Here is a 57,671-nt window from a genome sequence, read left to right as displayed (position 1 = left end):
TCCTGCAACGTCATGGCACTTGTTGCTTGGTGTTTTTTACGCTCAACTAACGTCGACAATGTCTCGCACATCATCTCTTCATCATCTATAATCAGTATCTTGGCCATCGTTACCCCCTGGGGTTTAGTCTGCTTCCAGCTTTAGCAGGCGCTGTACAACCCGATTAATAGCACTCCGCTCCACTGGTTTCATCAACACCTCGCTAATCCCAGCCGCCTTGGCTTTACTAGGACTCACCGCGGTATCGGTCCCTGGCGATGAGCCGGAGCACAGGATTATGGGGATATCGGCGCGAATCGCCAACAGCTTCTGGGCCAACATAACTCCGGTTAAATGGGGCATCGTTTGATCTGTAATAACCAGGTCGTACATCTCGGGGTTTTGTCGAAACAACTCTAACGTTCTGCAGCTGTCGGTTTCGGCAGTTACTGCATACCCCAATCGTTCCAACCCGATCTTCATCCCAGTCACATAATCGGCTTCGTCATCAACAAACAGGATGTGTCCTTGTCCTGCCTTGGGCTTGGGATGGATATTTTCACGCAATATCTTCTTTTCCCCTTCAACCTTTGGAAACAGAATGGTAAAGGTTGTCCCCACATCAACAATACTATTCACGGCGATATTGCCACCGTGATTTTTGACAATACCATGGACGATAGAAAGCCCTAAACCCGTCCCTTTTCCTTGCATTTTGGTGGTATAAAATGGATCAAAAATCCGGTCCATAATATCTCTGGACATTCCATGTCCGGTATCGGCGACGATGAGTTTGACATACTTTCCTGGCTTCAATCCAGGATATCGCTTGATTTCTTCTGCTGATAAGTCTACCTCCGTCAGACTAATGTCCAAAAGGCCTCCTTTTTCACTCATCGCGTCACCCGCATTGGTACAAAGATTCATAATGACCTGGTTGATCTGGGTTGGGTCAGCCTTGATCAAACTCTCTTCGGTATTAAAATCCTTGCGTAATGCTATCGTGGTTGGCAGTGTTGATCGCAGCAACGAAAAACATTCTTCGACAATCCCTTCGATGGGTACTATTTTCTGCGGTTGTTCATTTTGACGACTGATTGTAAGGAATTGTTTCACCAAATTTTTCCCTCTCAATCCCGCCCTCAAGACAAGCTGCATCGGACCCTGCAGGGGACTATCTTCAGGAACATCCTCAAGGGTCATCTCCATATTGGTAATGATGATTGCCAGAATATTATTAAAATCGTGGGCAATTCCCCCTGATAGTGTTGCTAAAGCCTCCATTTTTTGTGCTTGACGTAGTTGTCGTTGAAGCCCTGCGGCCTCACTGACATCGCGAATAGTTGCAACATAGCGAACGACCTCTCCGGAGGCACCAATGACCGGGGCAACTCGGGCATCAATATCATATTCAGTGCCATCGCGTTTTTTATTGACAAAATGACCACTAAGCACCTTATTACTGGCGAAAACTTTTAATATTGCCTGATAAAAAATTGGGTTTCTCTGTGAGCATTCAAATTCGTGGATAATAATGCCAACGGTTTCATCAGCCGGAACGCCACATAACGCTTCAAAACTGGGATTAACATACTGGATATATCCATCTGCATCGAAAATAATAACTCCGTCAGAGGTCTGATCCATAACCGTCGCCAGCATAAAACGTTCTTCCATTTCTCGTTTACTTGCGGCTTTTAAACGCAACCCCTGTATTCCGTAGGACAGATCCTCGGAAAGTTCTTCCAAAAGCTGGATTTCATCCTCATTAAAGGCGTGCGGTTGGGCATCAAAGATGACCAGTGAACCAAACACCCTCCCTTCTTCAATCAGCGGTAACGCGATGCACGAAGTATAACCACATTTCTGTACAGCTTCACGCCAGGGACGATAGAGGGGGTTTGTTAACAAATTATGAAATACCGTGATTTTACCCGTCCGGATACTTGTTCCGGCAGGCCCACGACCAAGTTCATTATCTTTCCAACTAGCTTGCAATTTATCAAGGAAGGAACCTTTTGCCCCCCAGTGGGCAACAGGACGTAAGGTTTTCTCGTGGTTGTCATCTCCAAAAGCGACCCATGCCATAGTGTGTCCCCCAACTTCAACACAGATACGGCAAATTTCTGTCATCAGCTCATATTCGTCATCAATCTTTGTCATCGCTTTAGTACAAGCACTAAAACTCCTCAATGAACGATTGACCTTTTGTAAACTCTCTTGTGAATAGGCAATGGCAACTTCCCAGTATTTCAGCAACCAAAAAAGCATTCCGGTTGATAATGCAATAAAAACCCAATATCCGGGTCCGATCGGTCGTTGAGCGAGAGAGGGTTGATTCAATATTGCAGCAAAAATATAATTTGAAACAAACGCCCATAACCCACTGATCAGTAGATATCCAAAAGTAATAATCAAGCAGGTCGATTTTTGACTACTTTTTTTATTTGGCATGGTTAGGCTACCTCTAGATAAGACCCATATAGTTTATAAAACGGTTTTGTTAATAAATAACCGTGTCAACTGAAAGTCAACTTTTTTCCTTTTTTTTCGTGCTGAAACATAAAAAGGGCGCCATTATAGGGCACCCTTTTTATCCAACTTAATCTTTAGATGTTGACGTTTATTTTAATGACCTTTTCCAGCCACCTGAATTCTAATCATGGCCCGCTGCAATGCGGATTCCATGATCATATATTTTTTATCTTCGTGCGACAGAGTTTTAAGAGCATCTTCTGCACGTCCCAGTGCCGCTTGAGCACGGGCCAAATCGATTTCGTCCGCAGGTTCAGCGGTATCAACCAAGACGGTAACGGTCTCGTTTTCGACCTCTAGATAACCCCAGTTTACAGCAATATGGTACGTCTCGCTCCCTTTTTTATAAGTGAGCTCACCAACCTTCAATGTCGTCAACAACGGGGTGTGACCGGGAAGTAAACCCAGTTCACCAACAAATCCTGGAGCGGTTATTTCATCCACCTCTTCGGATAGTACCCGTTTATAGGGTGTAACCATTTCAAGTTTCAGCTTATCAGCCATTGCGACTGTCCTTTACGTTTAAATCTGGTCTTTCAGACTGATCAGGCTGCCATTTCCTTGGCTTTTTCAATCGCCTCTTCAATGGTGCCGACGAGATAAAATGCCTGTTCCGGTAGATCGTCATGTTTACCATCAAGAATTTCTTGGAATCCTTTGATCGTATCTTTCAGTTCGACATATTTACCAGGTGACCCGGTAAAGACCTCGGCAACATGGAATGGTTGGGAGAGGAAACGCTGAATCTTCCGCGCCCGGGCAACCACCAATTTATCTTCCTCAGATAGTTCATCCATACCCAAGATAGCAATAATATCCTGCAAATCTTTGTAACGTTGCAGAACAAACTGGACATCACGGGCAACTTTATAGTGTTCTTCCCCGATGACCTGAGGATCGAGAATCCGACTCGTGGAATCCAGCGGATCAACTGCTGGATAAATCCCCAGCTCGGCAATTTGACGAGATAGAACCGTCGTCGCATCCAAGTGGGCAAATGCGGTTGCTGGCGCTGGGTCAGTCAAGTCATCAGCAGGGACATAGATAGCTTGAACCGAGGTAATAGAGCCTTTATCGGTCGTTGTAATCCGCTCTTGCAGTTCACCCATTTCAGTCGATAGAGTTGGTTGGTAACCAACAGCTGATGGAATCCGACCCAGCAGCGCTGAAACCTCTGAACCTGCCTGAGTAAAGCGGAAGATATTATCAACAAACAACAGCACGTCCTGACCCTCTTCGTCACGGAAGTATTCTGCAACGGTCAATGCTGACAGCGCAACCCTGGCACGGGCTCCGGGAGGCTCATTCATCTGCCCATAAACAAGGGCGGCCTTCTCCAGAACTCCGGACTCTTTCATCTCTTCCCAGAGGTCATTTCCTTCGCGTGTCCGCTCACCAACACCGGCAAAAACCGAAAAACCACCATGTTGCTGAGCAATATTGTTGATCAATTCCATAATCAGAACGGTTTTACCCACACCGGCACCACCAAAAAGTCCAATTTTTCCCCCACGTGAGTATGGAGCGAGCAAATCAACAACCTTAATACCGGTTTCGAAAGCTTCAACTTTGGTGGATTGGCTGACAAAATCTGGTGCCGGACGATGAATTGGCCACGCCTTTTCATTTTCTACTGGTCCAGCTTCATCAACCGGTTGTCCAATCACGTTCATAATCCGCCCAAGGGTCTTGGGACCGACAGGCATGAGAATTTGATCGCCAGTATCAAGAACCTCCTGGCCACGGACCAGTCCGTCTGTAGAGTCCATAGCGATAGTACGCACGGTATTCTCACCCAAATGCTGTGCAACCTCACATACTAGATTCCATTCACCTTCACCGAGTGAAGGGTTGGTGATCTTAACTGCATAGAAGATCTCCGGTAACTTACCCGGTTCAAACTCCACGTCAACAACAGGACCAATAACCTGTATGATCTTTCCCTTGTTCATAACGAAACCTTTCCTTCATATCCTAGCGGAATAAGCTCTTGTATCTCTGAGTTCTATTTAATAGATTCTGCACCAGAGATGATTTCCATCAACTCTTTGGTGATAGCAGCCTGACGTGCACGATTATATTGCAATGTTAGTTTACCGATCATCTCAGCAGCATTGCGACTGGCGCTGTCCATTGAGGACATCCGCGCTCCTTGTTCTGATGCATTTGACTCTAGTAACCCTCGGAATATCTGCACCTCAACCAACTTTGGCAGCAATTGACCAAGCACTTCATTCCGGTTCGGCTCATAAATATAGTCGACACTATCCCCTTCTATTTCTTCTCCGGGATTTGCCTGAATCGGTAACACACGCTCGGTTGTTACAATTTGCTCAATGGCGCTCTTAAACGCATTGTAGATCACATAAACAGCGTCATACTTTTCTTCACTGTATGTCTCAACAATTTCCTGACCAATCAATTGAGCGGTTTTGTATGTTGCGTCACTGGTAATATCCTCGTGCACCTTGGTGATATGTTGACCAACTCGGTTTCTGAGGAAATCGCGCCCTTTTCGGCCAATGATCATAAGATCAATATCATCAAACCCCTGCTCGTTACTCCGAATGAAGCGTTCCGCCTCTTTCGAAACGTTGGCGTTGAAACCACCACAGAGACCGCGATCAGCTGTCATCAATACGACCAGAGCTCGTCCCGTTCCGCGTTGATTGAGGAGTGCATGTTCGTCTCCCTCTTCGCGTTGAGCCAAACTGGACATCACAGCATGGAGCTTTTCCGCATAGGGACGCGCAGATACGGCCGCATCTTGAGCACGGCGTAACTTGGCCGCAGCAACCATCTTCATCGCTTTTGTGATCTGCTGGGTGTTCTTAACCGAGCTGATCCGTTTTTTTATGTCCTTCAGACTTGCCATCTGTCAAAACCTTTATCGAATCAGGCTACAAACTGACCTTTGAACTCATCCAGAGCCGCTTTTATCTGCCCTTCAAGATTGTCATCAATTTTATTTTTCGTTGCCAACTCTTTGATGACACCTGCGTGTTGAGCTTCCATGAAAGAGATCATCTCACTCTCATAACGTTGTACAGCAGTTGCCGGGAAGTCATCGCAATAGCCATTGTTTGCGGCATAGATCGCCAGAACCTGAATAGCAACAGGGAGAGGCTTATATTGTCCCTGCTTGAGGATTTCAACCAAGCGTTCACCACGGTTCAGCTGTGCCTGTGTTGCCGCATCAAGGTCCGAACCAAACTGGGCAAAAGCTGCCATTTCACGATATTGTGCAAGTGCTAGGCGCAAGGTACCGGCAACTTGTTTCATGGCTTTAACCTGCGCTGAGCCACCAACACGCGAAACAGACAGACCAACATTGATAGCTGGGCGTACGCCAGAATAAAAGAGGTCTGTTTCAAGGAAGATCTGACCATCTGTAATCGAAATAACATTGGTCGGTATATACGCAGAAACATCCCCTGCTTGAGTTTCGATAATCGGCAATGCGGTTAATGAACCAGCGCCTTTAGCGTCGCTCAGTTTACAGGCACGCTCAAGCAACCGGCTATGGAGATAGAAAACATCTCCAGGGAATGCTTCACGACCTGGTGGCCGCCGCAGCAACAATGATAATTGCCGATATGCTACTGACTGTTTAGAGAGATCATCATAGATAATTAAAGCATGTCCACCGTTATCACGGAAGAACTCACCCATGGTTACGCCAGTATATGGGGAGATAAACTGCAGAGGTGCTGGGTCAGATGCGGTTGCCGCGACCACGATCGTATAATCCATTGCCCCTTGCTGGCGCAATTTATCAACAACCTGTGCAACGGTTGATCGCTTCTGCCCGATAGCGACATAAATGCAGATAACACCGTTGCCCTTTTGATTGATAATGGTGTCTGTCGCAACAGCTGTCTTACCTGTTTGCCGGTCACCAATGATCAGTTCACGTTGTCCACGACCGATTGGGACCATGGCATCAATAGCCTTCAACCCTGTCTGCATTGGTTCGTGGACTGACTTACGATCAACGATACCTGGGGCCTTCAGTTCTACCTGACTGTAGGTTTCTGTCTTGATCTCGCCTTTGCCATCAATGGGAATCCCGATACCATTGACAACACGACCAACCAAGGCCTCTCCTACGGGAACCTGAACAATTTGCTCTGTCCGTTTAACCAGGTCACCCTCTTTGATATGTTCGGAATCACCGAGGATTGCGGCCCCGACATTATCTTCCTCAAGGTTAAGTACCATCCCCATGGTTCCACCAGGGAATTCAAGAAGCTCACCGGACATCGCCTTATCCAGTCCATGAATACGGGCAATACCATCACCGACCGAGATTATTGTCCCAGTTTCGCTGACTTCGACTTCACGACCGAAGTCTTCAATCTGCTTCTTGATAATTGCACTGATTTCTTCTGCTCTAATTTCCATAATCTTTTGTTACCCCTTTGCTAAGGTATCTGCAATCCGTTTCAGCTGGGTTTTCACACTACCGTCAAAAAGTTTACCGCTCATCTCGGCTTGAAGACCGCCAATTAGCGATTTATCTGTATCTACGCTCAGAATCACCTGTTTACCTGTCTGGGCTTGCAGGCTTTTTTGAATCTCTTCTGCACGTTTTTTTGTCAATTTGTTTGCTGACTTGATCTTTGCCCGCACTACGCCGGACAGATCATCTGCAAAACGGCGATAATTCACATCGATTTCTGACAGATAAGTAATCCGCCCTTTCTCTAGCAACAAATCGAGGAATTTCCGCATCCCATCACTCAATTGAAGCAGGTCGACGATGTCATTCATCATTGCCGTCTTTTTTGCCAGAGGAAAAGTCGGGCTATCAAGTAGCAGTCGCAACAGATCTTCTTTCTTTAATACTGCAGCAACTTCTACAAGTTCTTCGGCATATTGTTCAACTTGCTTCTTTTCAGAAGCGATATTCAACAACGCCTTGGCATATCGTATTGCAATTGCACTGTTACTCAATGTAGCTCTCCCACCTTTTGTATATACTCGTCGATCAAACGGGTATCATCTTCCTTGGTGAAGTTCTTATTTAATAATTCTTCTGCAAGTTCCACGGCTAATTGAACCGCTTCTTTTTGGAGCTGTTTACGCGCCTTTGCAACTTCAAGTTCAGCGGCTTTTTCAGCATCTTGTTCAATTTTCACAGCCATTTGTTTTGCACTGTCTATAATCTTAATCTTTTCCAACTCCCCTTCGCGCCGAATAGAATCACTGATTTCTGCTATTTCCTCTGTAGCTCGAGATAGCTTTCGATCATACTCTGCAAATTTTGCCTCAGCTTCTTTCTTAGCTTGCTGTGCTTCGGCAAGAGCTTTTTCTATCCCCTCACGGCGACCTGAGAGACCTTTTTTTATCGGTTTGGTTAAAAAGTAGACCAGAACCGCAACGACAATAGCAAAGTTAAAGACTCGATAAAGAAAATCCTTCATCAATACGCCACTCTCAACCTCATGGCCTCCGCCTGACGCATACACCACCCCAGTCACTAGACCAAGGATGAGAGTTGATAAAAGAACGGTCTTAATTTGTTTGTACATCATTCCTTAAACCTTCCGTTCGTTAAGCCACTTCGCGGCCAAGAATTCGCGTGGCAATCTGACCGGCCAAAGAACCTGCTCCATTTTTCAATATTTCACTGGCCTGTGCAGCTTCTTTACCCACCTGAGCTTTAATCGCTTGCATCCGCGTTGCTGCCTTGCCTTGTGCTTCTAGCAGAACCTTTGCTTCTTCTTCATGCGCTGCTTTTTTTAAATTATTGCGTTCGTTGTTCGCTAGAATTTTTGCATCGCTTAGTTGTTGCTGGTAGCGTTGCATTTTTTCATTAATATCGGCCTCGAGATTTTTTGCTGTCGCAAGTGAATCCGATATCGTTTCAGCACGCTCAGAAATAATCTTTTTTATCGGCCGATAGAGTAATTTATTCAGCACGACCAGGAGGATAATGAAGTTAAGGAACTGTAGACCAAGGGTCCAGTCAACGCTTATCACTTAGCTTACCTCTTATTTAGTAGATAGTGTTTTCGGTATACTGTATACAGTATACCGAGTCGTTATGACTTTTTAAAACGGGGTTTTTATTAAGGAACGAATAGCTATCATATATCAATAACAACTGTCAAGCATCCCACTGTCTCATTTACTTGTTTTTTCTTTCTATTTCTTTTTTTCTTCTTTTATCTTGAGTTCGGTGATGGTTTTTTTCGAGTCCACCATCTTTATTTCTCCATTAAATACGACATTTTCTTCAATTTTCAATGCTGTTGCTTCGATTGTACCCTCGACCTGTGCCGGAGCCCTTAAATCGACCAGTGTTGCTGCCTTAATCCCCCCCTTGAACCGACCACTGAGGATTAATGCTCCTACGTCAATACTGCCATCGATCTCTGCTGTTTCCCCAACAATCAAGGTATCTGTTGAGCAGATCTCTCCCGAAAATACCCCGTCCAAGCGTACCAACTCATCAAAGCTCAACTTCCCTTCAAATCGACTTCCTGGACCAAGAAACGCCTTAATATCTGCCTTATCCAGCGCTACCGGTTTCTTCACTTTTTTGGCCTCTTGTTTTTTGCTACTGAACATTAGTTACCTCACTTCCCATTTAGTTTAACTGTGACAGCTCTATCCTAAGATCAGCTCTAGTATTCTCGATAATTCACTTTGATCGTGGTAGCTGATTTCAATCTTGCCACCTTTACTTTTTGCATATAATTTAACCTGTGTTCCCAATTGCTGCCTGAGACTGTTTTCCAGAGCCAGGAGATTAGGATCATCTTCTTTCACTATTGATGATTTGGCTATCCTTGTCCCCAGCGTACTTTTTATTTTTTTGACCAACTTTTCTGTTTCACGAACAGACAACTTCTTACGAATGATTTCCAGGCTCGCCTCAATCATATCTTCATCCTGCTCCAAAGCCAGTAACGCTCGAGCATGCCCCATGCTTAAACGACTTGAAGCAACATCAACTTTCACCTTTTCTGGTAAGCGCAATAGCCGCAGGGAATTCGCCACTGTTGATCGATCTTTTCCGACCCTCTTCGCAACCTCTTCCTGCATTAAATCAAAGCTATCCATAAGGTAACGGTAGGCTTCTGCTTCCTCCAACGGATTCAGATCTTCACGTTGAATATTTTCTATGAGTGCGATCTCTAAAGCCCAATCTTCACTAACATCCTGAATGACCACTGGAACGCGCTCTAATCCTGCTTTTTGAGCTGCTCTCCAACGCCGTTCTCCAGCAATAATCTGGTAATAATCATCCTGTCGGCGAACAACCAGGGGTTGGATAACACCTTTCTCCTTAATAGATGCTACCAACTCAGACATTTTACTTTCATCAAAGTTTTTTCTCGGTTGTTGTGCATGTGGCTTCAACTCTTCTAGCGGGCATGAGAAGTATTTTTTTCCCCCCTCTTGCGCTGCTGAACTTAGTAGAGCACCTATACCTTTGCCCAGGGCTGGTCTTTTAACCTTACTCATGAGCACCTCCTAGCAAAACTTCTTGAGCTAAATCCATATAGGCCTGTGCTCCTCGTGAACCAATGTCGTACATTAAGACAGGTTGTCCATAGCTCGGTGCTTCTGAAAGCCTGACATTTCTGGGTACCACTGTTTGAAAGACTCTATCTCCAAAATGTGCCCGAATTTCATCACTGACCTGATGGCAGAGATTATTTCTTCCATCAAACATCGTCAGCAGTATTCCTGCGATTGCGAGTTCTGGATTTAACTCTTGTTGCACTAATCGTATCGTTTGCATTAACTGCCCTAAACCTTCCATTGCATAAAATTCGCATTGCAAAGGAACAAGAACTGAGTTTGCAGCCGATAAAGCATTGACTGTCAATAAACTCAGAGAAGGGGGGCAGTCAATGATGACATACTCGTATTCCTCTACCAGTTCAGAGGTCGTGATTTTAAGTTGCTTTTCGCGACCAGACCGATTAATCAGTTCAATCTCAGCACCGATCAAGTCAGTATTTGAAGGGAGAACATCAAGATAACTTAATTCTGTTTTTTGCAGCACTTCGCCGGCATCAACTTCCCCGAGCAACACATTATAAACAGTTGAAATAACAGCTGTTTTATCAATTCCAAGCCCACTACATGCATTCGCCTGAGGGTCCATATCAATTAATAGTGTTTTCTTCTCGGCCGCAGCTAGAGAGGCAGCGAGATTGACGGCTGTTGTGGTTTTACCAACTCCACCTTTTTGATTTGCAATGGCTATAATTTTTGCCATTTATTGGGTACTCCTCTACCAATCATTTTTACCAGGGTATTAAGTGAGCAACACATATAAGTTGGGGAGAATATCACATACCTGAGCTTAATTCAGCTCCTATTTATCACTTTTGTCTGGTTGATTGCTTGTCAGAACGATTATGGATCTTTCGGCCTGCGAATAAGGTAGCGTATAGTTACTAACCTCGGGCTCCATAAAATGATGCTTTTTAAGCAGGCTCCCTAAGTTTTCCAGCTCAGACTCCCCCTCTGGTCCCTTCATTGCTAAAACTCTACCCCCTGTAGTCAGTAGCGGGAGAGCATAATCTATCGTCATCTGCAAAGACGAAAATGCACGGCTCATGATTAATGGGTAGTTTGTCTCACCAAATCCTTGTTGAGTTAATTCTTCTACCCTTGAATGGTAGATACTCAAATTTGCTAATCCCATCTTCCTTTTGATATGCTTTTGAAAATTTATTTTCTTTCCGACACTATCAATCGATACAAACTTAATTTTCGGTTCTGCAATTGCCAGTGGTATTCCAGGAAAACCTCCACCTGAACCCATATCTAAAACAATCTCTGTATCACCTAGATATTTTAATAACATCAATGAATCAATTAAGTGTTTTTCAATAGCTTCTTTACGATCGGTAATAGATGTCAGGTTTATCCGCTTATTCCAGCGGAGCATTTCATCGATAAATTCTATTTCTTTTTGTAGCACATGATCAGTTAATTTTATTTTTAGAGCGGATAAACCCTCCGCTAAATAATTAATCATGATGATTTTTTACGCAAATATATCTGAATCACCGCAATTGCAGCTGGGGTTACACCTTGTATCCGCCCTGCTTGACCCAGGCTCGTTGGTTTAATTTTTTTCAGTTTTTCTCGCACTTCCGTGGAGATACTCGGGATAGCATCATAGTCTAAAGTCTCTGGCAGCTTGACATCTTCCTGCTCACGGTCTCTTTTTACCTGTTCCCGCTGCCTTTTTATATATCCTTCATACTTTATGGCTATTTCAACCTGTTCAAGAGCCTGTGGTGAATAATCCCTCAACCCACTACAAACTGAGGTGACATCCTGAATATTAATTTCCGGTCTACGGAGTAATTGTTCTAGACTGACCCCACTTTTTAAATCACCCAGGTTCAGCTTTTCTACTGTCAAGCTATCACTTGAGGTCACTTTTGTATCTTGCAGAAAAGACATAGCTGCTTCAACCTGTTTTTGCTTTTCTACATAACATCGCCAACGCTCATCACTTACCAGACCAATTTTACGGCCTAGCTCTGTAAGTCGTTGATCGGCATTATCTTCACGCAACAACAACCGATATTCAGACCGGGAAGTAAACATCCTGTATGGGTCAGTCGTGGGTTGAGTTATCAAATCGTCAATCATAACTCCTAAATAACCCTGATCACGTCCTATAACAACGGGGGGTTGCTCCTGACACTGTCGGGCGGCGTTTATTCCAGCGAGGATACCCTGCCCTGCTGCTTCCTCATACCCGGACGTGCCATTAATTTGTCCCGCATGGAATAAGCCATCAATAACCCTTGTTTCAAGGGTAGCTTTTAACTGCATCGGTTCTATAAAGTCGTACTCTATCGCGTAACCCGGCCGCATAATTTCTACAGACTCAAAACCAACCATTGAACGAAAATAAGCTAACTGAACCTCAGGAGGCAACGAAGTAGACAAACCACTCGGATACATCTCACTCCCCTTTAAACACTCTGGTTCGATAAAGGATTGGTGGCTATTCTTATCAGGAAAGCGGACTATCTTATCTTCGATTGATGGACAGTATCGGGGACCTATTCCCTCAATGATGCCCGCATAGAGTGGTGACTTATCTAAATTATTCCGAATTATTTCATGGGTTCGTTCATTTGTTTCAGCAATATAACAATCAACCTGCTTACGATCAATTGAGCCAGTCATAAAAGAGAAAGGCTTTACTACCTTATCACCTGCCTGTCTCTCAAGTTTACTGAAATCAATCGATCTTGCTGACAGTCTTGCGGGGGTCCCCGTCTTCAACCTTCCAACACGCAAACCATACGATGCCAGTGACGCAGATATGCCTTCAGCAGAAGGCTCACCCGCCCTCCCCCCAGCATAATGATTTAATCCAACGTGGATTAAGCCGCGCATAAAGGTCCCTGTGGTAAGGACCACAGTCTGTCCCAAAAACTCTAGCCCTTCACGCGTCTTTACCCCCACTATCCGATTTTGCTCAACCAAAACCTCTTCAACCAAACCTTGCTTCAGATCGAGCAGAGCTTCATTTTCAATAACATTCTTCATTCTCGCGCTATAAGCCATACGGTCAGCCTGTGCACGCGCTGCTCTCACCGCGGGACCTTTACGCGTATTAAGACGTCTAAACTGTATTCCTGTGGCATCTATATTTAAACCCATCTCACCACCCAGAGCATCAACCTCATGTACCAGATGCCCCTTGGCAAGACCACCAATGGAAGGATTACATGACATCTGAGCGACCGTATCTAAACCAATTGTCAACAGTAAGGTTGTACACCCCATTCGCGCAGAAGCTAACGCAGCTTCACACCCTGCATGTCCGGCCCCAACAACTATGACCTGATAATTTTTTCCATAATTACTCATCGCCCTACATACTTTCCATGTTTCACGTGAAACATTTACTTACCAATACAGAAGCCAGAAAAAATATCATCCAAAATATCTTCTGTTGTCGTTTCCCCAGAAATTTGTCCTAAAAAATAAAGCGCCTCACGAATATCAAAAGCAATCAACTCTAAATCAGCGTTATTTTGACAACAGAATAAAGCTCTCCCAATAGGCTCCAAACAACGTTGAAGCGCCTCAAAATGACGGCTCTCAGTTAACAAAACAGTCTCGTCAGTGGTTGTATAGTCTTTTTTCAAAAAAGAAGAAATTCCATGACGAAGGCTATCGAGACCTTCAGCTGTCTTTGATGAAACCCTATAAACAGGAAAAGCCCCAAACGTATTAAAATCAAGCTCAATTGCTTTATCTATTTTTGTATAAACAACAAAGATGGGCCGACCAGAACATGATTCAAGCGCGGAAAAATCAAGCTGGTCAGGGGTCCTACTTGAATCAACAACAAGTAAAACAAGATCAGCAAGAGAAATTTTTTCCTCCGTACGACGAATACCTTCAATCTCAACAATATCACTAGATGTGCGAAGTCCTGCCGTATCAACAAGAGAAACAGGGACACCATCAATAGATAAACCTTCTTCTAAAAAATCTCGGGTCGTCCCAGGAACATCAGTGACTATAGCTCGGTCCTCACCCAAAAGAGCATTCATTAAAGAACTCTTACCGGCATTGGGTTGCCCAACCAAAAGAATGGAAGCTCCCTCAGTTAATACCCGCCCACAGCTATAAGTTTCTGTTATCGTTAAAATTTTAGATTTAAGATCGGTGAGAACAGCAATAAAATCAGCAATATCTTCGTCAGGTAAATCTTCCTCTGGAAAATCCAACCATGCCTCGGTTAAAACTAAAATATGTTTTAATTGTGAGGAGAAGTTATAAATAACACGACTAAGTCCTCCCCCCATTTGCTTTATGGCGAGTTTTCGGGAAGAATCGGTTTTGGCATGAATCAACTGAGATACGGCTTCAGCTTGAGAAAGATCTAACCGGCCATTCATAAAAGCACGATAGGTAAATTCACCTGGCTGAGCTAAACGGATGCCAAAAGATTGATAAAGTTTGAGGATTGACTTAATGACCTGCTGTCCCCCGTGGCACTGGATTTCAACAACGTCTTCACGCGTGTAGGTGTGAGGAGCAGCCATATAAACAGCCATGACCTCATCAACAACAAAATCAGAATCATTACGTAACAATCCATGATAGAGACGATGTGATTGTAGCTCTGTCTGTCGACCGGTAGGGGTAAAAAAACGAAAAAGTGCCGACAAAGAGTCGGCACCAGAAATTCTTATAATTGCAATACCAGCATCACCTGAACCAGTTGCTGGTGCAATAATCGTATCAGAGGTATTCATCAGCGCTCACAAACAGATCAGTCAGGCTGGCGACGAATAAGATACTGCTGCAAAATAGTAAGTAGGTTATTTGTAAGCCAATAAAGAACCAAACCAGCAGGAAAATTAAGAAACATAAAAGTAAATACTATAGGCATCATTAACATGATTTTTTCTTGTGTAGGATCCATGTTAGTTGGTGTCATTTTTTGTTGCAAAAACATGGTCACCCCCATAATAAGAGGCGTTACATAATAAGGATCCTTGGCAGCCAAATCTGTAATCCAAAGCATAAACGGTGCATGACGTAATTCAATGGAGCCGAGAAGAACGCGGTAAAGAGCAAAAAACACGGGAATCTGAATAACCATAGGTAAACAACCACCCATAGGATTAACCTTATTTTCCTTATAAAAAGCCATCATTTCCTGATTTAACTTTTGTTTATCACTCCCATATTTTTCGCGCATTTTCTTCATTTCAGGCTGCAGCTTTTGCATACCCTTCATCGACTTATAACTTTTTTGGGTCAAAGGCCAAAAAATTAATTTGATGCAAACCGTTAACAATATAATTGAAAAACCATAATTACCTAAAAATTTGTAAAAGAATTTAAGGACGACCATAAGAGGTTTAGACAAAGGATGAAAAAACCCATAATCAATAACTTCATCAAATAAGTGGCCAGCTGCTAATAAATATTTATCGTCTTTAGGGCCAAAGTAGGAAGTATAATCAAATAAAATTTCTTGATTGGCTAGAAGCGTAGATTGAGCAGAAATAAATTTATTTTCTACATAACCTGAACCAGTAGTAATAAATAACTGCTCTGATGATTCATGAGGATCAATAGCATTTAAAAAATATTTAGTAGAATAACCAGACCAAACGAAATTGTTTTTATATAACTTAGGAGATTCTTCTAGTTTTGCAGGTTTATCCTCTTGCAGTTCTTCTCCATCATAAGTAACAGGACCAACAAATGTATACATAGCTGACTTACTATCTTTATCCCATGAAGATAGTAAAGATAAATTAAATCGACCAGAAACAGGAGAAGAGGAAGTATTTGTTATTTTTATATTGACATCAAAAGAATATAAATCAGGGTGGAAAATATAGGTTTTAACAACTATAAAATTATTAATTGAGGCAACAAAATTAATTTCAACATTATCTTTATCAACAATAATTAAATCTTTATTCGTTGTTAATTGGTAATTTAAATTTTTTGGAATGTAGAACCCATCACTACCAAACGTTTGTAAAGTAGAGAGTTCAAAATTATCAGCACTTAAGAGAGTCAATGACGAAGAACTGGTTTCATTTGTTTCATTATATTGTTTCAACACAACAGATCTAACAGTTGCGCCAATGGTTGATAATTTGATATCAAAAAAATCAGAAGAGACAGTAACAAAAGCCTCTTCACTAACATCGTTAACAATTAGATCAGTATCTATTTCATTTGTGACACTATTTGCCTTTACCTCGTCCTTTTCAATTGTATTAACCTGTTCAGTGTCAGCAATGACTGCAGGTTGTTGAATCTGTGATTGCGGAGCAAAAAAGAGACTGTAGGCAGACCATAGAAGAACGATAAGAACTACAGCGAGGATCGTACGGTTATTATCCATTTTTATGTATCCTGGTTTTTAATTGAAGGGACTGGGTCAAAGCCACCAGCATGAAAAGGGTGACATTTAAGTATTCTCTTGATAGCTAAAAAACTACCTTTTAATAGTCCAAATGTAAGGATGCTTTCTCTAGCATAAGAAGAACATGTTGGATAAAATCGGCAGGATCTGGGGGTAAAAGGTGAAATGCAATGACGATAAATATCTATTAAAAATATAAAAATATATTTAATCATTACCAATTGCCATCTTCATGAAAAGAGACCGTAACTCCAGCATTATTTCTGAAGAAGAGAGTAAAGATGCGCCTCTTTTTACTATGATCGAATAATCACGAATAGGATAATCAAAATTTGATTGACGGAAAAATTCACGAGTCAGTCTTTTAAGCCGATTGCGATGAACCGCATTACCAACTTTACGTGTTACTGTAATACCTAGGCGAGTGCAGGTTTTCTCAGAATTAATAAAAACCAAAAGCACAAAATGGGGTGTATGATATTTACACCCCATCTTCCTAACCAGCTGATATTCCCATCGTTTGCGTAAACGCATAGAGACAGGATAACATTTATTCATACTCTACTTTTGCGGTATAGATACCGTCAAAGATTTGCGACCACGTGCACGACGATTATTTATCGTATTCCGCCCACTTTTGGTCTGCATTTTCTTACGAAAACCGTGTGTTCTTTTCCGCTTAATGCGGCTTGGCTGAAAAGTTCGTTTTGACATTATAAATCTCCTCGTGCTGAAACTGACAAAGCAATACTTTTAATCATAAATACAAAATCAAGTCAATAAAAATACGTTTAAGAATCTACTGGTAGATATTGCCAATAAACATTATAGTAACCACTTCTAAAATGTTTAAAAAAAATATGAAATTGAAATAGAAGCATTTTATACTTAATGATTTCAACAACATATAGACATTTATCGTTATAAACAAGCGTTGATAATCTGTGGATAAAAAATGAATTCAATTTGGAATAGAGCATTAGACAAATTAAAAACAAAAATAAGTGAACAAAATTATTCTACCTGGATAACCCCTATCAATCCGGTAAAATTATCAGGAAATCAATTCTATGTTGAAGTTCCCAATAAATTTATAAAAGATTGGATTAATGACAATTATAAAAATGAAATAGAAAAGACCTTATCTGAATTAGGTAAAGATGAATACATTTTAGAAATAAAAATAAACAAGACAATACAGAAAGAAACGAAAAAAACAGAAGAAAATGAAGTAATCCCCATAGTAAAAGAAAAAAATAAAATTAATAATAAAAAAGAAAATATACCTAATTTAAATCCTAAATATACATTTGATACCTTTGTTGCTGGTACATCAAATCAATTTGCACATGCAGCTGCTATGGCAGTAGCTAATAATCCTGCAACAACATATAATCCATTGTTTATTTATGGTGGGGTTGGTTTAGGAAAAACACACCTTATAAATGCAATAGGTAATGAAATATATAAAAAGGATAAAAACACAAAAATTTGTTATTATTCTTCAGAAAAATTTACAAATGAACTAATAAATTCTCTTAGACATGCAAAAATGAATGAATTTAGAAATAAATTCAGATCAATAGATATATTATTAATAGACGATATACAATTTATAGCGGGAAAAAAAAGTACTCAAGAAGAATTTTTTCACACTTTTAATGCATTATATGAATCACATAAGCAAATAATTGTTACATCAGATAAATTTCCAAAAGAAATTCCTGATTTGGAAGAGAGATTAAGATCAAGGTTTGAGTGGGGTTTAATCGCAGATATACAGGCACCAGACACTGAAACAAAACAAGCTATTTTAAATATGAAAGCTGATCAAAATAATATAATTTTATCAGAAGATGTAATATATTTTTTAGCCAATTCTATATCAAATAATGTAAGAGAATTAGAAGGTTATCTTATAAGAATAGGTGCATATGCAAGTCTGACATCAACACCTATAACTATTCAAATGGCTAAAAAAATATTAAAAGATATATTGATTGAAAATAGTAAAGAAATAACTGTTGAAAAAATTCAAAAGACAGTGGCTGAACATTTTCAGATAAAAACAAGTGAACTCAAATCATCAAAGCGCCTTAAAAATATTGTTTTTCCTCGACAAGTTGCGATGTATATAAGTCGAAATTTAACCAGTTTGTCTTACCCTGAAATCGGGACCAAATTTGGAGGAAAAGATCATTCAACAATAATCCATGCCATTAAAAAAATAGAAAAAAACATGAAGGAAGATATATACATTAAAACAATTATAGAAAAGCTTATTGAAAACCTGAGCATATAAATGTGTATAAGTAGTTATAAATATTAATTAATAAAATTATCAACAAATTGAAATTTTTATTAGCAATTAATAAACAGCTATAAAAATAGATATTTTCATTATTTTTTAAGAGTTTAAGTCGATATAAACATATCAACAAGCTCTACTATTACTACTATATTTATTAAATAACTAATAAAAGAATTAGGCGATGTTGATGGAGGTAATATGCAGTTCACAATAAGTAAAAGTATTTTTTTAGATGGTCTTGCTAAAGTGCAAGGGATCGTTGAAAAAAGACATACGATTCCAATTTTAGCGAATGTGCTAATTGAAGCAAAAAATAATGAAATAACCATTACTGCTACAGATTTAGAGGTAGGATTAAAATCTAAATATGAAGCTAATATTATAAATGAAGGGAAAATAACTATTTCTGCAAAAAAACTGTATGAAATAATTAAGGAATTTCCTGATAAAGAAATTAACTTTTTATCTAAGAATAATTTTTGGGTTGAAATTAAGTGTGATAAATCAATATTTAATCTGGTTGGCCTATCTCCAGATGAATTTCCAAAATTTCCAGATTTAGAATTAAATACAAATTTTATCGATAAAAATAATTTAAGTGAAATGATAGAAAAAACATTATTTTCTGTTTCTAGTGATGAAACAAAATTTAATTTAACTGGTATTTATATAAAATCAGAAATTGTAGAGGATATTAAACAAATAGTATTTGTTTCCACTGACGGACATAGATTATCTATGATTCAAAAACAATATGATAATGAATTAGATAAAAGATATTTTGAAGGTTTTATTCTACCTAAAAAAGGAATTACAGAAATAAAGAAAATATTAGAAACAATGGAAAGTGATATAAATATAGGAATTTCAGATAATAATTTTTCAGTTAATAATAAACAAACTACTCTAATAATGAGAATGGTAGACGGTGATTTTCCGGATTATAAAAGAGTTATTCCAGATAAAGGAAATAATGCAGCAGTTATAAATAAAAATTTATTTTTGCATGCCTTGAAGAGAATTTCGATATTATCGAGTGAAAAATCAAAAGGAGTAAAGATAAATTTAAAGAATAATTTATTAACTTTAACCTCATCTAACCCAGACTTAGGTGATGCTAAAGAAGAAATAACTATAATATATAATGGTGATGATATTTCTATAGGTTTTAATGCTAAATATATAATTGATATATTACAGGTAATTAAAGAAGATAATATTATTTTTAATTTAAAAGATAATATATCACCTGGTCGCATAAATCCTGAAAATAATGAAAATCAGCTTTTTGTTATTATGCCCATGCGCTTATAAACTATATTAAATGTATATTAATAAAATAGAAATTGAAAATTTTAGAAATATAAAAAAAACTATTGTAGAACCAAATAAAAAACTTAATTTTTTTTATGGTAATAATGCTCAAGGTAAAACAAACTTAATAGAATCAATTTATTTTTCTTCACTTTATAAAAGTTTTAGAACTAATAAAAATATTGATCTTATTAATATAGATGCCAATATTTTTAAAATTAATTTAGAGGTAGTAAATAATAAAGTATCTAATAAAATAAATATTACTTTAGATAAAAAAAACAAAAAAAATATTTTAATAAATAGTAAAAAGCCAGAAAATAATATTTTTTTTAGGATTTTAAATTCAATAATATATTTTCCAGATGAAATTATTTATTTAAAATCATATCCACTGTATAGAAGAAATTTAATAGATAGATCTATTTTTTTTATAAATATAGAATATATTAATATTCATAAAAAATATTTGAAATGTTTAAAACAAAGAAATATATTTTTAAAATCAAATAATAGTGAAGATGATATTTGGAAAGAACAATTAATAGAATATGCTTATTTAATTATTAATGAAAGATTGTCATATGTTTCTCAAATAAATGATTATCTCTCTTATTTATTTAGTAAGAATCAGTTATATGAAAAATATTCTATTCGTTATAACGAATATCAAAAAGGAAATATAAAAGATATTCTTCAGAATAAATTTATAAAAAACAAAATAAATGAAATAAAATATGGATATACACTTGTTGGACCACATATAGACGATTTTATTTTTTTAATAAATAATAACAATATTAATAAATATTCCTCTGAGGGACAAAAGAGATCATTTCTACTTAGCTATAAACAAGCACAGTTACAAATTTATAAAGAAAAATATGGATATTACCCAATATTATTATTCGACGATATGGGAAGTGAATTAGATTTTAATAGAAAAACTGATATTTTTAATAAAATTATTGAAGATTCAGGTCAGGTATTTATAACGACAATGGATTTACCTGATATTTATAACAAAGAAGACAAATATAAAGTATTTGAAGTAAGTAACGGTAACTTTTCTGAATTTATATTGGAATAAGGTAGATTATGTCTGAAGAAAAAAAATATGGGGCAGAAAGTATACAAGTTTTAGAAGGTTTAGAAGCGGTTAGGAAAAGACCAGCGATGTATATAGGTTCAACATCCGTTGAAGGTCTTCATCATCTTGTCTACGAGGTTGTTGATAATGCCATTGATGAAGCTTTGGCAGGTTATTGTAATGAAATTATCGTTGTCATCCATGAAGATTGTTCTGTAACGGTAGAAGATAACGGCCGTGGTATTCCAGTAGAAATGCACGAAGGACAACATAAATCAGCAGCCGAAGTTGTTATGACCGTCTTACATGCCGGTGGTAAATTTGATGATAATGGTGAAGGTGCTTATAAAGTCTCTGGTGGACTTCATGGTGTTGGAGTTTCTGTTGTCAATGCCTTGTCCAGTAATCTTGAGTTGGAAATCAGGCGTGAAGGTAAAATTTATAGGCAAAGCTATAAAAAAGGTGTCCCAATTGAGCCGCTTCGGGTTGATGGTGAAACTATCAAACGGGGAACTAAAATCACATTTTGGCCTGATAATGATGTTTTTGATACCTCTGATTTTTCATTTTCAACGTTGTCACAGCGATTACGGGAACTAGCATTTTTAAATGCGGGGGTAAAAATAATCATTACTGATGCTAGAACAGAAAAACATAACGAATTTATCTATGAAGGTGGAATTCGTTCGTTTGTCGAATATTTAAACCGAGCTAAAAGCGCCTTACATCCCGAGCCCCTCTATTTTCATGGAGAAAAAGGGGGATCAGAGATTGAAATAGCGATTCAGTATAACGATAGTTATGACGAGAAAATATTCTGTTTTGCCAATAATATTAATACTCATGAAGGTGGCACCCATCTGAGTGGTTTTAAAGGGTCTTTGACACGAACCATGAATGCTTATGCCGCTGCGAATAATTTACTCAAAAATACAAAAGTTGCCATATCTGGTGATGATATGCGTGAAGGTATTGCGGCGGTTATATCAGTTAAACTTTCAGATCCTCAATTTGAAGGTCAAACCAAAACAAAGTTGGGTAATTCTGAAGTTAAAGGTTACGTAGAAACCTTGATGAATGATCAATTAGCCAGTTTTCTTGAAGAAAATCCACAAGTTGCAAAAAAAATATTAGAAAAGGGAATTGAAGCAGCCCGAGCGCGTGAGGCTGCTCGAAAAGCACGCGATCTAACGCGGCGTAAAGGGGCTTTAGAAGGACTTTCTCTCCCAGGAAAATTGGCGGATTGTCAAGAAAAAGATCCGGCTCTCTGCGAAATATACCTCGTCGAAGGTGACTCTGCTGGTGGGAGTGCAAAGCAAGGGCGTGAACGGCGATATCAGGCCATTTTACCGCTCAAGGGTAAAATACTTAATGTTGAAAAATCCCGCTTTGATAAAATGTTAACGTCAAATGAAATACGTACCTTAATCACTGCAATGGGTACTGGAATTGGTAAGGATGATTTTGATGTGGCCAAGTTACGTTATCACCGTGTCATTATTATGACTGATGCCGACGTCGATGGTTCTCACATTCGTACCCTGTTACTAACTTTCTTTTTTAGACAAATGCCTGAAATAGTTGAACGGGGTCATCTTTATATTGCTCAGCCGCCTCTCTATAAAGCGAAACGGGGAAAGCGGGAACTTTATATGAAGGATGATGATGTTTTGCTCGACTACCTCTTAGATATCGGAACAGAAGGAATATCTTTAGAGATGGAAGGGGGAAACAAAGTCCTCCGCGGCAAGCAAATTATTCCTACTCTTAGAAATATAATCAATTATAATCAGCATTTCGAGAAGATTGTTAACCGCGGTGTTCCTGGAGAAATATTAAAAATTTTCCTCAAAGGAAAAATTCGGAATGGTTTTGCTGATCAGGTAAATTTGGAACCTTTGGCAGAACAATTGCGCCAATTGGAAAATAAGGCAAAATTTGTGGTGATGGAAGATCCTGATCGTATACTCGTTACTTTTGGTAATTTACATACGCGTATTGATAGGCAGATTGTTGAAATTTTATCCTCGCATGAATATAAATTATTGCTCCAATCCTATAAATTGATTGAAGATATTTGTTTGAATGAACCCGTCTATCTAGCCGCAGAAGACAAAGAGAGTATTGAGGTAACAGATCGCGAAGAGTTGTTGAATGTCTTTTTAACAAGAGCAAAAAAAGGGCAATATATACAGCGCTATAAAGGTCTGGGAGAGATGAATCCTGAACAATTATGGGAAACAACAATGGATCCAGAAAAACGGGTTTTATTGCAAGTCACAATAGAGGATGCGGTTAAAGCAGATGAAATATTTACCGTCTTGATGGGTGATCAGGTAGAACCACGACGTGAGTTTATTGAGCAGAATGCTCTACAGGTTGCTAATCTGGATGTTTGAAAATTTTAAAAGTTAAACTTCCACCGCGAAGTTTGGAGGAGTTAGATGCTGTCAGAGCAAAATAAAGTTACCGTTAATATTGTCGATGAAATGCGTAAATCCTATATGGATTACGCCATGAGCGTTATCATAGGTCGGGCTTTGCCCGATGTCCGTGACGGTTTGAAACCTGTCCACAGACGTATTTTATACGCCATGTATGATCTCAATAATGATTACAATAAACCATACAAAAAGTCGGCGCGTGTCGTTGGTGATGTGATTGGTAAGTATCATCCACATGGTGATACCGCTGTTTATGATTCAATTGTCCGGATGGCGCAGGACTTTTCAATGCGTCATCCATTAGTCGATGGCCAAGGAAATTTTGGGTCAGTCGATGGTGATTCTGCTGCGGCGATGCGCTATACCGAAATCAGGATGGATCGGCTTGCGCACGAGTTGTTAAATGATATTGATAAGGAAACAGTCACTTTTGGTCCGAACTATGATGATTCTTTAGAAGAGCCCTTGGTTCTCCCGTGTAAGTATCCAAACCTGCTAGTGAATGGTTCTGAGGGGATTGCCGTAGGTATGGCAACCAAGATACCACCACATAATCTGGGCGAAGTTATTGATGGTTTGATAGCCTTAATCGATGATCCACGAATTAGTATCGAAGAATTGATAGAAAAAATACCGGGGCCCGATTTCCCGACAGCCGGATTTATCAATGGCCGAGAAGGTATCACTGATGCCTATAAAAATGGCCGTGGTATCGTGCAGATGCGAGCTAGGGCAATGGTAGAAATTGATCGGCGTAGTGGTCGGGAATCCATCATTATTACCGAACTGCCCTACCAGGTTAACAAGGCTCGCTTGATTGAAAAAATTGCCGAGCTGGTAAAAAATAAAAAGATCGAAGGAATTTCGGATCTGCGAGATGAATCGGATCGCGAAGGGATGCGGATTGTTGTGGAGCTGCGAAGAGACATGATCCCAGGGGTCGTCTTGAATCAACTCTACAAAATGACGGTGATGCAGAGTTCTTTCGGTATTATTATGCTTGCCATCGTTTCAGGCCAACCTAAAATCTTAAATTTGCGGGAAGTTCTTGATTGTTTTGTTGATCACCGTCGAGAGATCGTTACAAAACGTTGTGTCTTTGAACTGAAAAAAGCTGAAGCTCGTGCTCACATTCTTTATGGGTTAAAGTTGGCTTTGGAAAATCTCGATGAGGTGATTAAAATTATCAAGGGGAGCGCAACCTCTCCTGAGGCCAAACAGGGTCTAATCGCACGTTTTGCATTTTCAGCCATCCAAGCGCAAGCAATACTGGATATGCGTCTGCATCGTTTGACCGGTCTTGAACGGGGAAAAATACTCGAAGAACTGGCCGAACTTCTCACCCAGATCAGCCGTTTGAAAGAGATTCTTGGCAGTGAAGTTGAGATTCTCAAAATCGTTAAAACGGAACTCACTGAAATAAAAGAAAAATTTGCAAATCCACGGCGGACGGAAATACTTGATAAAAGTGCCGATTTAACCCTGGAAGATATGATTGTTGAAGAAGATATGGTTGTGACTGTCACCCATGGTGGTTATATCAAGCGCAACGCAGTCTCTCTCTATCGAGCGCAACGGCGAGGTGGAAAAGGAAAAACAGGGGTTAAACCTAAAGAAGAGGATTTTGTAGAAAATTTATTTATTGCCTCAACTCATGCATATATTCTTATTTTTACCGACTTGGGCAAAGTTTATTGGCTAAAGGTGCATGAAATACCACAAGGTGGTCGATCTTCACGCGGTAAGGCAATCGTCAATTTATTGCAATTAGCTCCTGAAGAAAAAGTTATGACCATTTTGCCGGTCACAAAATTTGAAAAAGGACAATATATTGTCACCGCGACTGCTCGGGGAATTATCAAAAAAACCGAACTGATGGCCTATTCCCATCCCCGCACTGGTGGCATTATTGCGTTGACCATTGATGAGGGTGACAGTCTTATTGAAGCCCGACTGACCAACGGAGAGCGTGACCTTCTCCTGGCGAGTCGTAAAGGGAAATCAATCCGTTTTCCAGAAACAGATGTCCGCTCAGTCGGGCGCCCAGCGCGAGGTGTTCGCGGCATAACTCTGGATGAAGATGATTCCGTTATTGGGCTACAGTCGGTCGCGGCCAATACTGCTCTGGCACTGGTGACAGTGACTGAAAATGGTTACGGTAAACGTACTGATATTGGTGAATACCGAGTTCAGAGCCGCGGCGGCAAAGGGGTAATTACCATTAAAACCAGCGTCCGTAATGGTTGTGTCGTCGCTATCAGGATGGTGGAGGATGAGTCTGACCTCATGTTTATCACCAATCGCGGTAAGCTCTTGCGCACCAACGTGAAAAATATCCGCTCCATAGGTCGAAATACCCAAGGTGTCAGGATGATGGTGTTGGAAGACGGTGAGTTAATAGTTTCAGTCGCCAAACTAGCGGAGAAGGATACTGTGGATGGGGTTGATTCGATTGAAGAAGCAGTTGAAGAGGGAGTTGAAACAACTGGAAAGCCAGAAGAAGAGATCTAGTCGCAGTCGCTGGATACTCACTTTTATCATTCTTGCGGCGCTGATGGCGGCAGTCTATCCTTTGTATAGTCACTATCAGTTGACAGCGCCGCAGCGATTATTCGCTGAAGCTGTTGAATTAGAGAATCTAAGGCAGATAACGGCGGCAGAAGAGAAATATCAGCAAGTATATCAAAGCTACCCTCAAGCTCCAGAAGCAGCAGAGGCAATTTTAAGAATTGGTAACATCTGGCAGTTTGAGCTTCAGGATATGCAAAAGGCTCTATTAAATTATTTGCAGCTAGAACATGACTATCCACGAAGCCCGTTGGTGCAGTCAGCCCGTGAAGAGGCGGCTCGAATAGCAAAATACAGGTTAAGAGATTATCCCCGGGCGATTGAGTTCTATCAACGTCTGCTTGATTTTAATGAGGGTCGTGTTGATCAATATTATTATGAAATAGCTGATTGTTATTTTTATCTTGAAAATTATTCTCAAGCGCGGATAGAACTGGAATCTCTACTTGAAAAATATCCGCAAAGTAAATTTGTTGTCGATGCTTTATATCGCAAAGCCAGAATATTGCTGCTTGAAGGACAAACGAAAGCGGCACAGCAACAATGGCTTCATATCATAGATAAATATCCAGAGAGTAAATATCGTCCTCAGGCTGAGTTCGATCTGGCCAAAATTCTTGAAGAAGAGGGGCATCTGCAAGAAGCCCTGCAACAATATCAGCAATTGAGAGGGAAATTAGAGCCTGCGTTGTTAGATGAAAAAATTAAACACTTGGAACAACGGATTGAAGATAAAAAGGAGGCCATCTAAATGGAAACAAAAATTGCTGTTATTGGCGCTGGAAGTTGGGGGACAACATTAGCCAACCTGTTAGCTAATAAAGGTTATTCGGTCACTCTTTGGTGTTATGAAAAGGATCTGGCTTTACGGATTGAAGAAAATCGGATAAATGACCTTTATTTACCAGAGGTGAAACTCTCTGAAAATATACGGGCAACCAACAGTCTAACAGCGGCGGTTACAGATAAAAAAATGTTGTTGTTTGTGACCCCATCGCAATCGACCAGATATGTCTTAAAGGAAGCACTCCCTTCCCTCTCATCAGAATCCTTAGTTGTCTCAGCATCAAAAGGAATTGAAAATGAAAGCCTGATGTTGTTATCACAGGTTTTTGAAGAGTTGCTCCCAGTGCACATGCATTCTCAACTGGGTTTTCTGTCTGGCCCTTCATTTGCCAATGAAGTCAGTGCAGGCATGCCTACAGCGGTTGTTGCTGCTGCGCGCAATAATGCTGTAGCAAAACAGATTCAAGAGATTTTTAGCACGGAGGTATTTCGGGTCTATACCCATGACGATATTATCGGTGTGGAACTTGGCGGGGCAATGAAGAATGTTATTGCGCTAGCCGCAGGAGTTGCTGATGGACTGGGTTTTGGTCATAATAGCAGAGCGGCACTCATCACCCGTGGTTTGGCTGAAATGACTCGCTTAGGGCTAAAACTAGGAGGATCAGCAGAAACATTTGCTGGTCTGGCAGGGATGGGAGACTTGGTGTTAACCTGTACTGGAGACCTGTCTCGCAACCGTAGTGTCGGTATTGAGTTGGGTCAGGGACGCAAGCTCGATGAAATTCTGAGTGGCATGCAGATGATCGCAGAGGGAGTCAAAACAACTCTCTCGGCGTACCAACTTGCCGATAAGCTGGGAGTTGATGTGCCGATTATTGAACAGATGTATCTTATCCTTTACCAAGATAAAGATCCGCGCCTGGCGGTAACCGACTTGATGTTACGTGATTTGAAGCCGGAAGCTATTTAGGAGAAAACGATGAAACAAATATTGTTGTTATTCGCTTGTTTTTTACTCTGCGGGGGGATCGCTGTTGCGGATCCTATCGTGGAGATGAAAACCAACATGGGCAGTATCACGATTGAATTGAACAGTTCCAAGGCACCTCTGACTGTGGATAACTTTCTTAAATATGTGGATAAAAAATTCTATGACGACACAATTTTCCATCGCGTCATCGGAAATTTTATGATTCAGGGCGGTGGCTTTGATAAATCCGAAACCAAAAAAGCGACATTGTCTGCGATTAAGAATGAGGCTGATAACGGGTTAAAAAACCAGAAAGGGACCATCTCTATGGCCCGGACTGGGGTTGTCGATAGCGCGACCAGTCAATTTTTTATCAACCTGGTTGATAACCATTCACTTAATCACCGTGGAACAAGTTCAGGGGCGTATGGCTACGCTGTCTTTGGGAAAGTTATCGCTGGTATGGATGTGGTGGAAAAAATAGGCAAGGTGAAAACAATATCAAAAAGTGCCCTGTTCCGAGATTACCCTGAACCACAAGTGATTATTGAATCGGTCCGCAGGGTTAAAAAATAGAGGCTTAGCGGAGACGGCAGGAGCGACTGATGGCAACGTTCCGGATTATGAGCTACCATATCAATGGTGCTCGAAATGCAGCAGGTGAAATTGCACCCGAGCTTTGCGCTGCGGTTATTCGTGAACAACAACCCGAACTGGTGATGTTACAACGCATCGGTTCACCGATTGGGGCAAGCTCCGCTGAGCTGTTGGCTGAAAGGGTTGGTTTAGCTGTCTATGGGACAGATTTGGAGGGTGATTGTGCCTTCTTGTCCCGTTATCCCCTTTATCACCTTCAAGAATTCCAGCTGGGTTATGGTAACTATTGTCTGCAAGCGGATCTTGATCGTGATGGAGAGAGAATCCATCTCTTTAATCTGACCCTTTCCTGGGATCTTCGACAACGGCGCGAACAAGTCAAATATTTAGTTAATTCACAACTTTTAAACAACCCTTCTTTACCCTGTGCGACAATCGTTTGTGGTGATTTTGGACTACCTCTGTGGGGGAGCGGTCAAATCCCTCTGCATGAACACCTGCGCCGGGCGAGCTTTCCTGTTTGGAGGGCAAACTTTCCAAGCAAGATTCCCCTTTGGGGGCGTGACCGAGTCTATCTTAAGGGACCAATCAGGGCGTTATCTGGCCAAGTTGTCATGTCTGGCCAGGCGCGTCATGCTTCGACACATCTTCCTCTGGTGCTGACTGTAGAAACCCGTGATACCCGTCAGGTGCTCAAGGTTAAAAAATCAACCCGGGTCACCTCTAAACAACCGACCCCGATTTGTGGCTAATACACTCCAAAGATAAAAGAAGGGTATATGAAAAAAACCGAAAAAGCTTTGACTCTATTGCGAGCTTTGGAGAAAATTTACCCGACAGCCCACTGTGCCTTGAATTATCAAAACCCGTGGCAGTTGCTGGTGGCAACAATTTTGTCAGCCCAGTGCACTGACAAGCGGGTTAATATTGTAACGGAAACATTGTTTAAAAAATTTCCCGGACCGGAACAGATGGCGGCAGCCACTCAGGATCAAGTAGAAGAGTTGATCCGTTCAACCGGATTTTTTCGTAACAAAGCAAAGAACTTGATTCGCTGTGCAGAGCAGCTATTGATTCATCATCAGGGACAGGTTCCTGCCGATATTGATGCATTGGTTGCACTGAACGGTGTCGGCCGTAAAACAGCCAATGTTGTTCTCGGCAATGCCTACCAGATTCCAGGGATGGTGGTAGACACTCATGTTAAGCGTTTAGCCAAACGGTTTGGATGGACAAAGTCAGATAGTCCAGAACAGATAGAGTCTGAGCTGAGCCGGTTGCTTCCAGAGGAAGAATGGACCCAATGTAGCCATACCTTGATTGCTCATGGTCGCGCCTGTTGTAAGGCTCCAACTCCCTATTGCAGCTCTTGCCCCATTGTAGACCTCTGCCCGCGTAAAGGGGTGGATAAATCACGTTAAAACATGATGAGTTAAACGGTATAACGATGCATTGAAAAATTATGACATAAAGAGAGATCGCCCTGCGGGGAATCTAAAAGTAAAAAGCTTCGCAACAATTGTTGCGAAGCTTTTCTGGTTTACCCTCAAAGACTCAATGACCAGCAGCAAACGCTGTCTGGCGATGTCGTCAAATTTATACTTTCATTACGTTCGCGGATTGTGGACCTTTATCTCCCTGGATTACGTCAAAAGTAACACGATCTCCTTCAGCCAAGGATTTGAAACCTTCTGATTGGATCGCTGAAAAATGAACAAAGACGTCTGGACCATTGTCCTGCTCAATAAAACCAAAACCTTTTGAATCATTAAACCACTTTACTGTACCTTCTGCCATGCTTTTCTCCTTCTACGTATTTTATACGAGGGTAACCGAGACACGATAAATCGCTTCTATCACAGACACCATTTAAAAACAACGTTATTTTTTTAATGATAGCGATCACGAACCGGAAAAATGCTCGGTTTAAGAGAAAAAAGTCGTCTGATTTTAACCAGTAAATCGTGTAACCAGTATTTATTACAAAGAACATCTGTATTTAGAGATATAATCGTTAAAAATATGCACAGTACTGGAAAAACTGCCCCATTTCCGTGTATTCTTGTAGGATCAAATTAACTTAGAGGAGGATACCTGAAATGAGTAACTCATTTAATACGGAAAAAAGTCTGCAAGTCGCTGGACACGAATATCGATATCACAGCTTGAAGGCCTTTGCTGTAGCCAGTTCATATCGCCTGGAGCAGCTTCCTTTCACCATTAAAGTCCTGTTGGAAAATCTTCTGCGCAAAGAAGATGGGCACAGCGTTATGCGAAGTGATATCGAAGCTGTTGCTGGCTGGAATCCGAATCAAGATCAGTCGGGAGAAATTTCATACAGCCCGGCGCGGGTTTTAATGCAGGACTTTACCGGCGTCCCCGCGATTGTTGATCTTGCAGCGATGCGTGACTCAGTGGCCAAAAACGGCGGTGATCCAGCTAAAATAAATCCACAAATTCCTGTGGATCTGGTGATTGACCACTCTGTTATGGTGGATCACTTTGGTAATCCTGAAGCGCTCGCTGACAATGTCAAAAGAGAGATGGAGCGAAACCGTGAACGCTACGCATTTTTGCGTTGGGGACAGAATGTTTTTGACAACTTTCGTGTCGTACCGCCAGGAACCGGGATCTGTCATCAGGTTAACTTGGAATATCTTGCACAAGGTGTCTGGAGTCAGAAAGTTAATGGGGAGCTCTGGGCTTATCCTGACACTCTGGTTGGAACCGACAGCCATACCACAATGATAAACGGTCTCGGTGTCCTTGGTTGGGGAGTTGGGGGCATTGAGGCAGAAGCCGCTATGCTGGGGCAACCCATTTCGATGCTGATTCCTGAGGTGGTGGGTTTTCGTTTATCCGGTCATTTAAATGAAGGGATTACCGCGACAGATCTGGTGTTGACGGTTACGCAGATGTTACGTAGTCATGGGGTTGTTGGTAAGTTTGTGGAGTTCTTTGGTACCGGTTTGTCGCAATTGCCTTTGGCCGATCGGGCAACGATAGCTAACATGTCGCCTGAATATGGGGCAACCTGCGGATTTTTCCCGATAGATCAGGTCACCCTTGATTATCTGACTTTATCCGGACGCAGTCCTGAAACTGTGGCACTGGTGGAAAGTTATTGTAAAGAACAGGGGTTATGGCGCGCAGATGATCTTCCTGACCCGACCTACAGTGCCGTTCTTGAGCTCGACCTGACGACGGTTAAGCCTAGTCTGGCAGGACCGAAAAGGCCACAAGATCGAGTCCTCCTGGAAAATATGGGTATCGAAACCGAGAAAGTTCTTCCTGAGGACAATCGGGATAAAGGTGTCCCAATAGCCAATAGTAACGATCAACTGAATCATGGTGACGTTGTTATTGCTGCCATTACTTCTTGTACTAACACCTCCAATCCTGCCGTGATGATGGCTGCCGGTTTGGTTGCAAAGAAAGCGGTAGAAAAAGGGCTGAGCCAAAAATCCTGGGTCAAGACCTCTCTGGCTCCCGGATCAAAAGTTGTCACTGATTACCTTGCAAAAGCGGGGCTGCAAAGTTATTTAGATCAATTGGGCTTCAATATTGTCGGTTATGGATGTACCACTTGCATCGGCAATTCGGGGCCATTAACAGGGCCGGTTGCAGAGGCCATTGATGCGAACGATATGAGTGTTTGCTCAGTCCTGTCGGGGAATCGCAACTTTGAAGGAAGGATTCATGCGCAAGTCAAATCAAACTGGCTGGCATCACCGCCTCTGGTTGTCGCTTTTGCTTTGGCAGGGACCACCTGTATTGACTTGACCAGTGAACCGCTCGGCGAGGATCAATCCGGACAGCCAGTCTATTTGAAAGATATTTGGCCCAGCAACGCAGAGGTTGCTGAAATGGTTGCCCTGGTGAATGCGCAAATGTTCTTAAAAGAGTACGCGGCAGTTTTTACCGGTGATGAGAGCTGGCAAAGCCTCGCCATCCCCGATGGGCTGACCTATTCTTGGGAGCCTGATTCGACCTATATTCGCCTCCCCTCTTTCTTTGATAAACTCCAGGCATCAACAACTTATCCCGGAGTCAATGACGCCAGGATTCTCGCTTTGTTGGGAGACTCAATCACCACAGATCATATCTCTCCGGCAGGGGCGATCAAGGGTGCAAGTCCGGCGGGTGAATATCTGCAGGAACACAATGTTAAAGAGCTGGATTTTAACTCTTATGGCTCACGTCGTGGCAATCATGAAGTGATGGTTCGTGGTACCTTTGCCAACATTCGCCTGCGCAATAAAATGGTTCCTGAAACCGAAGGGGGAATGACAAAACATCTTCCTGATGGTGAAGAGATGAGTATCTTTGCTGCGGCTAACCGCTACAAAAAAGACAATGTTCCTTTGGTCGTTATCGCTGGTAAAGAATACGGGACGGGTTCAAGTCGTGACTGGGCAGCAAAAGGGACACAGCTGCTGGGGGTAAAAGCGGTACTGGCAGAGAGTTATGAGAGGATTCATCGCTCTAACCTTGTTGGTATGGGGGTATTGCCATTACAATTTCTGCCCGGGAGTTCAGCAGAAAGTTTGCGGTTGGATGGAAGTGAAATAGTCAGTATCCCGGTTGTCGAAGGATTGCAGGCCAAGCAAAATTTGACGATTACTCTCACTCGGAGTGATGGCAGCAAAGAAGAGCTCAAGGTCCTTTGTCGTATCGATACTGACCAGGAGGTGATCTTCTTCCAAAGTGGTGGCATCCTCAATCATGTATTGCTGCAATTAATGAAATAGATGATTTAGTTATTCAGGTACAAAAAGCCCAAGGCTGTCTTTATGCAACCTTGGGCTTTTGTGTGTCTGACGAAAGTTGGATGGATTGGCAACATGAAGTTGACGGGATGAAAATATTGGAGTATATGTGAATATATGTTCAATTGATGGAGGATGCTGTGGATCAAAGAGAAGATACGTGCTTGGTTGAATGTGTTCACACTGACAGTGTCAGTCAGGTGAACGCAAAAATGGAATCGGAAGAAAATTTATTTGAATTGGCCGAGCTGTTTAAGGCCTTTGGCGATTCGACCCGAATTCGCATACTTCATGCCCTGTCATTTTCTGATCTGTGCGTCTGTGACTTGGCGCAGCTCCTCAACATGAGCTCCTCAGCGATCAGTCACCAACTCCGGGTTTTACGTGGACAGAAAATCGTCAAATATCGAAAAGATGGAAAGAATGTGATTTATAGTTTGGTTGATGCGCATGTTTTAACCCTTCTGGAACAGGGCCTTCAGCACGTAAAAGAATAATCTATCCGGGCCCCATGTTGGCGGTGGTGCCTATTTTTTACAGGCAGACATATGAACATATTGTCATGTGTTACAAAGAGGTATTGATATGGTTTTATTTGAACGAATACTGCTTGAAAGCTGGAACATTCTTTGCCTTTCTGCTCCTTACATGCTGTTTGGCTTCTTTGTGGCGGGACTGCTAAAAGCTTTTATTCCAGATGATTTAATCGCTCGTCACTTGGGAAAAGAGAATCGATCAAGTATTGTCAAGGCAGCATTATTCGGCGTTCCGATTCCATTATGCAGTTGTGGAGTCCTCCCAGCTGCCGCTGGAATTCGTAAACAAGGGGCGACAAAAGGGGCAACAACGGCATTCCTGATCGCCACTCCTGAAACGGGAGTCGATTCAATTTCTGTAACCTGGGTTCTGCTCGATCCACTGATGGCGATGTTGCGGCCCCTGTCTGCGTTTATAACGGCGCTAGTGACTGGGCAGATGGTTCGTATTTTTGATCCAGTTTGTCGTACAAAGGATTCTGCTGGGACCGAAGAAAACATGAGTGTCACCGTTTCTTCATGTTGTAGCGAGGATAATCAAGGCGAGGAAAAACGACAAACTGGTTTCCTCGCTCGCCTACAAGAAGGGATGGCGTTCTCTTTTGGGGATCTGTTTAAAGATATTTCCGGTTGGTTTTTTATCGGCGTCGGCATTGCCGGGATGATTACGGTGTTTATATCACCTGCACTCGTTGAACGCTGGCTTGGAAATCCCATTATTGCCATGTTTGTTATGCTTGTCGTCGGTATTCCCCTGTATGTTTGCGCAACCGCCTCGACTCCGATTGCAGCAGCACTTGTTCTGAAAGGGTTAAATCCCGGAGCAGCATTAGTGTTTCTGCTGGCGGGACCCGCAACGAATGCCGCCGCGCTCTCAGTGATTTCCAAAATTATTGGGAAGAGGAGCACCGTCATCTATCTGCTGGGTATTATCGTGTCGTCAGTTGTTTTAGGCTTTGCTGTCGATGCCATTTACTCTCTCACCAACCTGACTGCCGGATGGCAGGCCATCGCCCATGAAGATCATCGAACTCTGCTGGGGATGATCAGTGCGTTAATATTATTCGGACTGGTTTTGTTTCAGAAAGGCACCAAAAAAAGTGCCGGTGCCCCTTGTGGATGTCATTGAGAATGGATAATGACATCCGAGTTATGATCAAAGTTCGATCAAGGACAGGTATTGATGGCTGGTGATAAAATTGGCCTGTCTTCGACAGTACTCAGCCATGCTTATGGAACCCCCTTAACAATTCATGAAGTCTCAGGCGAACTGCTTGTCCTCCCTCAATTATAGGAGCAAGCAGAGTCCGAGGCCGCCTGCAAAAACGGGTAAACCACTTTCCTCTCGAGGTTCATCAGCCATTACGATACCGCCAACTCTTGGAGCCTGCCAGCTTCGCTGATACTACTGGATAGCCCTTCATCCGCCCGACTGGCAAAACTTAAAATTTCATGTAAACGGACGACATCGCCGATCACCAGAATTGCCGGACGTTGAGCGCCAACAGCGGCGGTTGGAAGGTTCTGCATGTCGGTAATTCGTACGTCCTGGTCTGCCCGTGATGCATTGGATATGATGGCAACCGGTAACTGAGGATTGACGCCGGAGGCGAGTGAGAGTTCCGAAATCTGTGTCGCGAAACTCAGCCCCATCAACACGATAATTGTATGGTGAGGGATTTTAAGCAAAGGGAGCCAGTCAGTGTTAATTTTGCAGCCGGCAAGGTGCGCTGAGACAATGGACATGTTGGTTGCATAATTACGAGCGGTCGGTGGAATGCCTGCACAAGCCGGTCCGGCGAGAGCAGAACTGATACCGCTGATCATCTCAACTTTGATCCCTTTTTTAATTAGATACTCCGCTTCTTCCGCCCCTCTGCCAAAAATGTAGGGATCGCCGCATTTAAGCCGGGCGATTTTTAATCCCCGTTTGGCATGTTCAAAAAGTAATTCATTGATCTGTTCCTGCCGATAAAGGTGACAGCCCTTCTTCTTGCCGACCGATATCTTTTGTGTCGTCTCCGGAATCAAGGCAAGGATTTCAGGGGTGAGGAGGTGATCGTAGAAGACAACATCCATCTGCTGCAGAGTCTTATAGGCCTTGATGGTCATCAGATCGACGTCTCCCGGTCCACAACCGATCAGATATACGGTAGAAAACAGCTTTAAACACTGTTCTTGGGTGGTTTTGATGTCAAGAGTGCCAAGTTGTCTTTCCACCCTCTTCTCCGCCAAAAGGTTGGGGATTTGTTTGGGAATGAATGCAGCGATCTTATCTCTGACAATGCGGCTGATGGTCGGGCTGGCACCATCTGTGGAGACAGAAATTTTAAGATCATTGACATTGAGAATAGCCGGGAAGTAGACATCACCAAGCTCTGGTTGAGAAACACAGTTAAACAGAAAATAGGATTTCTTTTTTTCCTGAAGCACCAATTTTGCGACATCAGGATTACCGGTTGCGTCAATAACGATGTTGACACCAGCGAAATCTTCTGCGCAGACAGGTCGATGTGTCATGGGAATATCGAGAGCTTGTATCTCGTGACAGAAGGCAGAAGCGATGATGTTGAAGTTTATCTGGTTGCGGGATAAGGCTTGCGCTTTTTGTAGGGCAATTTGTCCCCCACCGATAAGTAACAATTTGGGCTTGGTCAGTAATATAGGGAAAGTTCCCATGGCAGCAACTCCTCATGTCGAGAATTGATCGCCATTTGCCGCAAGCGATACAACTTTGACATAAACAAATGAAAAGACCGATATCGGCCCTGTTCCATTGATTTTTTAAGGGGTGCTGTAGGTTGAATCAGCCTGGGGAGCTGAGGAGAAAAACTATGGAGAGGCATACTACACACGGATACTAGATCTGACAATGAAATTTTTATTACGTCTTTTTAATAGTGTATGCAACAAAAAACCTCTTGCATCAGATCATACTTTGCTGTTAACTAGCGATCCTCTGTCAAGGGATGTCATTCTTGACAGTCAGACATATTTGGCGAAGGAGAGAAGGAAGGCGGTGTAATTCCGCCACGGTCCCGCCACTGTAAACCGGAGTTGAAACTCCGGAAGTCAGATACTTCCTCCTTGATAAGCCATGACTCCCTGAACTCCGAGGAAAGAGATCTCAGGTAGCACGACAAAAGGATAAAAAACGGTATCCCAGAACCTCTTCACAGGTTCTGGGATTTTTTTGTTTTTGGGCCATAAAAGTTACCACTTCCACAACTGTTTTTCTGGGGAAAATTAATTGTGGAGCTGAGTCACAAAGGATGTTGGCGGGGGTGCTGGCATGTTCACGGGTGTTCTGTTGAACGATGTTTTTACTGCCTTCTCCGCTGTACTCAGCAACTGGATGTTATCCGTAGCTTGGCTGTTAAGTCCATGTCACGAGGTCACCATATCGGTTGGAACCGATTGGATGCCGGGAAACAATTGCAAAGAGAGGGAAAGTGATAAAAAAAGACCATTGGATAAATGAAATTTTGCGTACGGTCGAATCCGAAGTGGAGAAAACTTGATGCCTGTCTCTCCGATATCAAGAGCCCGAATCATGATTGCCGGTGCCCATAGTGGCGTTGGTAAGTCAACCCTCACTCTGGCTCTGGTGGCTGCTTTGAGAGATAGAGGTCTCAAAGTGCAAACCTTCAAGGTTGGTCCCGATTATCTGGATCCCAGTCATTTGGCCCATGTTTCCGGTCGCCCCTGTTTTAATCTGGATGGCTGGATGAGCGATCGTCACTATGTTGAACAGATGTTCACTGCCCTCTCAGCTGATGCAGATATCAGTATTATTGAAGGGGTGATGGGTTTGTTTGATGGCAGCAGCAGCGATAGCATTCACGGCAGCAGCGCAGAAATTGCTGCATGGCTGGATGTGCCCGTTGCTCTGGTGGTCAACACGCATGGTATGGCTCGCAGTGTTGCTGCACTGGTAAAAGGCTATAACGAACTGGAGCCTGCTGTTTCTCTGGCAGGAGTTTTGGCGAATCGTTGTGGTTCTCCCAGCCATGCTGAACTCCTTTCATCAGCGTTGATGGCTGCGGATCTGCCTCCTTTACTGGGTGCCATACGTAGAGACAGTGTCCCTGAGCTTCCCAGTCGTCATCTTGGCCTCATCTCTGCCGCGGAACAGGCTCTCAGCCCAGAGATGATGAAATCTCTGGCAGAAACAGCGGAACAACAGATGGATCTGGACCTTTTGCTCAGTCAGGCGCAGGGTGCCAATCCCATTATCTTGGATCAACCCTTGGTAGAAACTCCTTCTTGCGGTGTCAAAAAGCAGGTTCGGCTGGCAGTGGCTCGTGATGAGGCTTTTCAGTTTTATTACCCTGACTTTTTTACCTTATTGGAAAGCAAAGGGTGTCAACTGGTTTATTTCTCTCCATTAAAAGACGAAGCTCTACCAGAGAATATTGACGGTCTCTATTTCGGGGGTGGATATCCCGAGGTGCATGCTGAAGCGCTATCCAGCAATACTTCCATGTTACAAGACGTCAGCTCGTTTTGTGCCTCCGATAAGCCGGTTTACGCTGAATGTGGCGGTCTTATCTACCTTTCTCAAGGGGTGGAGCAGAAAGAGAGACTTTACCCTTTCGCTGGTGTTTTGCCAGTCTGGGCGAAGATGTTGAATAAACGTAAAGTGCTTGGATATGTCAAAGCCACACTGCAACAAGATTCACTTTTTGGCACTTGTGGAAGCGTTTTTCGCGGTCACGAGTACCATTATTCGGAGTTGGCTGCTTCGCCCGTTGGGATCGATGGATGGGAATCTGTTTATCAACTGCAGCAGAACCGGACTGGACATTGTCGAGCTGAAGGGTATCAACGTGGAAACATTCTCGTCAGTTATGCCCATCTGCATTTGGCTTCTAGACCTGAAGCCGTAAATCGATTTATCGAGAAGCTCAGTTGCGCTGACTGAAGACCTCCAATTGTGCGGTATGTCTCCCCTGGCGGAAGACAAATATTTTTTTAAAAACCTTATGAAAAATTAAGCGGAGATTTTGTGAAAACTAACCATAGACCATTGATTCACGATTTACTCGAAAGCCCGTTAAGTGGACAGCAGATAGAAGATCTTTCATTTGCCCGAATCGACGCGGAGGCACCAGAAAATAACTATACAGCCGATGAGTGGCAAGTGGTCAGGCGATTGATACATACAACCGCCGATTTTGCTATCAGCGATCTGATCCGTTTTTCTCCAGACGCTCTTCACTCGGCCCGAAAGGCACTACAACAGGGGAAAACTATTTATGCTGACAGTAATATGATCCGTTCCGGATTAAGTATTCCTCGGCTGCAGAAACTGAATCCGGCTTACAGTCGCGCAGAAATTCTTTGTCATGTTGCGGATGAAGATACGGTGACACAAGCACGGAAAGAGGGATTGCCCCGTTCTCTTTTTGCTATCCGGAAAGCCGGGAAAAAGCTGGATGGAGCCATTGTTCTCATTGGTAATGCTCCGGTCGCACTGCTTGAACTCAACCGGATGGCGGTTGAAGAGAATATTCGTCCAAGTCTGGTGGTCGGGATGCCGGTTGGTTTTGTTCATGTTCTGGAAAGCAAGGAGGAGTTGGCTCAGCTGGATCTGCCTTACATCATCCTCGATGGTCGGCGCGGTGGCAGTCCTCTGGCCGTAGCGACGTTACACGCCATCTGCATGTTGGATAACGGCTAGAAGAGTCATCCCGCTGAAGAAGCACACTGACCAATTAAGGAGGAATACATGCTATTGAAAAACACCCGAAGAATTCAATCTATTCTACTATTTATAGGAGCCTGCATCATGTCGATGACCGTTTCTGCCCCGGCTACAGCCAGTGAAAACACAGAAAAACCGGCCATCGTCCTTGTCGCTTTCGGGACGTCGGTGGATACAGCTCGTCCGGTTTTTGATTATATCAACGACAAAGCCTGTGAACGTTATGCCGGATATGATGTGCAGTGGGCTTTTACCTCGCAATTTATTATCGACAAGTTGAAGAAGCAAGGCATTGTGACCCGTAATGTCGAAGAGGTTGTTGCTGACTTACGTAAACAGGGGAAGAAAAACATAGTTTTCCAAAGCCTTCATGTGGTTCCAGGACAGGAGTATCGCAGTGTTGTCGATGTTGACATGCACGGTCTCAATGTAGCGTTCGGTGACGCGTTGATGACATCAGCCGCTGATATTGCAGCGGTTGTTGATGCTCTGGGCAAGGATATTGATGCTCAACAGCCGACCGTTATTGTCGCCCATGGCAATGATCATCATTCTGAATTTAATCAACAACTGGTCGCTTTTGCAAAAACCATCGAACCGCAATATCCAAATCTGGTCGTTGCCAGCGTTGAAGGACAGCCAGGGATTACCCCTCTGCAAAAGATAAAAGTACTGAGCGAAGAAATCGGTACAGTCAAATTTGTTCCACTGATGATTGTTGCTGGTGATCACATTATGAACGATGTCATGGGTGATGAGGAAGATAGCTGGAAGAAAATTATTCAGGCAGACAAATCTGTCTGCTCTCAATCTCTTGGCTGGAATGACGCAATTCTTGAGATCTATTTCAACCATCTTGACCAAGCAATGCAAACCTTGGAAGAGGGTCGCGGTTAGCTTTTATGTATCGTCTTCTGGTGGCTGTATTTATATCTTTGCTTATTTTTTCTGCTTCTGCTTCTGCTTCTGCTTCTGCTGCAGCCACGAGCTCCGCTGAAAAGATCACAGTGGATAAAGTCACCCATCAGTCGGTGTCCACTCAGGGGAAGAATGTTGCTGCAACGGCTGTCAAGCGTTATCAACCAGAAGGGGAAACCGGCAAGGTTTTTGTCACTGAACGACAAAAGACACGAAGCAGTTCTGATTATCAGCGCTGGAAAAGGCATCTCCCTTTTTGGCCGCGCAAGGGAGTATTGATCTGCGAACTTTCCTTATTTATCGCGATTGGGATCTTCGTCGGACAAATCCTGGAAGTTTCAGGAAGCATGCGTCTGCTTTCGGTCCTAACGCTACCGCTGACAGGTCTAGGGAAGATTAAGCGAGAAGCTGGGCCCGCTTTCCTGATGGCGTTTCAATCGGGAGCTGTTGCCAACAGTATGTTGGTGACTCAACGGGATGTCGGCAGCTTGAATAATCGTGAGCTCTATACGTCGATTTATGTGGTCTCGGCTTTATCACTTTTTGCCCATTTACCAACCTTTGTGGTTCCTATCGGGATCGCTTTTGGTTGGGAAGCGACCATCGCACTCTTTGCAGTCCGCTTTCTGGCGATAACTCTGCAAATCGTCATCACCCTGTTGTTGTCCCGCTATGTTGTGGCGCGATTTTTTCCGTCTTTGTCAGCGACGCAGTCAACCCTGCAGCAGGAGACGACCGCTCGTAAGGTGCGTGAACGGAGTCGCGGTTTCTGGACCACAGTATGGTTGCGGTCGCAGAAAACCCTGCGTCGGTTACTGATCTATCTGATCCCTTCTTATCTCTGTATGGCGCTATTGGAATATCATGGGTTTTTTACCTGGTTGGGAGAAACCATGCCGGGGCTGTTTTCCTTCTATTTTTTACCGGCAGAATCGGTTGCTATCATCCCGGCTCAAGCTTTAAGTCTTTACAACGGGGTCATTGCTGCTGCGAACTTTATTGACGCCGGACAGATAACGACCCATCAGGCGGTTATTGTCATTCTGTTTGGTTCCATGGTGACGGCTCCGGTGCGAACCTTGCGTCATGCGTTACCAACCTATATTGCCATCCTGGGAGCAAGGCCTGGGGCTTTTATGGCGATCTCTGCACAGTTTATCCGGATGTTGTTTCTCCTTGTCTGTACTCTCCTCTTGATGCTGTATTGGTAGGAAAATATGCAAGATAAAATGCTGAAACCCGGCTGTTTTTATGCCGTAGGTGTGGGACCCGGCGATCCTGATCTGGTGACTTTGAGAGCCGCACGTCTGGTTGAAGGTGCCGATGTTATTCTGGCACCACAAGCTAAGAGCTCCAAAAGCAGTATTGCGCTTCGCGCTGTTGCTCCTTTGCTCAAGGATCAGGAGATTGTCGTAACGCAATATCCCATGGAGCGCAACAATGTTAAAACCAGGGAGCATTGGGGGAAGATTGCGACGGATGTCGCCAAACGCTGCCTGAGCGGACAGTCGGTGGTTCAGGTTACCTTAGGTGACCCGCTGATCTTTGCGACGAGTTCCTATCTGATGGAGGCCCTGGTAGAAAAATTACCAGCTGATCGAATCCAGACAATCCCTGGTATCAGCGCTTATCAAATGGTCGCCGGTTGCTTCAATCGCCCCCTGACCTTACAGGAAGACCGCTTGATGATTATGTCAGCGACGGACCTTGATGCTGTGGAGAAAGCTCTGGATGCCTGTGAAACTCTGGTGTTGTTTAAGGCGGCTGGAGACCTCCCCCGCTTGTTGGAATTGCTGCGGCGGAAGCAGCTGCTTCAGTGCGCTGAATTAGTTAGTGCCGGTGGGCAAGGAGAACATGAAGTCAAAGTTGCTGATCTGAGTCAATGGGACGAGGTTGATCTCGGTTATATGACAACCATGATTATTCATATCGGTCAACGCCCATGGCAGGAGGGACCAACCTGTTGAAATGGGGAATTTCCACTGGCACCTGTGCTGCTTTAGCGGCCAAAGCCGCGGCATTAATGCTTGTTCGAGGAGAATCCTCTGAGCAGGTCGATGTTGTCTTGCCGGATGGCAGCAGTGTCACCAATCGCGTCAGCGACATCTATTGTGATGGTATGAAAGCCTCGGCGACAGTCATCAAGGATGCAGGGGATGATCCTGATGTCACCCATGGGACACCGCTGATTGTGACTCTACACCGTAACCGTGTGAATCGGGTCCGTTTTTTTGCTGGTCCAGGGGTTGGCACCGTGACCCGGGCCGGTCTTGCCATCCCACCGGGAGAACCTGCTATCAATCCCGGTCCCCGGAAAATTATTTGTGCGGCGCTCAGTAGCGTTACGACAGAAGGTTTTGACGTGACCGTCTCAGTGCCACAGGGTCTGAAGTTGGCTCCCAGAACCTTTAATCCCCGCCTGGGGATCGAAGGGGGAATTTCGATATTAGGAACAACGGGCCGAGTCCGTCCTTTTAGCGCCCCAGCCCTACGCGATTCCCTGAAATGTTCACTGAATGTCGCCATCGCTGCAAGACTGACTGAGCTGGTTCTGGTCCCAGGAAATATGGGACATAGAGCTGCCAAAAGGTACTTTGATGTTAGCGAACAGCAGATTGTTGATGTCAGTAACGAGTGGGGCTACATGTTAGGACAGGCAGAAAAATGTCCGTTAGAACATCTGCTGGTCCTCGGTCATCCAGGGAAGTTGGGCAAGCTCGCGGCAGGGCAGTGGCAGACCCACTCGGCTCAATCAGCAAGCGCCATCCCCTATATTGCCCGATTGGCGCAGGATTTGTTTCCGTCGCAGAGTTTTCAAGTGAATACGGTCGAAGAACTGTTCATGCAGAAGCTGCAAGCACCGCAACGAGAACAGCTGGGGAATCGGCTGGCAGAGGCAATTATGCACCAGATCGCAGCGACTTATCCGGGGCTTCCGCAATTGACAGTTGCCCTTATCAATCTTAAAGGGGAACTGCTTGGTCACTGTGGTGATGATCAGAAATGGAGAGTAAAATGAATCCGGTTGAGATTATTGGCTGTGGGCCGGGACACAAGGATTACTTGAGTTTAGCCGCTTGTGCTGTGGTGAAAAAAGCCGAAGTTCTGGTGGGGGCGCCGCACCTGTTGCAGTTATTCCCCGACCTTGACTGTCAACGCTTTCCGGTTCGAGGCAGCATGACCAAGGTGCTTGATGAGATCTCAGGGTTCAGGGATAAGCGGGTCTGTGTGCTGGTTTCCGGTGATACCGGACTGTACAGTCTGGCACGTTTAGTCATTGACCGTTTCGGTCGACAGAACTGTCGCCTTACCCCAGGGATTAGTTCACTACAACTCGCCTGTTCCCGGCTGGCTTTGGATTGGCATGATCTTCCGGTCTACAGTGTTCACGGCCGTATCCCCCAGATTGATTTAGCAACCTTGGGTAAAGCGAAAAAAATGGCTTTTCTGGCCGGAGATAAGACCGCGGTCGATTGGTTGGTGCAACAGTGGGAGCTTATGGAGGAAAACTACTCGGTCGTGAGCTGTGAAAATCTGTCACTGGAAACTGAAAGAATCCAATTCTTTGATCGCAGCAGTGAACTGAAAAAAGCGGCATTGCCTTCACGCACGATCCTGTTTTTTCTCAAAGAGGGGGTTTTGACATGAGATCGGGAACCTTTTATGCCGTTGGTCTGGGGCCAGGAGATGAAGAACTTCTGACTCTAAAAGCTGTCCGTTTGTTACAACGGGCGGCGTATGTTTATGTCCCCTTCTCCCGCTTGACGACGCAATCCTGGGTTCATGGAGCGGTGCAACAGTATGCCAATCAAGCTGCTGTTATTCGTGAGGTGTCCTTCTCTTTGCAGCGCAGTAGAGAGAAGCGTGAACAACATTGGCAAGCGACGGCGACCAGCATCATCCAGACGTTACAGCAAGGCAACGACGTTGTTTTTGTCACTCTGGGTGATCCGTTGTTGTATTCCACTGCCATCTATCTGTTACGGGCATTACGGCGGCAATGGGCTGACGTTAAGGTTGAAATTGTCCCCGGTGTCAGTGCGTACTCCCATTGCGCCGCCCTGACCCACTTCGCTGTGGGAGAAGGGACAAAACCGGTCACCATCATTCCAGCGGTCACCGCGATGGAAGATCTTCAGGCTGCTATCCAGCGTGGAGGGACCTTGGTGTTGATGAAAATTGGTCATCATCTGCCTGCAATTATCGACATGTTGGAAGAGAACGGGTTGATTCATCAGGCAGTTTTTGTCGCTCGCGCTGGTTTCCCGGAGCAAAGGATTGAGACTGACCTTCGCTCGTTGCGTGGTGCTGATCCAGCATGCGGAAATCTGGCTATTATCCTTTTAGATACGGAAGAGAATACTTTATGAAAGTCTATTTTGTCGGCGCTGGTCCGGGAAATCCGGAATTGATGACCCTGCTGGGGCACCGTCTGCTCAGCCAATGTAAAATTTGTATTTATGCCGGATCACTTATTCCGCCAGAGGTTATCGCCGTCGCTCCCGATGATGCTGAGCTCTATGATTCTGCCAAGATGACTTTGGAGGAGATGGAGACGGTTTTTCGCAAGGCGCAACAGGAAGATGTCGATCTGGTGCGATTGCATACGGGAGACCCTTCTATTTACGGTGCCATTCGTGAACAGATGAACTCTCTGGACCGGATGCAGATTGAGTATGCCGTTGTCCCTGGCATCAGCTCTTTTCAGGCGGCGGCAGCCACACTAAAAACGGAATTAACTGCTCCAGAAGTGACGCAAACCGTCATTCTGAGCCGCACCTCGGGGCGGACTCCAATGCCGGAAAAGGAAGATCTGCAACAGCTGGCGAAGATGCGCTCGACCCTCTGTCTGTTTCTTTCCGTGCACAAGATTGCCGAGGTCGCTCAAGAGTTAGGCCGGTGGTATGGCGATGATTGTCCCATTGCAGTGGTGTTCCATGCCTCCTGGCCAGATGAAAAGGTTATTCGCGGAACCTTGCAGGATATTGCCGCAAAAGTGGCGAACGAAGGGATCAAAAAGACCGCGATGATTATTGTTGGTCAGGCTTTGTCGCGAGATATCCCGGTTTCTAAGCTCTATCATCATGCGTTTACGCATGGCTACCGTCAGGGATCAGCGGAATGAAGCTCGCTGCCATCACTTTTTCACCTCAGGGATTGCTGGTCTGTCAGCAGTTACAGAACAAAATTCCCGAGCTGCAACTTTATTTACATGATGCTCTGGACTTTTGTGAAGGTGCACAGTCTTTCACCCGGGTAATGGAGCTGACACCTACGATTTTTTCCAAATACCATGGTTTGATCTACGTGGCTCCCTGTGGTGTGGTGGTCCGCTCTTTGGCGGGTTCAATTGTGAGTAAGCTTACAGATCCCGCAGTTGTCGTGGTTGATGTCGGAGCGCGGCATGTTGTCAGCCTGCTCAGTGGCCATGAAGGTGGTGCCAATGATCTGGCCATACGGGTGGCTAATATTATCGATGCAGAACCGGTTATTTCCACGACCACAGAGGCGGTCAAGGATTTGATTATCGGTGTTGGCTGTCGCCGGGGAAAGGCTGCGGTTGACATTGTAGCTGCGATACAGAAAGTGATGGAGCAGCAGGCACTGTCGCTGGCAAGGGTGCGTTACCTGGCCACGGCTGATGTTAAAGCGGATGAGCTAGGTTTGCTGCAAGCGGCCAGAATCCTGAATATTCCCTTGCGAATTATTGCTGGGGAAACCATCCGTCAGTGTCCGCAAAAATTTACATCATCAGAATTTGTTGCCGGTAAAGTAAATTTACCTGCTGTTGCCGAACCGGCAGCGTTACTCGCTGGAAGGAGGACATCATTAATTGTGCAGAAACAAGCTCTGAACGGGATAACCGTTGCAGTAGCACAGGAAAATTGTTTGTCATTGGCATAGGTCCGGGGAACCCTCAAGATCGAACTCATCGCGCAGAACGTGCGGTTTCTTGCTGTTCCACCATTGTCGGTTATGCTCCTTATGTGGAATCCATCGCCGACCTTTGTGAGGGGAAAGATACTTACACCTCTGGGATGATGCAAGAAGCAGATCGTTGCCGGATGGCGCTACAAAAGGCGGTTGCCGGAGCCACTGTTGCTCTGGTTTCATCCGGAGATGCTGGGGTCTATGGGATGGCGGGACTGGCTATGGAAATGGCTGCGGCTGAGAACCTATCTGTGGAGATTGAGGTTGTTGCCGGGGTCAGTGCCGCAAACGCCGCTGCTGCCCAATTGGGAGCCCCGCTGATGCTTGATTCAGCAACCATCAGTTTAAGTGATCTTCTGGTCCCCTGGGAGACAATCATCACTCGCTTACAGGCTGTCGCTGCTGCCGATATGGTGGTTTCTCTCTATAACCCCCGCAGCAAGAAACGGGTTCGGCAGCTGGAGGAAGCCGCTGCGATTTTCCGCCATTATCGTCCCGGGACAACCCCGGTGGGGATCGTTACCGCCGCCGGCGATAAAAATCAGCAGGTGGTTTACTCGGATCTGGAACACTTTCTGGATGAAGAGATTGGTATGCGCTCTCTGGTGATTATCGGCAATAGCACCACCCGCCTGATTGATGGTCGGATGGTCACACCAAGAGGATATTATCGGTGATTCTCCTGTTCGGTGGTACCAGTGAAACAGAATCTATAGCGACCGCTCTGGCCAACTTGAATATTCCGGTCATGGTCTCAACAGCAACAGATGTTCCTCTTAAAACCGGTGCGGAAAATCATCCGTTGATTACGCATCGTTGTGGTCGCTTGGGTCTGAGTGACATGGTCGATCTGATGACACGTAGCGACATTCGACTCATCGTCAATGCAGGCCATCCTTATGCTGACGAATTACATCAGACCATAGCGGGAGTTGTGCGAAAAACGGGAATCAGATGTTTCCGCTTTCAACGCCAGGAAACCGTTATTGATGACGAGCATGTTTACCGGGTGGGAGACCATCAGGCCGCTGCAGAATTAGCCTTTTCCTTCGCCCGCCCAGTGTTGTTAACGGTCGGATCACGACATCTTGAACCTTATGTCGCAGTGGCCAAAAAAACGCAGATCCCCCTCGTTGTCCGCGTCTTGCCGCACAGAGAGTCGATAGAGGCCTGTAAGGCCAGTGGACTCCCGGATGAATCATGCATCTACGCCCGTGGCCCTTTTAGTGAAGAGGAAAATAGCACGTTGATCCGTCGCTTTGATATCGGCGTTCTGGTCAGCAAGGATAGCGGTACTGCCGGCGGGGTGCCGGAGAAGATAGCTGCTGCAACTGATGCAGGATGTGCCATTGTGTTACTGGGCAGGCCCGCCGTTGCAACCAGCGATTGGACGAATTTTGAGACCGTCTCATCTCTGGTCAAGGGGGTGGATGAATTACGGTTGTAACTGTTCCTCTCCGACAGAAAAAGACGGGTGGTAGCGCTATGAATCAGTTCTGAACGCTCAGATTCAGAATTATCATCGGCAGATTTTCGACTTTGGCGATCACAACAACCTTTGAACTCTGATATAATGATAAAAGCCTAACCTGATTTGTTTACTTGTAAATATAAAAGTGTTTAAATAACGGTTCGTGCTCAATCTTGGAGTCGCCATCTGGCCAGATCAGAAAAGGAGTTGAGATGATGCTAAAAGGATTAATCGTAAAAGGTCTCATTGCCGGTATCGTATTGTTGATAGCTATTCAATTTGTTCCGTACGGAAAAGACCATTCAAATCCTCCCGTCATTGCTGAACCACCATGGGATCAACCTGAAACCAGAGAATTCTTTGTCCGCGCCTGTGCCGACTGCCATAGCAATGAAACCCATTGGCCCTGGTATAGTAACTTTGCCCCTGCCTCGTGGATGGTGACTCTCGATGTCGATGAAGGACGGGCACATTTTAATGTTTCAGAGTGGGATCCGCAAAACAATATGGGTGGCTGGATCGCAAAACAGGTAGAGCTTGGTGAGATGCCGCCAGCGAAGTATCTCCTTCCTCATCCTGAAGCACGACTTACAGATGAAGAAAAAGCAAAATTTATCAGCGGATTGCAAAATACCTTTGGTAAATAAATCGTAAGGTTGTCCTTCATCTGGCCGCTTGATTCAATATTGAGCGGCCAGATTTTTACCATTTTTTGCCGACTGGTTCCCGTTTGATCCCATTGGTCCTGATAAAAAGTCATGGTTAAAAATACTGATAACGGTCACTAAGTCACTTGATTTTTAGGGGGATAAGTGTTTTCCCGAGAATTCACGAGGAAATCTGAATTGACATATGTTGCCCTTCGGTGTAGAAGACATATGCGGAATTTACTTATTCAGGATAATCGTGCAAATAACGGAGTATGTTGATGAAGAATTTAGTGTTTATCGTCCTTGCAGTTGTTTTTTCTTTTGTCCCAGTATTTCTGGCGCAGCAAAATGGAATCAAGGCTCCTATCACCAAGGTTGAAGTCCTCGAGGAGGGTGTTTATAAATACGAGGGTGAAACCAAAGGGGTTGTTATGTTTGATCATAACATGCATGTCGAGGTTTTAGATGGGGACTGTACGAGTTGTCATGAAGGTGAGCCCGCTACTATCATTATCAATGATATGGCCAGCGGCCATGGCCTGTGTAGCTCTTGTCATGATCAGGTTGATGACATGGAGTCTTGTAACACTTGTCACAGTAAGTAATCTGCAAGTTCATCATCATTATCAATAATCGAAGGCGGTCAGACTGTAAAGTCCGACCGCTTTTTTGTTGCCTGTTTTCTTGAGGGAAACATGACAGGGCCATCAATGAACATGCATTGTGAAAGCCAATCATAACGAACGGACTAATATGGCACTGAAAGGGATTACACCAAAACAGAAGTTGGCAATGGCAGTATAAGTTTACTTTTGATAGCTATTAAAAATGGGATGATTACCCGTAAATTCCTGATTTATATGGGTCCCCGAACATGACAAGTCTGGGCACTGGACGATGCGCCTAAAAGTGTAAAACTTAGTCATATGTGGTCAATTCAGGGGTCCCGACTCTGTTTAGATAATTGCCAAACCGTTGTGATACATCTTCTCTAAATAATTCATTTATTGAAGCAAGGCAACGATCTTGGCAAATTTCATAAAAGTATTCAAAAGGTAAAGTATAGTATGCCTTAAAGTCGACAATTAGCTCTGGAACTTGAAGATCAGCCCAAGAAGGGAGAAAGTGATACCTGGGAGTTTCATTATTCTTCACTATTTTATAGCTTGAAGAATTAATCCTATCAGTAACTATATTGTATAAACTCTTTAAGTGTTCCCCTCTTCTCAATATTTCTGCAGGAAAGGCTGGAGCAAAAAGCACAGAATGTAGGTATTGATTGAATTTTAACTCTTCCCCGTCTTTTTTTTGACTTAGTATTTTATAGCCGTGATCCAAGTCACACTCTTGACTAAGAATAATTGCATATTGGAAGAAAACCTCGTACTTTTCTCCATTTTTTCCAATAGAAAAAAAACTTAAATCTCTATAAAGGTCCCCTTGTGAAACTCTTTTACTGCCGTGAACCCGATATAGAGAGTTGATGTTACTTTTTATCATTGCTTACTTTTTTAATTGTAGACCTGCTAGAAATATAACGCTCGTCAGAGATTGAAGATGGAAGAGTATTTAAAGACCTTCCTGTAAAGGAAACCCTTGAAGAATCCTCTTCAGTCGTTGATTGATCGAAATATCTATCCCCACCATTTTGCTCAAAGTACTTCATCGGTTATTACCCCCATATTTTTACGAAGTCCATTGTTTATGCTTTTTTCAAAAAGAGACTTTATTTCATGGTTGAACTTATCCAAAGTATTACAGACGCTGTCTAATTCAACGAATTCCGTATAACAGTCATAGTCTAGCACAAACTCTTTCCTACTTATTTTTGCTGGAAATTCACTATTATACATTCCAAAACTGAACGTAATTTTATAATCTTCTTTATTTAATGTCACTTGTGACATTGACCTAGACAGCGAACTATCTCTAACAAAAAAGTTATCTGAAATTGATGTCAAATACGAGCTAATGTAGTCTTTCCACGCAAAAGGATTGCCCTTTTCAAGAATTATTTGATTTATATACCTAACGCCAAGCCTTCTATAGTCAGCATTATCATAAAGCTTACTAAACATTTTAAATGTATAAGCCACTGCAGCACTAAAATCTGCCATATCTTTATATTTATACAATTCAACAGCTAGATAGTTTTTGAATAAAGAAACCTTTCTTTCTTTATTTGAGTCAAAAAAATTATAGTGGTTAGCCGCAGATTCACTTGAAACTGCATTGCCTTCTTTAAATTCAGTTTTAAGCTCTTTCAAAACCTTCTTTTCAACTACGGGAAAACTATCCTTAATTCCCTTGCTAAACTCATCCACGAATTCCTCGTGGTCTAAAGCTGAAAAATCAAGTTTGAAAATAACATTCGTTAAGTAATTTTTTTTATACTTATAATCGACAAAGTCATTCTGCATCGGCGTATTCCATGTGGTTAGGTTTTTTTAATGCTTGATCCTTATGAAAGGATACCACACTCTTTTATTTCTTTGCTTGGCTTTTTGCCCATCCCTCCCCCGTTGCAGTAACACGGAGGATTCAAAATACATTAGCTATCAGAACAACCTTCCAACCCTGCAAAAACTTTCCATATCAATCTTCACTTCTCGATCGTATGGTTTTTTCGTTGTCCGGTATCGTCGTTTCAATTCTTTGCATTTTTCTTCGAAGTAATCTTCGGTCTGTCTGCGACATCTTCGATAGTCAATGCTTCCTTCTGGATAGTTATAACAAATCGAATCTTTTAGAATTTCTTTCTTAACTATTTTGCCGTTTTTTCTCGTCGTCGTGGTTTTCCATTGGGGGCGGTAGTTTTTTTCTGAAGCTTCTGGACAGGCATAATAAATCACCTGACCACTTGGACCATACTTTTTGCAGGTTTTAGCTTCGGCAAACGGTGTTGGGATTAGTGTAACTAAGATCAAAAAAGAAAGAAGACATGCAACTAAGTACTTCATCGGACCCCTCCAAAGAAATAAAATGACAGGAATAGAACGCTGCTCAAAGGAAATAAGCACTTGAATCTGTTTCGTGTAGCAATTATTTGTAACTTTAAGATCTTTTTAGGTCAACCCATATTTCCTATTATCTTGCTGTCCATAGGAAAACGGGCGCGCTAAGGTGAAGCTTTCGGCTCCTCCGTTTCTCGGTGGATACTTACAATTCTGATTGATAAAATAAAAAGCGGAGCCATTGTTGACCCCGCTTCGATGACTATTCTGTCGAAATTCTTAATTCTATGCTTTTTTGCGCTTCCGTCCGTACCAACTGAGACCTAAAAGGCCACTGCCGAGAAGAAGGATGGTCGCAGGTTCTGGGACGGGAGCGACAGGAGGATCAGGAACAACAGGTGGGGCTGATGAAATAGCGCCAACCGCGTCGATATCGGCGCCAGCAGTTGTTCCAGCGCCTAATCCTTGACCTTCATTGGGATCATCTTGTAAGCGAACGTAGGAAAAACGGTCGAGAATACCGAATCCATAGGCATCAATATCGATCCCGCTTGTGCTTCCGCCGACTTTACCGACATTGGACCAAGTCGTGTTGTCTTTACTAATCCACACAAATGTGTCCTCGACATCCCCACCAATTTCAAATATCCAAAGGTCAAGACCGTTGTCACCACTGCCAGACAATGAATTATCGGTAAACTGTAAAGTCAGGGACCCACCTGGCCCGAGAGTCACATAATCATCAGCGCCACTCGTGTAGTCGGGTATGCCCAATGCCGCTTGAGGATCTTGTGATGCAGGGTACTGGTTACTTGGACCATAGGTGACAGGTGTATAATCCACCACCGCGTCGGCAAAAGACTCGGCACCACCAGGAAACTCAACACCCCCAAAAGGAACTGCTGCAGCGAATCCTGTGAAACCAATTACCAATAAAATAGTCATACACAATGTCAGTAGAGGTTTTTTCATTGCTTTGCTCCTTTCGGTTTATGTGTAACTATTTTGGTAAGCAATATGGGTGCCATTAAAATACTTCTATACTATCAATTAGTTATGCTTTGTGTATTGGAAAAGTAAGCTTTTTCGACACGATTTCGGCATCAAACATGACCTTACAGGTTAAGGATGTCGGTTTTCTTGACAATTCTCATCCGTCTATCTCTCCTGCCAACGTACCGGAATCGAAATGGAGAGGATTTCCGTATCGAAGATATGACTGCCAAGGTACGTCAAAAGAGGCACTACCACGAGGGAATCCTCCCGAACGTAAAACCGGGACCCACAGCTTAATGTTGTGAGTCCCGGGTCTGTTTGACATCGTGCAGCGAGGTGAAAATGGGCATCAGGAAGAGGCCCTGAAAGTAACGTAATTTGTGACTTATATTGTTGATTGGCTTCATCGAAGCGGTGATATTCGCCTATTGTTGCTGCAAAATTGGTAGCAGCAATTAGAACCCGAAGAATGATTTGACCGTGCCACCAGTATCTTTGATGAAATTTTCCGCTTCTTCAGCGGTGTCCTTGAGCTCTTCTACAAGGTTCTCTGCCACCTTTTCTGCTTCCCACTTTCCGCTTTTCCATTCTTCGTATGTCAGGCCGGTGTCAATCCAATTGTCTTCGCATTGATTGCTTCCTATAGAGATAATTGAAACATCGATTCCACACCGATGTCCATCGACCCACCAAGCATTGGAAAAATCGTTTTCGAAAACAGACGAAGCAGAAATATCTTCAATATTCCGGTTATCTTCAAGGTTTGTATTTATGAATATGCAATGGTCTGGGTTTTGTAAATAGGCATGACTTAAATCGGCTCCTTCAAATGTAGATACTCCAAGATTGACGTAAATATCGCTCCAAACCATTTCCGAATGACTAAAATCAATATGATGATACCACTTGTCACCGTTACTAGAATTATATTCAGGATAGATGCCACGGCTTTCAAATTCTTCACTGTCAAAATTGACACCACGAAGATTTTGGTCCGATAAATCATACTGCAAAACAAAGCGAACGACGGCATCAAGCCCGCCGAAGACAGATGCAGCATGTGCGCTGCCAATCACTTCCGGCAGCCGGATGTTTTTCAAATAAGCCAGAGAGGCGGCCATAAATGAATCTTTGTTTTCTATCCCTAGCCACCCCCTAACAGTCCGCTCCAACCGGGCGATTTTGAAGCTTGCAGGTGTACTCTCCAGTGAGAAACCCAGCCCATCCATACGTGATTCGTTAGCATGTTTAGTGAGCCCCAGAAAATGGGTTTTCGAGCTGTCGTCGCTATTTGTGGCGACGATACCAAGACCGGTATAGCTACCTTCCTCGGTGCAATTGGAGAGGGTGTAATTCAAGCTGTATACATTGACTTCTTCATTCGGCACAGAGATAACGCCACTGATCTGACAACCATTTTTCGTCCCGCTGATCGTGCCAATAGAGTCAATTATGATATTAACGTTGGACTCAGTGTGGTCTCCATCCACATAATCTAGCGAGGCTCCCTTGTTGTACAGGGAGCTGTAATCGCTCACAAGTTCCCCTTCCTGATAGGCAGAGTTCTGGTATATTCCGACAAAGGATTCTGCTTCTGCAAAATCTATAATCGCGACCCCATCAGTCCAATGGGCACCATCGTCTGATATGGTGTACATTTTATAGGAGTGACTGCCGCCTTCCGATCCATCACTGACCATGCGGCCATTGGATCCCATTTCATAAGTTCCTGAGTAAATAATGTTGGCATCTTCGGAGATGCCATAAAATGCACCATCGTAAATGATGGTGCGCATGTCAAAGGCATTGCTCACCGTGTTTCCGTCGATATCTTTCTCGATAGAGGTCTGATAACCGATCCAGATCCCTGAAGGATCCACTGCCGCGTCCTCTTCTCCATGATTATCACTTCCACAACCGGACAAACATCCAAATACCAGTATCGAGCTCAAACCCATAACAATCATTTTCATGATGTCCGTCTTCAACAGTCTCATTCAATTTCTCCAATTGTAAAAAAGTTCATCCATTGTTCTACATCGATTTAAGGTGCGATCATCTCAACTAAAAAAGCCTCACTTCATGTCGAAGAAAGGCTTTTGAAAGGATTCTCCGGCAACCTGGCTACCCCAGAAGGGCCCGTGGTTTTGCGTCCCCGGATTGCACCGGGTTTGCTATTCTCAGAAAAACTTATGACGACAGGACTCATACTTAACAAAACTAGAAAAATTAGCCGCCGCACATGTTGTGTTCTTAATCTATTAAAATTATGGACATTTAGCAAGCATGATCTGAAAAAACTTCTGTCAATAAAGACAATAAAAGCGTGAAAAGTTCCAATGAACTTGAGCACCCTGAGCATCCAGGACAAGGTAACATTGTTTCTAGCTTCACCTTTATTCCTACCTACAGGTGGACTGATCTGGATGGGTCAGATCCATCAATCTTGGGCAACTTCTGCCTGCTTTGTTTTGATCTGCTCTTCAAGCTGGGTCATTGCCTTGGCCAGACCGTTGATAAAGTTTGGAGCCTGAACCGCCGGGACAATCAGTGTCGCTACCTCATGCGGTTCGTTTTCGGGGCCATTTTGTGCCAGTTTGATCCGCAGGTTGCCATTGGACAGGGACACAGTTGTAAAGCCATCGGTAAATATATGCATTTTTGATTCTCCTTGAGGGTGAAAAGGGGGACGATTTTTCATATCGGCCCAGCTATTAACAGCGGGGGGGCTTGCGGCTGATGACCTGGTTGCCGAAAACCTTCACTAGCGGATCAATGCGGCGCTGATGTTGTCATCAACGCGCTATGGATTAAAATCGGTATCCCAGAGTCGCCCAGAGGCGTGGGTTGCGGTCTTTGCTGTCTGTGAGCGATGCGCCCCCTTTGGTGCGCCAGGCCACGGCAACATGGGTATACAGATTTTTGTATTCACCACGCAGCCCCAGACCGGCACCTTCGATGCGCCTGTGGTTAGCGGGATGAGCGTTGGATTTATCGATCCGCACATGACCTAAGTCATAAAACAGGTAAGGGGTAAGTGTCCGGATTCGGTAGCGCAGTTCCAGTTGGGCGAGAATTCCCTGATCGCCATAGCCTTCACCACTGGAATAAGCACGAACGCCGTAAATACCACCCACTCCAAAATCTTCCGAGGAATCCAGATTGCTGTTGCTCTTCTGGGCAACAACGCGTGCAAACAAGCTGGATTTGGAAGTGAGTTGCTGGATGCGGGCGATATCGAGGTTGATTTTCTGAAAGCTTCCTTCGGGACTGTTGTTGACGTTCTCTTTGAAGGTGACACGACCCACTGTCCAGCTGATGCTGCCATAACTGATCCCACTCCCAGCCAACCCGTCACGGTGATCAAAAAACAGACTAAAGGGGATACTGTTGCTGCTACGACGGGTGGTGTTATGGGTCAATCCGATTTTATCCTCAAGCCGTTTATGCTGATAAACGGCGGCCAACCTCAGGTTGGTTTTTTGGGAGCGGATTAGCGGGTAACTCAAACCCAGACTGCCGACTTGGGCTTTTCCGGTGGCATCAAGATTTGAGAATTCTTTGCCGACCTCAAAGTCTGTGTGGGCGTAGCCAATCTGACCGCGCATCCCTTTAGCTCCCAGAGGACGATTGTATTGGAGAGAGCCTGTCAGCAAGTTTTCGTTGCTGATGATGCTCCGCAGTTGCAACTGATCGCCGAAGCTGAAAGGGCGGTTGATATTCAAGTCAAAACGGCCACGGTATTCGCCGGTGGTGCGGCTGCCGTAGTTATCTGCACCAACCTCACCGTCGAAGCGGGCATCAGGTTCGATGTTAACCTGCAGATCACCGGTACCGAGTTCCTGCCCCGGTCGGATCAAAGGGGCGGTGCTGATACCGGGCTGATCTGAGAGCAACAACGTTACCCGTTCGAGCTGGTCACTGCTGATCACCTCACCGGTTTGCAGTGGTTGTAACCAGGCTTTGACGGGGGTGATGACATCTTCATCGCCCTGGACGATAAACTGACCGTAGCGGCCTTCGACAATGTCGATCTGCAAAGTGCCATCGTTCATACTCTGGGCCGGCAGAAAGGCACGAGCAAAGGGGTAACCGTTGCTTTGATAATAGCGGGTGATTTGTCCGGCGATGTTGCGTAACCCGGCAAGGTCATATTGATCACCTAGGCTGTCGCTGATAACGGCTGCAAGTTGCTCGTCATTGAAACAGCTGTGACCGTGGAAAGTGATCTGCCGTAATTCCACTTTGGGGCCACCGGGAGCTGCCGCCGCAGTAGCTTGTGGGGTGATGACCAGTCCCTGGTCTGGGGGACGGAGTTGGGGTGGTTCGCGCAACTCCTGCAGGGTGCGCCCGGCATCGGGCGGCGTCTGGGCGATGGCGGGGAAAGCAGCAAGTAAACTGAGGATCAACAACAGCAGGGTTTTATACATCATGGTCAATACATCCTTATAAGAAATACAGTAAATCATGGTCACGACGCCGCTTAGTTGATCTGCGGCTGATTGGCGTCAGAATTGTCGTCCTCTCCGGTCCCGAGACCGGTTCCGGATAGGTTGATGCCACCATTGACAACAAACACATGCACGTAACCGGAATTATTCTGCCCGCCATTTAACATAGATCCAGCGGCTGCTGTCTCAGTTCCGCCGCTGCCATTGACGTCACTGTCGCCATTGTCCGCAGAACCTTTCTGATGGGTTGATACATTGACGAAAATCAAGCCACCATTAGATCGGTTGCTATCCTGAAGGGTTCCACGACCACTAGCTTGCGAAAATTCCGTGGGGGACGTCATGACGGTGTTTGCAGGACTTTGTGTCGCCGTCTGCTGAGCGTCAGTGATGATATTTTCCAGCTGTTGTTCCTCAGAACCAGAAGCGGGAGTTGAGTCCGGAGTTATAGTCAGATTAGCCGCAACATAATCAATTTCGTAGTTAGGATTTTCCGCATCAGTGAGGGTGCCTTGCAGAATTTCGTAGTTGCCTGTGTTTTCTCCGGCAACCCGGCTTAAACTTCCGGTTAACGATTCGCCGGTAACCAGTCCCCGATCTCCGTTCATGACTTCTGCTTGATAGGTTAAAGCCGGGTCACTTTGTCCTGCGGTTTTATTCTTAGCATCAGCGGTAACAGTCAGCGAGCGGGCGCTGATGGTAAGCTCGCCGTTGACCACACTGATATCGTAGTTGCTGTTGTTAAGGGCATCTGCACTGATGGTGTAGCTGCCGACGTTTTCACC

General features: G+C 43.8%; 56 protein-coding genes and 2 riboswitches (1 of these 58 only partly in view). Of the genes, 27 read left to right on the top strand and 29 right to left on the bottom strand.

Translation table 11 applies throughout. The annotated features are described in order from the left end of the window. The 19 genes from BLU87_RS09410 to rpmH all read right to left on the bottom strand — a co-directional run. Window positions 1-107 carry the 5' end (the start) of a sigma-54-dependent transcriptional regulator gene (locus tag BLU87_RS09410; RefSeq protein ID WP_092347303.1) on the bottom strand. The gene continues 1,321 nt to the left of window position 1, outside the view, so the window shows 107 of its 1,428 coding nt (coding positions 1-107); the start codon lies at window positions 105-107; its stop codon lies beyond the left edge, outside the window. Between the two features lie 16 nt (window positions 108-123). Further along, window positions 124-2,433, bottom strand: coding sequence for a hybrid sensor histidine kinase/response regulator (locus tag BLU87_RS09405; RefSeq protein ID WP_092347302.1), 2,310 nt, complete (start codon window positions 2,431-2,433; stop codon window positions 124-126). 174 nt (window positions 2,434-2,607) lie between these two features. After that, window positions 2,608-3,018 (bottom strand): F0F1 ATP synthase subunit epsilon, encoded by a 411-nt coding sequence (locus BLU87_RS09400; protein ID WP_092347300.1) that lies wholly within the window; start codon window positions 3,016-3,018, stop codon window positions 2,608-2,610. Window positions 3,019-3,059: 41 nt separating this feature from the next. Beyond that, window positions 3,060-4,466 (bottom strand): F0F1 ATP synthase subunit beta, encoded by a 1,407-nt coding sequence (gene atpD, locus BLU87_RS09395; protein ID WP_092347298.1) that lies wholly within the window; start codon window positions 4,464-4,466, stop codon window positions 3,060-3,062. A 53-nt stretch (window positions 4,467-4,519) separates the two neighbouring features. Then, window positions 4,520-5,389, bottom strand: a complete 870-nt coding sequence (locus BLU87_RS09390; RefSeq protein WP_092347296.1) for a F0F1 ATP synthase subunit gamma — start codon at window positions 5,387-5,389, stop codon at window positions 4,520-4,522. Between the two features lie 20 nt (window positions 5,390-5,409). Next, on the bottom strand, window positions 5,410-6,918 hold the full coding sequence (gene atpA, locus BLU87_RS09385; protein ID WP_092347294.1) for a F0F1 ATP synthase subunit alpha: 1,509 nt from the start codon (window positions 6,916-6,918) through the stop codon (window positions 5,410-5,412). 9 nt (window positions 6,919-6,927) lie between these two features. Next, complete coding sequence (gene atpH / locus BLU87_RS09380) at window positions 6,928-7,470, bottom strand: ATP synthase F1 subunit delta (RefSeq protein ID WP_092347291.1); 543 nt, start codon at window positions 7,468-7,470, stop codon at window positions 6,928-6,930. Further along, window positions 7,467-7,940, bottom strand: a complete 474-nt coding sequence (atpF, locus tag BLU87_RS09375; RefSeq protein WP_245706437.1) for a F0F1 ATP synthase subunit B — start codon at window positions 7,938-7,940, stop codon at window positions 7,467-7,469. The genes atpH and atpF overlap by 4 nt, the downstream gene beginning before the upstream one ends. Before the next feature lie 130 nt (window positions 7,941-8,070). Further along, window positions 8,071-8,499 (bottom strand): F0F1 ATP synthase subunit B, encoded by a 429-nt coding sequence (locus tag BLU87_RS09370; RefSeq protein ID WP_092347285.1) that lies wholly within the window; start codon window positions 8,497-8,499, stop codon window positions 8,071-8,073. A gap of 165 nt (window positions 8,500-8,664) precedes the next feature. Beyond that, a complete protein-coding gene (locus BLU87_RS09365; RefSeq protein ID WP_092347282.1) occupies window positions 8,665-9,090 on the bottom strand; it encodes a bactofilin family protein in 426 nt (141 codons plus the stop codon). Between the two features lie 39 nt (window positions 9,091-9,129). Next, a complete protein-coding gene (locus BLU87_RS09360) occupies window positions 9,130-9,990 on the bottom strand; it encodes a ParB/RepB/Spo0J family partition protein (protein WP_092347280.1) in 861 nt (286 codons plus the stop codon). Further along, entirely contained in the window at window positions 9,983-10,753 is a 771-nt protein-coding gene (locus BLU87_RS09355; RefSeq protein WP_092347277.1) for a ParA family protein, read from the bottom strand. The genes BLU87_RS09360 and BLU87_RS09355 overlap by 8 nt, the downstream gene beginning before the upstream one ends. A gap of 99 nt (window positions 10,754-10,852) precedes the next feature. Then, window positions 10,853-11,521 carry a 16S rRNA (guanine(527)-N(7))-methyltransferase RsmG gene (rsmG, locus tag BLU87_RS09350; protein ID WP_092347274.1) on the bottom strand — a complete coding sequence of 223 codons (669 nt, stop codon included), beginning with the start codon at window positions 11,519-11,521 and terminating at the stop codon, window positions 10,853-10,855. Then, window positions 11,518-13,383 (bottom strand): tRNA uridine-5-carboxymethylaminomethyl(34) synthesis enzyme MnmG, encoded by a 1,866-nt coding sequence (gene mnmG / locus BLU87_RS09345; RefSeq protein WP_092347271.1) that lies wholly within the window; start codon window positions 13,381-13,383, stop codon window positions 11,518-11,520. Before mnmG ends, rsmG begins: the two co-directional genes overlap by 4 nt. Window positions 13,384-13,418: 35 nt before the next feature. Then, complete coding sequence (gene mnmE, locus BLU87_RS09340) at window positions 13,419-14,783, bottom strand: tRNA uridine-5-carboxymethylaminomethyl(34) synthesis GTPase MnmE (RefSeq protein ID WP_092347268.1); 1,365 nt, start codon at window positions 14,781-14,783, stop codon at window positions 13,419-13,421. Window positions 14,784-14,800: 17 nt separating this feature from the next. Continuing rightward, window positions 14,801-16,399 carry a membrane protein insertase YidC gene (gene yidC / locus BLU87_RS09335; RefSeq protein WP_092347265.1) on the bottom strand — a complete coding sequence of 533 codons (1,599 nt, stop codon included), beginning with the start codon at window positions 16,397-16,399 and terminating at the stop codon, window positions 14,801-14,803. Between the two features lie 2 nt (window positions 16,400-16,401). Continuing rightward, window positions 16,402-16,632 (bottom strand): membrane protein insertion efficiency factor YidD, encoded by a 231-nt coding sequence (yidD, locus tag BLU87_RS09330; RefSeq protein WP_092347787.1) that lies wholly within the window; start codon window positions 16,630-16,632, stop codon window positions 16,402-16,404. Continuing rightward, the gene (rnpA, locus tag BLU87_RS09325) at window positions 16,628-16,978 is read right to left on the bottom strand and encodes a ribonuclease P protein component (protein ID WP_092347262.1); all 351 of its coding nucleotides are present in this window, start codon (window positions 16,976-16,978) and stop codon (window positions 16,628-16,630) included. Before rnpA ends, yidD begins: the two co-directional genes overlap by 5 nt. 3 nt (window positions 16,979-16,981) lie before the next feature. Next, window positions 16,982-17,134, bottom strand: a complete 153-nt coding sequence (gene rpmH / locus BLU87_RS09320) for a 50S ribosomal protein L34 (RefSeq protein ID WP_092347259.1) — start codon at window positions 17,132-17,134, stop codon at window positions 16,982-16,984. Window positions 17,135-17,375: 241 nt separating this feature from the next. On the opposite strand from rpmH, the gene dnaA reads away from it, so the two are divergent. The 10 genes from dnaA to nth all read left to right on the top strand — a co-directional run bounded on the left by dnaA (window position 17,376) and on the right by nth (window position 29,924). Then, window positions 17,376-18,722: a chromosomal replication initiator protein DnaA gene (gene dnaA / locus BLU87_RS09315; protein ID WP_092347256.1), complete on the top strand. Its 1,347-nt coding sequence runs from the start codon at window positions 17,376-17,378 to the stop codon at window positions 18,720-18,722. Window positions 18,723-18,929: 207 nt separating this feature from the next. After that, window positions 18,930-20,045 (top strand): DNA polymerase III subunit beta, encoded by a 1,116-nt coding sequence (dnaN, locus tag BLU87_RS09310; protein WP_092347253.1) that lies wholly within the window; start codon window positions 18,930-18,932, stop codon window positions 20,043-20,045. Window positions 20,046-20,055: 10 nt separating this feature from the next. Continuing rightward, on the top strand, window positions 20,056-21,135 hold the full coding sequence (gene recF / locus BLU87_RS09305) for a DNA replication/repair protein RecF (protein ID WP_092347250.1): 1,080 nt from the start codon (window positions 20,056-20,058) through the stop codon (window positions 21,133-21,135). An 8-nt stretch (window positions 21,136-21,143) separates the two neighbouring features. Next, window positions 21,144-23,534: a DNA topoisomerase (ATP-hydrolyzing) subunit B gene (gene gyrB, locus BLU87_RS09300; protein ID WP_092347247.1), complete on the top strand. Its 2,391-nt coding sequence runs from the start codon at window positions 21,144-21,146 to the stop codon at window positions 23,532-23,534. 45 nt (window positions 23,535-23,579) lie between these two features. Next, a complete protein-coding gene (gene gyrA / locus BLU87_RS09295) occupies window positions 23,580-26,090 on the top strand; it encodes a DNA gyrase subunit A (protein WP_092347244.1) in 2,511 nt (836 codons plus the stop codon). Beyond that, window positions 26,017-26,898 carry a tetratricopeptide repeat protein gene (locus BLU87_RS09290; RefSeq protein ID WP_092347241.1) on the top strand — a complete coding sequence of 294 codons (882 nt, stop codon included), beginning with the start codon at window positions 26,017-26,019 and terminating at the stop codon, window positions 26,896-26,898. Before gyrA ends, BLU87_RS09290 begins: the two co-directional genes overlap by 74 nt. Then, entirely contained in the window at window positions 26,899-27,906 is a 1,008-nt protein-coding gene (locus BLU87_RS09285) for an NAD(P)H-dependent glycerol-3-phosphate dehydrogenase (protein ID WP_092347238.1), read from the top strand. 9 nt (window positions 27,907-27,915) lie between these two features. Beyond that, entirely contained in the window at window positions 27,916-28,482 is a 567-nt protein-coding gene (locus BLU87_RS09280; RefSeq protein WP_175498337.1) for a peptidylprolyl isomerase, read from the top strand. Window positions 28,483-28,511: 29 nt separating this feature from the next. Continuing rightward, window positions 28,512-29,255: an endonuclease/exonuclease/phosphatase family protein gene (locus tag BLU87_RS09275; RefSeq protein WP_092347235.1), complete on the top strand. Its 744-nt coding sequence runs from the start codon at window positions 28,512-28,514 to the stop codon at window positions 29,253-29,255. Window positions 29,256-29,282: 27 nt separating this feature from the next. Beyond that, window positions 29,283-29,924, top strand: coding sequence for an endonuclease III (nth, locus tag BLU87_RS09270; protein ID WP_092347232.1), 642 nt, complete (start codon window positions 29,283-29,285; stop codon window positions 29,922-29,924). A gap of 175 nt (window positions 29,925-30,099) precedes the next feature. Here nth and BLU87_RS09265 read toward each other — a convergent pair whose 3' ends face one another. Next, entirely contained in the window at window positions 30,100-30,300 is a 201-nt protein-coding gene (locus BLU87_RS09265) for a cold-shock protein (protein WP_092347230.1), read from the bottom strand. 293 nt (window positions 30,301-30,593) lie between these two features. Here BLU87_RS09265 and acnA point away from each other — a divergent pair, with 293 nt between their 5' ends. From acnA to BLU87_RS09250, 3 genes are all read left to right on the top strand, one after another. Beyond that, the gene (gene acnA, locus BLU87_RS09260) at window positions 30,594-33,254 is read left to right on the top strand and encodes an aconitate hydratase AcnA (RefSeq protein ID WP_092347227.1); all 2,661 of its coding nucleotides are present in this window, start codon (window positions 30,594-30,596) and stop codon (window positions 33,252-33,254) included. 146 nt (window positions 33,255-33,400) lie between these two features. Beyond that, entirely contained in the window at window positions 33,401-33,769 is a 369-nt protein-coding gene (locus BLU87_RS09255) for a metalloregulator ArsR/SmtB family transcription factor (RefSeq protein WP_092347224.1), read from the top strand. Between the two features lie 88 nt (window positions 33,770-33,857). Further along, window positions 33,858-34,937, top strand: coding sequence for an SO_0444 family Cu/Zn efflux transporter (locus tag BLU87_RS09250; RefSeq protein WP_092347221.1), 1,080 nt, complete (start codon window positions 33,858-33,860; stop codon window positions 34,935-34,937). A 233-nt stretch (window positions 34,938-35,170) separates the two neighbouring features. On the opposite strand, the gene cobA is transcribed toward BLU87_RS09250, so the two are convergent. Continuing rightward, window positions 35,171-36,487: a uroporphyrinogen-III C-methyltransferase gene (gene cobA, locus BLU87_RS09245; RefSeq protein ID WP_092347218.1), complete on the bottom strand. Its 1,317-nt coding sequence runs from the start codon at window positions 36,485-36,487 to the stop codon at window positions 35,171-35,173. Window positions 36,488-36,777: 290 nt separating this feature from the next. Beyond that, a riboswitch (cobalamin riboswitch) is annotated at window positions 36,778-36,910 on the top strand. A gap of 418 nt (window positions 36,911-37,328) precedes the next feature. Between cobA and BLU87_RS09240 the strand changes: the two genes are divergently transcribed. From BLU87_RS09240 to BLU87_RS09175, 14 genes are all read left to right on the top strand, one after another. Then, entirely contained in the window at window positions 37,329-38,732 is a 1,404-nt protein-coding gene (locus tag BLU87_RS09240; protein ID WP_092347215.1) for a cobyrinic acid a,c-diamide synthase CobB, read from the top strand. Between the two features lie 84 nt (window positions 38,733-38,816). Continuing rightward, window positions 38,817-39,491 (top strand): precorrin-8X methylmutase, encoded by a 675-nt coding sequence (locus BLU87_RS09235; RefSeq protein ID WP_175498336.1) that lies wholly within the window; start codon window positions 38,817-38,819, stop codon window positions 39,489-39,491. A gap of 108 nt (window positions 39,492-39,599) precedes the next feature. Further along, a complete protein-coding gene (locus BLU87_RS09230) occupies window positions 39,600-40,412 on the top strand; it encodes a sirohydrochlorin cobaltochelatase (RefSeq protein WP_175498335.1) in 813 nt (270 codons plus the stop codon). A gap of 5 nt (window positions 40,413-40,417) precedes the next feature. Continuing rightward, the gene (locus BLU87_RS09225; protein WP_092347209.1) at window positions 40,418-41,644 is read left to right on the top strand and encodes a nucleoside recognition protein; all 1,227 of its coding nucleotides are present in this window, start codon (window positions 40,418-40,420) and stop codon (window positions 41,642-41,644) included. Window positions 41,645-41,650: 6 nt separating this feature from the next. After that, window positions 41,651-42,400, top strand: coding sequence for a precorrin-2 C(20)-methyltransferase (gene cobI / locus BLU87_RS09220; protein WP_092347206.1), 750 nt, complete (start codon window positions 41,651-41,653; stop codon window positions 42,398-42,400). Then, window positions 42,397-43,452, top strand: a complete 1,056-nt coding sequence (cbiD, locus tag BLU87_RS09215) for a cobalt-precorrin-5B (C(1))-methyltransferase CbiD (protein WP_175498334.1) — start codon at window positions 42,397-42,399, stop codon at window positions 43,450-43,452. Before cobI (BLU87_RS09220) ends, cbiD begins: the two co-directional genes overlap by 4 nt. Further along, complete coding sequence (gene cbiE, locus BLU87_RS09210; protein WP_175498333.1) at window positions 43,449-44,081, top strand: precorrin-6y C5,15-methyltransferase (decarboxylating) subunit CbiE; 633 nt, start codon at window positions 43,449-43,451, stop codon at window positions 44,079-44,081. The genes cbiD and cbiE overlap by 4 nt, the downstream gene beginning before the upstream one ends. Next, a complete protein-coding gene (gene cobI, locus BLU87_RS09205; RefSeq protein WP_092347197.1) occupies window positions 44,078-44,803 on the top strand; it encodes a precorrin-2 C(20)-methyltransferase in 726 nt (241 codons plus the stop codon). The genes cbiE and cobI (BLU87_RS09205) overlap by 4 nt, the downstream gene beginning before the upstream one ends. After that, the gene (cobM, locus tag BLU87_RS09200) at window positions 44,800-45,558 is read left to right on the top strand and encodes a precorrin-4 C(11)-methyltransferase (RefSeq protein WP_092347194.1); all 759 of its coding nucleotides are present in this window, start codon (window positions 44,800-44,802) and stop codon (window positions 45,556-45,558) included. Before cobI (BLU87_RS09205) ends, cobM begins: the two co-directional genes overlap by 4 nt. Continuing rightward, window positions 45,555-46,337 carry a cobalamin biosynthesis protein gene (locus tag BLU87_RS09195; protein WP_092347191.1) on the top strand — a complete coding sequence of 261 codons (783 nt, stop codon included), beginning with the start codon at window positions 45,555-45,557 and terminating at the stop codon, window positions 46,335-46,337. Before cobM ends, BLU87_RS09195 begins: the two co-directional genes overlap by 4 nt. Further along, window positions 46,319-47,041: a precorrin-3B C(17)-methyltransferase gene (gene cobJ, locus BLU87_RS09190; protein WP_092347188.1), complete on the top strand. Its 723-nt coding sequence runs from the start codon at window positions 46,319-46,321 to the stop codon at window positions 47,039-47,041. The genes BLU87_RS09195 and cobJ overlap by 19 nt, the downstream gene beginning before the upstream one ends. Continuing rightward, window positions 47,038-47,811 (top strand): precorrin-6A reductase, encoded by a 774-nt coding sequence (gene cobK, locus BLU87_RS09185; protein WP_175498332.1) that lies wholly within the window; start codon window positions 47,038-47,040, stop codon window positions 47,809-47,811. Before cobJ ends, cobK begins: the two co-directional genes overlap by 4 nt. Window positions 47,812-48,047: 236 nt before the next feature. Next, window positions 48,048-48,482 (top strand): heme-binding domain-containing protein, encoded by a 435-nt coding sequence (locus BLU87_RS09180; protein ID WP_245706433.1) that lies wholly within the window; start codon window positions 48,048-48,050, stop codon window positions 48,480-48,482. A 281-nt stretch (window positions 48,483-48,763) separates the two neighbouring features. After that, window positions 48,764-49,090 carry a cytochrome c3 family protein gene (locus BLU87_RS09175; protein WP_092347182.1) on the top strand — a complete coding sequence of 109 codons (327 nt, stop codon included), beginning with the start codon at window positions 48,764-48,766 and terminating at the stop codon, window positions 49,088-49,090. Window positions 49,091-49,403: 313 nt separating this feature from the next. Here the strand turns inward: BLU87_RS09175 and BLU87_RS09170 are convergent, their stop codons facing one another. The 8 genes from BLU87_RS09170 to BLU87_RS17315 all read right to left on the bottom strand — a co-directional run. After that, entirely contained in the window at window positions 49,404-49,985 is a 582-nt protein-coding gene (locus BLU87_RS09170) for a hypothetical protein (RefSeq protein ID WP_092347180.1), read from the bottom strand. A gap of 152 nt (window positions 49,986-50,137) precedes the next feature. Further along, entirely contained in the window at window positions 50,138-50,905 is a 768-nt protein-coding gene (locus BLU87_RS09165; protein WP_092347178.1) for a TIGR04255 family protein, read from the bottom strand. Window positions 50,906-51,043: 138 nt separating this feature from the next. Further along, window positions 51,044-51,445, bottom strand: coding sequence for a hypothetical protein (locus tag BLU87_RS09160; protein ID WP_092347176.1), 402 nt, complete (start codon window positions 51,443-51,445; stop codon window positions 51,044-51,046). A gap of 279 nt (window positions 51,446-51,724) precedes the next feature. After that, window positions 51,725-52,411 (bottom strand): PEP-CTERM sorting domain-containing protein, encoded by a 687-nt coding sequence (locus BLU87_RS17435; protein ID WP_092347173.1) that lies wholly within the window; start codon window positions 52,409-52,411, stop codon window positions 51,725-51,727. A gap of 479 nt (window positions 52,412-52,890) precedes the next feature. Beyond that, complete coding sequence (locus BLU87_RS09150; protein ID WP_139167522.1) at window positions 52,891-54,408, bottom strand: hypothetical protein; 1,518 nt, start codon at window positions 54,406-54,408, stop codon at window positions 52,891-52,893. Window positions 54,409-54,546: 138 nt separating this feature from the next. Continuing rightward, window positions 54,547-54,621, bottom strand: a riboswitch (cyclic di-GMP riboswitch). Window positions 54,622-54,875: 254 nt separating this feature from the next. Further along, window positions 54,876-55,094: a hypothetical protein gene (locus BLU87_RS09145; protein ID WP_092347167.1), complete on the bottom strand. Its 219-nt coding sequence runs from the start codon at window positions 55,092-55,094 to the stop codon at window positions 54,876-54,878. Window positions 55,095-55,245: 151 nt separating this feature from the next. After that, window positions 55,246-56,868 carry a ShlB/FhaC/HecB family hemolysin secretion/activation protein gene (locus tag BLU87_RS09140; RefSeq protein WP_175498331.1) on the bottom strand — a complete coding sequence of 541 codons (1,623 nt, stop codon included), beginning with the start codon at window positions 56,866-56,868 and terminating at the stop codon, window positions 55,246-55,248. A 50-nt stretch (window positions 56,869-56,918) separates the two neighbouring features. Continuing rightward, on the bottom strand, window positions 56,919-57,671 hold a 753-nt coding region (locus BLU87_RS17315; protein WP_175498330.1), incomplete at its 5' end, for an MBG-2 domain-containing protein.

Origin of the sequence: Desulfuromusa kysingii (genome assembly GCF_900107645.1) — a bacterium.
GTDB classification, from domain to species: Bacteria; Desulfobacterota; Desulfuromonadia; order Desulfuromonadales; family Geopsychrobacteraceae; genus Desulfuromusa; species Desulfuromusa kysingii.
The sequence above is the reverse complement of the archived record's forward strand: the minus strand, read 5'-3'. Positions and strand labels throughout refer to the sequence as shown.

What these genes read in the sequence shown, in the direction of transcription:
- BLU87_RS09405 (WP_092347302.1), bottom strand. Translation starts at nt 2,433, where the DNA reads ATGCCAAATAAAAAAAGTAGTCAAAAATCGACCTGCTTGATTATTACT.
- BLU87_RS09400 (WP_092347300.1), bottom strand. Translation starts at nt 3,018, where the DNA reads ATGGCTGATAAGCTGAAACTTGAAATGGTTACACCCTATAAACGGGTA.
- atpD (WP_092347298.1), bottom strand. Translation starts at nt 4,466, where the DNA reads ATGAACAAGGGAAAGATCATACAGGTTATTGGTCCTGTTGTTGACGTG.
- BLU87_RS09390 (WP_092347296.1), bottom strand. Translation starts at nt 5,389, where the DNA reads ATGGCAAGTCTGAAGGACATAAAAAAACGGATCAGCTCGGTTAAGAAC.
- atpA (WP_092347294.1), bottom strand. Translation starts at nt 6,918, where the DNA reads ATGGAAATTAGAGCAGAAGAAATCAGTGCAATTATCAAGAAGCAGATT.
- atpF (WP_245706437.1), bottom strand. Translation starts at nt 7,940, where the DNA reads ATGAAGGATTTTCTTTATCGAGTCTTTAACTTTGCTATTGTCGTTGCG.
- BLU87_RS09365 (WP_092347282.1), bottom strand. Translation starts at nt 9,090, where the DNA reads ATGTTCAGTAGCAAAAAACAAGAGGCCAAAAAAGTGAAGAAACCGGTA.
- BLU87_RS09360 (WP_092347280.1), bottom strand. Translation starts at nt 9,990, where the DNA reads ATGAGTAAGGTTAAAAGACCAGCCCTGGGCAAAGGTATAGGTGCTCTA.
- BLU87_RS09355 (WP_092347277.1), bottom strand. Translation starts at nt 10,753, where the DNA reads ATGGCAAAAATTATAGCCATTGCAAATCAAAAAGGTGGAGTTGGTAAA.
- rsmG (WP_092347274.1), bottom strand. Translation starts at nt 11,521, where the DNA reads ATGATTAATTATTTAGCGGAGGGTTTATCCGCTCTAAAAATAAAATTA.
- mnmG (WP_092347271.1), bottom strand. Translation starts at nt 13,383, where the DNA reads ATGAGTAATTATGGAAAAAATTATCAGGTCATAGTTGTTGGGGCCGGA.
- mnmE (WP_092347268.1), bottom strand. Translation starts at nt 14,783, where the DNA reads ATGAATACCTCTGATACGATTATTGCACCAGCAACTGGTTCAGGTGAT.
- yidC (WP_092347265.1), bottom strand. Translation starts at nt 16,399, where the DNA reads ATGGATAATAACCGTACGATCCTCGCTGTAGTTCTTATCGTTCTTCTA.
- rnpA (WP_092347262.1), bottom strand. Translation starts at nt 16,978, where the DNA reads ATGAATAAATGTTATCCTGTCTCTATGCGTTTACGCAAACGATGGGAA.
- rpmH (WP_092347259.1), bottom strand. Translation starts at nt 17,134, where the DNA reads ATGTCAAAACGAACTTTTCAGCCAAGCCGCATTAAGCGGAAAAGAACA.
- dnaA (WP_092347256.1), top strand. Translation starts at nt 17,376, where the DNA reads ATGAATTCAATTTGGAATAGAGCATTAGACAAATTAAAAACAAAAATA.
- dnaN (WP_092347253.1), top strand. Translation starts at nt 18,930, where the DNA reads ATGCAGTTCACAATAAGTAAAAGTATTTTTTTAGATGGTCTTGCTAAA.
- recF (WP_092347250.1), top strand. Translation starts at nt 20,056, where the DNA reads ATGTATATTAATAAAATAGAAATTGAAAATTTTAGAAATATAAAAAAA.
- gyrB (WP_092347247.1), top strand. Translation starts at nt 21,144, where the DNA reads ATGTCTGAAGAAAAAAAATATGGGGCAGAAAGTATACAAGTTTTAGAA.
- gyrA (WP_092347244.1), top strand. Translation starts at nt 23,580, where the DNA reads ATGCTGTCAGAGCAAAATAAAGTTACCGTTAATATTGTCGATGAAATG.
- BLU87_RS09290 (WP_092347241.1), top strand. Translation starts at nt 26,017, where the DNA reads ATGGGGTTGATTCGATTGAAGAAGCAGTTGAAGAGGGAGTTGAAACAA.
- BLU87_RS09285 (WP_092347238.1), top strand. Translation starts at nt 26,899, where the DNA reads ATGGAAACAAAAATTGCTGTTATTGGCGCTGGAAGTTGGGGGACAACA.
- BLU87_RS09280 (WP_175498337.1), top strand. Translation starts at nt 27,916, where the DNA reads ATGAAACAAATATTGTTGTTATTCGCTTGTTTTTTACTCTGCGGGGGG.
- BLU87_RS09275 (WP_092347235.1), top strand. Translation starts at nt 28,512, where the DNA reads ATGGCAACGTTCCGGATTATGAGCTACCATATCAATGGTGCTCGAAAT.
- nth (WP_092347232.1), top strand. Translation starts at nt 29,283, where the DNA reads ATGAAAAAAACCGAAAAAGCTTTGACTCTATTGCGAGCTTTGGAGAAA.
- BLU87_RS09265 (WP_092347230.1), bottom strand. Translation starts at nt 30,300, where the DNA reads ATGGCAGAAGGTACAGTAAAGTGGTTTAATGATTCAAAAGGTTTTGGT.
- BLU87_RS09255 (WP_092347224.1), top strand. Translation starts at nt 33,401, where the DNA reads ATGGAGGATGCTGTGGATCAAAGAGAAGATACGTGCTTGGTTGAATGT.
- BLU87_RS09250 (WP_092347221.1), top strand. Translation starts at nt 33,858, where the DNA reads ATGGTTTTATTTGAACGAATACTGCTTGAAAGCTGGAACATTCTTTGC.
- cobA (WP_092347218.1), bottom strand. Translation starts at nt 36,487, where the DNA reads ATGGGAACTTTCCCTATATTACTGACCAAGCCCAAATTGTTACTTATC.
- BLU87_RS09240 (WP_092347215.1), top strand. Translation starts at nt 37,329, where the DNA reads ATGCCTGTCTCTCCGATATCAAGAGCCCGAATCATGATTGCCGGTGCC.
- BLU87_RS09230 (WP_175498335.1), top strand. Translation starts at nt 39,600, where the DNA reads ATGTCGATGACCGTTTCTGCCCCGGCTACAGCCAGTGAAAACACAGAA.
- BLU87_RS09225 (WP_092347209.1), top strand. Translation starts at nt 40,418, where the DNA reads ATGTATCGTCTTCTGGTGGCTGTATTTATATCTTTGCTTATTTTTTCT.
- cobI (WP_092347206.1), top strand. Translation starts at nt 41,651, where the DNA reads ATGCAAGATAAAATGCTGAAACCCGGCTGTTTTTATGCCGTAGGTGTG.
- cbiE (WP_175498333.1), top strand. Translation starts at nt 43,449, where the DNA reads ATGAATCCGGTTGAGATTATTGGCTGTGGGCCGGGACACAAGGATTAC.
- cobI (WP_092347197.1), top strand. Translation starts at nt 44,078, where the DNA reads ATGAGATCGGGAACCTTTTATGCCGTTGGTCTGGGGCCAGGAGATGAA.
- cobM (WP_092347194.1), top strand. Translation starts at nt 44,800, where the DNA reads ATGAAAGTCTATTTTGTCGGCGCTGGTCCGGGAAATCCGGAATTGATG.
- BLU87_RS09195 (WP_092347191.1), top strand. Translation starts at nt 45,555, where the DNA reads ATGAAGCTCGCTGCCATCACTTTTTCACCTCAGGGATTGCTGGTCTGT.
- BLU87_RS09180 (WP_245706433.1), top strand. Translation starts at nt 48,048, where the DNA reads ATGATGCTAAAAGGATTAATCGTAAAAGGTCTCATTGCCGGTATCGTA.
- BLU87_RS09175 (WP_092347182.1), top strand. Translation starts at nt 48,764, where the DNA reads ATGAAGAATTTAGTGTTTATCGTCCTTGCAGTTGTTTTTTCTTTTGTC.
- BLU87_RS09170 (WP_092347180.1), bottom strand. Translation starts at nt 49,985, where the DNA reads ATGATAAAAAGTAACATCAACTCTCTATATCGGGTTCACGGCAGTAAA.
- BLU87_RS09165 (WP_092347178.1), bottom strand. Translation starts at nt 50,905, where the DNA reads ATGCAGAATGACTTTGTCGATTATAAGTATAAAAAAAATTACTTAACG.
- BLU87_RS09160 (WP_092347176.1), bottom strand. Translation starts at nt 51,445, where the DNA reads ATGAAGTACTTAGTTGCATGTCTTCTTTCTTTTTTGATCTTAGTTACA.
- BLU87_RS17435 (WP_092347173.1), bottom strand. Translation starts at nt 52,411, where the DNA reads ATGAAAAAACCTCTACTGACATTGTGTATGACTATTTTATTGGTAATT.
- BLU87_RS09150 (WP_139167522.1), bottom strand. Translation starts at nt 54,408, where the DNA reads ATGAAAATGATTGTTATGGGTTTGAGCTCGATACTGGTATTTGGATGT.
- BLU87_RS09145 (WP_092347167.1), bottom strand. Translation starts at nt 55,094, where the DNA reads ATGCATATATTTACCGATGGCTTTACAACTGTGTCCCTGTCCAATGGC.
- BLU87_RS09140 (WP_175498331.1), bottom strand. Translation starts at nt 56,868, where the DNA reads ATGATGTATAAAACCCTGCTGTTGTTGATCCTCAGTTTACTTGCTGCT.